The sequence below is a fragment of the Edaphobacter lichenicola genome, assembly GCF_014201315.1.
GTDB classification, from domain to species: Bacteria; Acidobacteriota; Terriglobia; order Terriglobales; family Acidobacteriaceae; genus Edaphobacter; species Edaphobacter lichenicola_B.
This window is the reverse complement of sequence record NZ_JACHDY010000005.1, coordinates 344,333-402,003: the sequence shown is the minus strand read 5'-3', so window position 1 is coordinate 402,003 and position 57,671 is coordinate 344,333. Positions and strand designations below refer to the sequence as shown.

Genomic DNA, 57,671 nt, shown 5'->3' with positions numbered 1-57,671 from the left:
ACAGTTGATCCTCATCCACCGCCACCTTCTTGATGTCCTCGAAAAACTCCTTAGGATCGCGAAGCTCCTCCGCATAGCGCATCGTGTAAGCCATCATGCCCGGCAGCTTATCGTCTGTCCCAGCCGAAACCGCAACCAGGTGCTCGCGCCCGCTAAACGCAATCTTCCCCAGCGCAATCTTCTTCGTCGTCTGCAGAGCCTTGCGAACAACCGCGAACGCCTCTGCCTGAACATCATTCTCCGGCACCACAAAATAGGGCTTCTCGAAGAACTCAGGATCGAGCTCACCCTCATCGACAAACTGCGTCACCTCAATCGTGTGCTTCGAAGGAATTCGGATCTGTTCGATCTCCTCTGGTTCGATCATGACGTACTCGCCCTTGCGATACTCGTAGCCCTTCACGATATCGGAGCTCTCCACCTTGCCCTCATCACCCGAGACCTTCTGGTGTTTGATCCGCTCCCCGGTCTTCCGGCTAAGCTGATGAAAACGAATCTCGCTCTTCGACTCGGTCGCCGTAAACAGCTTGACTCCAAACGAAACGAGTGAGATCTGTATCTGACCTGACCAGTAGGGACGCGGCATTAGGGGTTCTCCAGAGTAAGTTGGAAGCAAACAAAGGCCCGGAAGATGCTTTTATCACTATAAACCCCGCAAATACAAGCCTTAAAACCAAAACAGCTCGACTTTGCCACCTCTTAGCGCCCTCTCCGACCAACGGGAGGACCGAAGAAGTGAGCCTCTCCCAAAAAAGGTAGACAAGTCACGAAGTGACCGCTCGCCGCGCAGGCGGCCCGTCCGGCAGGACCAGTCTTTCCCAGGCTCCCTATACTGAAGCCCACCAGATGTTCACGCCTGCCAACGTATTCGCTGCCCTCCTCACCCTCATCCCCTTCCTGGCGTCTGCCTTCTTCGGCGATGCCCTCCGTCGACGCATCCAACCTCTTCCCACCTCCATCAAACTCGCTCTACCCGCAGCGCTGACCCTTCCCTATCTCGTCGTAAACCTCTCTGCCGCCACCTTTCACTGGGTTTGGTTCTTCCTCTACGCCCTCCTCCCAATCGCCGTCACGCTCCTCCTGCAACAAGCACGCCAGGTCGACCCGCATCAAACCGGCAACTGGCGAGACTACTTAGTACTCCTCACCCTCGGCCTTGCCGTCGACCTGCGCTGGTTCGAGCCCGCATGGCCACCACACCTGGCCGTCTTCAACAAGATGCTACTGCTCAACGCCGGCATCTACGGCTTCCTCTTTATCCGCGAGTTGAGCGGCGTCGGCTTCGATCTTCGACTTCGCCTGAGCGACCTTCGCATCGGCCTGCGCGAATGGGCCTTCTACACCCCCATAGCCATCGCTTTAGGTCTCAGCCTCAGCTTTCTCCACTTCCACCCACGCTGGCCCAGCCTTTCCCAACTGGCCGGAGCCTACCTCTTCACCTTCCTCTTCATCGCAGTCCCGGAGGAGCTCTTCTTTCGCGGCTGGCTGCAAAACCTGCTCGAACGCCGACTTTCCCGCACCCAGGCCCTGCTCCTCACCAGCGTCCTCTTCGGTCTCTCCCACTTCAACAAGCGCGCCCTGCACTTCAACTGGCGCTACGTCCTGCTCGCCGCCATCGCCGGCATCTTCTACGGCAGAGCCTGGCGTCACGACCGCCGCGTCGGAGCCTCAGCCATCACCCACACCACCGTCGACACCCTATGGTCCATCTGGTTCAGATGACGCCGCACGTGCGGCCGATACCGCAGATAACCCAGCCCCACCCGCATATTGTGCTGCACCGACGCCGGCAGAGTAACCGCAACGCAGATCCCGAGAATCGCATGCGCCATCCCCAGCGTAAACAGATTCCGATACCGCAGAAAGATCGCGCAAGCCGCCACACCCCACACCAGCGTCATCACCGTCAGCACAGGATTCGGCAGATGCGCCAGCGCAAACAGCCCAGCCGCTCCCATCACCGCAACCCGCCGGTCATTCGTCAGCTTTAGCAGCCGACGCATCACAAAATCATTCAACAGAAACTGCTGAAAGAAAGACCAGATCGTATAGCCCCAGAACCCCTGCATCAGACGCAGCGCGCTATGCGGCCCATGCAGCGTCTGCTCCCGCAACGCAAAGATCACCGCTCCCGCCGCAAGACAAAGAGCAATCCCCACAACCCACATCGAACGGAAGAATCCAGCGACCCGAACTCCCATCGCGTCCCATCCGCTAAAGGAGATCCACGTCGCGTACCCAATCCACCCCAGCGTAACGAAATAAAGCACAGTCCTGAGAGGTGCCGGAGTCCAGATCACAATCAGGATCAGCCCATATCCCACCGCCAGATCAAGCAGCGTCCGCCGTCTCCACCCCGCAGCCCCCGGCCGCTCCGGCCCGGAGAAATCCAACGCACTGGCTGCACTCGCACTCATAACACCCGATCCGAAAAATTCATCGAATCTTTATACTAGAGCAACGCCGCACTTGGTGAAGAGCCGTCTTGGCCTTTTTGTTTGTCATTCCCGAAGGGAATCTGCGTTTGCAGTCTCTACACCATCAGGCAAATTGTCATAGCGCCGAGCGGCCCCCGCGTCAGCTTTTTACTCCTCCCCCTCGTCATGAACCGGCTGTTTCGCAGCCGCCAGAATCTTCTGCGCCAGCAACGCCGGAACCACCTCATAGTGATCCATCTCCATCCGAAAACTCCCCCGCCCCTGCGTAATCGAGGTCAGCGTCGTCCCATAGCTCAGCATCTCCGCCATCGGAACCTCAGCCCTCACCGTAGTCCCCGCGCCGCCGCTCTCCATCCCCTGTACCCGCCCGCGACGCCCATTCAGATCACCAAGCAACGCCCCGGCAAAGTCATCCGGCGCCTCGATCTCCACCCGCATCACCGGCTCCAGCAGCACCGGCTTCGCCTGCTCCATGCACTTGCGAAACGCCAGCCGAGCCGCCATCTTGAACGACATCTCGCTCGAGTCCACATCGTGGTAGCTGCCATCGAACACCGTCACCTTCAAATCCACCACCGGATACCCCGCCAGAAATCCACGCGCCGCCGACTCCCGAACGCCCTTCTCCACCGCCGGGACATACTGCCGCGGAATCGCCCCGCCAAAGATCTCGTTCCCAAACACCACGCCGCTTCCCCGCGGCATCGCCTCCATGCGAACCTTGCAGTCCCCATACTGACCATGCCCGCCCGTCTGCTTCTTGTACCGTCCCTGCGCCTCCGCCCGCCCCATCACCGTCTCGCGATAGGGTATCTTCGGAGCCTTCAACGTCACATCCGTGTGGTATCGCCGCTTCAGCTTCGAAACCACCGCCTCGATATGCTGCTGTCCCGCCCCTGCCACCAGAAACTCATTCGTCTGCGGATCGCGGAAGAATCTCACCATCGGATCATCTTCCATCACCTTATGCAGCGCTGGCCCCAGCTTGTCCTCATCCGCGCGAGACTTCGGTTCAATCGCATAGGTCATCGCTGGCTCCGGCATCGGTACCGGCTCCAGATAAACCTCATGAGCCTTGTCGCCCAGCGTGTCTCCCGTCAACGTCACGCGCAGCTTGGCCACCGCTCCAATGTCTCCCGCATGCAGCTCCGAAACCTCAACCGCCTTCCGCCCCTGCATGATCGACAGATGCGCCAGCCGCTCCGGCTCATGTCGCGTAAAGTTCTGTACCGTCTTGTCCGTCGTCATCATCCCGCTGACAACCTTGAAGAACGAGATCCTTCCCGCAAACGGATCGGTCATCGTCTTGTATACATAGAGCGCAAGCGGCTCCTTATCATCCACCTTGCGCATCACAATCTCGTCCTGATCATTCCCCGAACCGCTCCCGTTCACGCCGTTCGAAACCGAGTGCAGGATCCCACGCGTAGCCACCGGCTCCCTCTCCGTCGGCGACGGCGCATACACCTTCAAAAAATCCAGAAGATGGTCCGTTCCAACATTCCGCAATCCACTCACATACAGCACCGGAAAGATCCTGTCCTCCCGAATCGCCTCATGCAGCGCGACGATCAGATGTTCCTCAGGAATCGTTCCCTCGCGAAAGAACTCCTCCATCAACTCGTCCTTCCCCTCGGCGACAAGCTCCACGAGTGCCTCATGCGCAGCCTTCGCATCCGCCTTCACCGCCTCCGGAATCACCCCCACCTCACCCCGCCCATCTCCGTCCGGCTTATACAGATAAGCCTTCATCGTCACCAGATCCACCACCCCATGAAACCCATGTTGATCCACAATCGGCAGCTGCACCGGCACCACCTGGCGCCCCCACTTCTCCTGCAACTGCTCGATCATCCGCTGCCGGCCCATCCTGCTATCGGCCTTCGGATGGTCCACCTGGTTGATCGCTATCACGCGCGGCAGCGTCACCTCGGCAGCATACTTCCACACACGATCAGAGACCGCCTCCGCTCCGCACTGTGCGTTCACCACCACCAGCGCCACCTCCACCGGCAGCATCGCCGCGCGCGTCTCGTGAACGAACATATGAAATCCAGGCGTATCGATCAGATTGATCTTGATCCCGCTCCATTCCGCAAACGCCACCGCGTTCGACATCGTCGTCCGCCGCGCCACCTCCTCTTCGTCATACGCCGTCACCGCCGACCCGTCCTCGATTCGGCCGCGAGTCGCCGTCATCTTCGCGGCATGCAGCATCGCGCAGATCAAGGTCGTCTTTCCACTATGCGCGTGGCCCACCACGGCCACATTACGAATGTCGTTTCCTAGATACACCTTCATGTCAGACTCTCCTTCAAATCAGAGCTGATAAATCTCCATTGGTTACAAATGAAACCTCACTGAATGGGTTATCGGTCCGAACAGTCTCCGGCAAATATCGACCACTGAAAGTGGACCTCGAGTTCAGCCCCTGCAGGAACCGGTATCTCGAGGAGCACGGATGCTATCACAAACAGGCTTTCCGCTTCCCCCCTAATTTGAGCGGGAAGCGGCCAGACCAGACCGCCTCTGAAACAAACCAGACCGCCTCTAAGTTAGCCTCGCACCGCCTGCTCCCAAGCCTCGACCATGTCGGACAAGACCAGCATCTCCCAGCGTCTTCCAACACACACCGCTATCTCTTGCCTGCCGCAGGAGGGCAGGTCGACTCCCGCACCACCAGCTCCGGATCCACCACAATCTCCTGCGCATGGTTCCCTCCAGCCGCCGCCCCAATCTGCAGCAACACCGTCTGGGCCGCCAGCATTCCCATCGTCCGCAACGGCTGCCGCACCGTCGTCAGCGCAGGATTCTGAAACGCCGCCGACTGCACATCGTCAAACCCCACCACCGAAACATCCTGCGGCACCCTCAGCCCAGCCTCCCGCAGCGCCTTGATCGCACCAATCGCCGACACATCATTGAACGCAAACAACGCCGTAAAGCTCTCGCCACACGCCAGCAGCTTCTGCGTCGCCAGATAACCCGGCTCATGCGTCGGCTGCTCTCCCTCCAGCTGCGCCACCAGTTGCGGAAGAATCTTCAGCCCTCTCTTCTCCATCGCATGACGGATTCCCCGCCACCGCGACTCCGTATCCGAGCTGAACCTCTGCCCCTTGATAAACGCCAGCCGTCTATGCCCCAGTCCGCTCAGATGATCGATCGCAAGCTCCGCAGCCAGCCGATGGTTCAGCACAATGTTCGTCACACCCTTCGGCTCATGATGCCCCGAGACCGTCACCGTCGGAATCGCCCACCGGTCCCGCAGCAGCGTGTCCACCGCGATCACTCCCTCCACCGCCCGGTCTCGAAACAGCCGCTCGCTCCTCTGAATCATCTCCTCGCGATGGTGATGGCTGATCAAAAAATAAAAATAGTCCGCCTGCATCAACTCCTGTTCGATCCCGCTCAACACCAGGGTCGCGTACCCCTCACTCACCTCCGGCACAATCACTCCCACCGTCTGGCTCCGCCGGTTGCGCAGCGACCGGGCAAACAGATTCGGCCGGTAGTTCAGCTCCTCGGCCGCCTTCAAGATCCGGTCCTGCGTCGCCTTCGGGATCGATCGCGCAGCAGGCGCCCCACTCAGAACCCGCGAGATGGCCGCCATCGACAATCCAAGGTGATCCGACAAAACCTTCAGGCCTGCCGGTTTATGCTCCTGCGCCTTCGACTCTGGCGCCGCAGATTTTTTCGTGCGTCCACGCATTCATGCAGTCTGTCACAAGTACGCTCTTTGTGACTCTCTTATTAGCCTCGACATACGTACACCGCCAGCACGCCCCCTGCCCCCGCAACCCCTCGACTGGGAACATCACGCCGGCATCGCCCTAGGCAGTCGCGGCATCAAACCCCTGAGGCCGTTTCCACGAACGACCGTCGGAACCGGATCGCGTTTCTACAACCTCCGCGTTACTTTTCCACGATTCACAAAGTCAGACACGTCTGCACTCCCGGCAGGAACGTACGATAGACAGAATGAGTTTCAGCACCTCGACTCCGCCTAAGATCACGCGACGCAGCGCGACCAAACTCCTCGGCGGAGCCATCCTGTCCGGTTTTGCCTCGGCCCCTCTCGAGGCCCAGCAGGCCGCCCCCGCAACACCCGCCTACACTCGGCTGCTCACCGACGAAGACATCGCCTTCCTCGAAGAGATGGAGCGCGCCGGCTGCCTCTACTTCACCGAGCAGGCCGACCCAGTCACAGGACAGGTCCTCGACCGCGCCACTAACAAGACTGCCACCGGCGAGTTCGACCAGCACTTCGCCGCCAGCATCGCCGCCACCGGCTTCGGTCTCACCGCACTCTGCATCTCCGACAAGCGCGGCTATCAAGACACCGCTCGCATCAAAAAGCAGGTCATCACCACGCTCGACTTCCATCTCAACAAGATGCCGCACGAGCACGGCTTCTTCTACCACTTCAGTGACGTCAAAACCGGCCGTCCCCTCATCAACGTCGAAGTCTCCTCCATCGACTCCGCCATCTTTCTCTGCGGCGTCCTCACCGCCCGCGCCTACTTCAACGATCCCGAGATCACCGCCCTCGCCACCCAGCTCTACAACCGCGTCGACTGGCCCTGGATGCTCAACGGCGGCAAGACCTTCTCCATGGGCTGGCTTCCCGAGACCGGCTTCATCTCCACTCGCTGGGACCACTACTCCGAGCTGATGATGCTCTACCTCCTCGCCATCGGCTCACCCACCCACCCCATCTCCGCCGACTCATGGAGCGCCTTCACCCGCCCCCCCATGACCTTCGGCCCCTACTCCTACATCAGCGGACGCGACCCCCTCTTCATCCACCAGTTCTCCCACGCCTGGTTCGACTTCGCCGGCAAGCGCGACGCCTTCGCCAACTACTTCTCCAACTCCATCACCGCCACCCGCGCCCACAAGGCCTTCTGCCTCGGCCTCAAACGTGGCTATACCGACGACTACTGGGGCGTCTCCGCCTCCGACTGGGAGCATGGCTACGCCGCCTGGGGCGGCCCTCCCCTCATGGGTCCCGTCGACGGATCCGTCGTCCCCTGCGCCGCCGCCGGCTCACTCCCCTTCCTCCCCCACGACTGCGTCCGCGTCCTCCGCGCCCTCCGCGACAACTTCGGCAAAGACGCCTGGGGGCGCTACGGATTCTGCGACGCCTTCCACCCCGACCTCCACTGGTACGATCCCGACGTCCTCGGCATCGACCTCGGCATCGGCGTTCTCATGGCAGAAAACTTACGCAGCGCCTTCGTCTGGGACACCTTCATGCAGAACCCCGAACCGGTCGCCGCCATGAAGGCATGCGGCTTTCACAGCGCTCGCCAGACCACCAACCCCTCCGAGCCAAAACCCACCGCCATCCCCAGCTCTGACCAGCCCGTAGCTCCAAGCACCAATCGCCCCCCACACATAGTCTCCCCGAAGCTGGTAGACCAGCCCTAGCCCAGTAAGCGGTGTACTCAAAATCCCTCCCGACCAAAGGGAGGACCCATGCACCTAACCCACCAAGACCGGTATACGCCCCACGAAGTGGGCGCCCCGCGCGCAGCGGGCCCGTCCGGCAGGACGCATTAACCCAGCAACTCCAGCAACCCCGCCTCATCCAGCACCGTCACCCCCAGCGAGTTCGCCTTCTCCAGCTTCGAGCCCGCCTCCTCCCCCGCCACCACATAGCTCGTCTTCTTACTCACGCTCCCCGACACCCGCCCCCCCGCCGACTCAATCTTCTCCTTCGCCGACTCCCGCGTCAGATTCGGCAGCGTCCCCGTTAGCACAAACGTCAACCCCTCCAGCGTAGAAGTCGTCATCCGCTTCTCCGCCGTCATCTCCAGCCCCAGCCCCGCAAGATCCTTCACCAGATCCTTGTTCTTCTCCACAGCAAAGAACTCCACAATCGCCTGCGCCACCTTCGGCCCCACCTCATTCACCGCCTCTAACGCCTCACTAGCCTTCTCCGCATCCTGACTCGCCGCCAACATCAACTCATCCATCGAGCCGAAGTGCTGCGCCAGCAGTTGCGCTGTCCGCTCGCCCACAAACCGGATCCCCAGCCCTAGCAGCACACGCGCCAGCCCTCCTTCCTTCGAGCGCTTGATCTGTTCCAGCAGCGCATCCGCGGTCTTCTCGCCCACTCGCTCCAGCCCAAGCAAATCCTCGCGCTTCAGCCGATACAAGTCGCCAATCGTATGAATCAGCGGCCGCCGCACCACGACCGGAGCACCCTCCTCCGTCACCACCTCCCCGCCCAGCTCCGCACTCTGGCCAAGCAGCTGTGCCACCATCGCATCGCCCAGCCCCTCAATGTTCATTACCCCACGCGCCGACCAGTGCAGCAACTCCTCACGAACCCGCGCCGGACAAGAGTTATTGACACATCGCCAATCCACCTCGCCCTCAATCCGCTGCAGTTCGCTCGCACAAACCGGGCAGTTCTTCGGAAACACAATCTCCTCCGTCCCTCGCGGATGCGCCTTATCCTCCACCACCTCCACGATCTTCGGAATCACATCTCCGCCCCGCTCCACCTGCACAAAATCCCCAATGCGAACTCCCAGCCGCGCAATCTCATCCGCGTTATGCAGCGTGGCCCGCGACACCGTAGTCCCCCCAATCAACACGGGAGCAAGCGCAGCCACCGGAGTCACCTTCCCCGTCCGCCCCACCTGGAACAACACACCCTCCAGCTTCGTAATCCCCGCCCGCGCCGCAAACTTATAGGCAATCGCCCATCGCGGAGCCTTCCCCGTAAACCCCAGCCGCCGCTGCTGCGCCGTCGCATCCACCTTGATCACAACGCCATCGATCTCATAGCCCAGCGTGTCGCGAAGCGGCTCTGCATCCGCAATAAACTTCACCACCTCGTCGATGCTCTTCAGCGCCTTCGCATACTTGTTCACGCGAAAGCCCGAAGTCTTCAAAGACTCCAGCGCAGTCGACTGCTGCGGCAGCAAAAACTCCCCATCCTTCAGCAAAAAGTAAGCATAAAAATCCAGCCGCCTCTGCGCAACAATGTTCGGCTCCAGCGTCCGTATCGTCCCCGCCGCAGCATTCCGCGGATTCGCCGCCGGAGCCTGTCCCGCCGCCTCGCGCTCCTCGTTCAGCTTCGCAAACGCCGCCTGCGGCAACACCACCTCGCCGCGTACCTCAAAGCTCTGCGGCAAACCCGCCGCCTTCAACTTCGAGGCCGAGATACTCAGCGGCACCGACCGAATCGTCCGCACATTGCTCGTAACGTCCTCGCCGATCGACCCATCCCCACGCGTCAGTCCCCGCACCAGATGCGCGGCCTCACCTTTGTCAGATCCAGCCCCATACTGCAGCGCCAGCGACAGACCATCCAGCTTCAACTCACACACATACCGCACCGCCTCCGTACTTGGCAGCGCATCCCTCACCCTCTGATCCCACGCCCGCAGCTCCTCCTCGTTGTACGCGTTATCCAGCGACAACATCGGCCGCGAGTGCGGCATCTTCACGAACCCATCCTTCGGCTTTCCTCCCACACGCTGCGAAGGCGAGTCCGCCGTTACCAGCTCAGGATGCTTCTCTTCGAGCCGCTTCAGCCGGTTCATCAGCGCGTCATACTGCGCATCCGTCAGCTCCGGCGCATCTTCGACGTAGTACAGATACTCATGATGACGAAGCTGATCCCGCAGCTCCTCTATCTCTTGATCCGATGTCAACGCAGGCGCCATAGGCGAAATTATAAAAGCTGGTGTCCTGCCGGACGGGCCTCCTACGCGGAGCGCGGTCACTTCGTGACGCGTGTACCGGTCTCGGCAGGATTTGGCAGCATGGTCCTCCCGTTGGTCGGAATCATCTTTCCTCCGACCAACGGGAGGACCACCGCACTTCACTCACCAAGAAAAGGTATACAAGTCACGAAGTGACCGCCCCGCGTGTAGCGGGCCCGTCCGGCAGGACACAATCTTCTATGATCACTCCATGCCCTACCGCCTCCGCCGCTACCCGCCCGCCCCACTCGCCAATCAGGACGCGCAAAAGAACCTCGAGCGCCCCAGCGCCCAGGACATCTACGAGCAGGTCGCCAACAACGCCCGTCAGGAGCTCGGCCGCTCCAGCGTCTCCCTCGCCATCTCCGGCCTCGCCGGAGGAATCTTCATGGGCCTCTCCGCCCTCGGCAACGCCATCGCCATCGCACTCCTCACCACCCCCGGCACCGTCCCCTCCCACACCATCTTCTTCGTCGGCAAGATGTTCTACCCCCTCGGCTTCATCGTCGTCATCCTCGGCCGCTCCCAGCTCTTCACCGAAAACACACTCTACCCCGTAGCCCTCGTCCTCGCCGAAAAAAAGCACTTCTGGAAGACCCTGCGTCTCTGGGCAACCGTCCTTCCCGCAAACGTCCTCGGCGCTCTTGCCTTCGCCGCCCTCGCCGCCCTCACCAACGCCGTCAATCCAAGCGTCGTGCAAGCCATCGCCGGCCTCGGCCTCGAAGCCATCCACAACCCCGCCTCCACCATCTTCTGGAGCGGCGTCATGGGCGGCTGGATCATCGCCACCGTCGCCTGGCTCGTCTCCGGCTCCCACTCCATCACCGGCTCGGTCATGATCATCTGGATGCTGACCTTCGTCGTCGGCCTCGGAAACTTCGCCCACTGCATCGCCACCAGCGGCGAAATCCTCGCCGCCGTCCTCATCGGCAAAGCCGCCTGGACCAGCTACTTCGGCTGGCTCATCCCCGCCGTCGCTGGCAACATCTGCGGCGGCGTAGGCATGGTCACCCTCCTCGAATACGGCCAGGTCATCTATGGCGGCGACGCCGAAGCCGAAGCCATCGCCCCCCATCAGAAGGAAGAGATCAAGACCGAAGAGTCTGCAAAAGCCTAAGCCTTCACCTCCGAAAATCCGCGCCCTTTCGCCCACGCACTCATCCAAAGCTCACGCAGCAAGACTGCAGGAGCGTACTCAAAATGCCCGACACAGTAAAGATGGTCCGCTTTCACAAAATCGGCGGCCCCGAAGTCCTCCAGTTCGACGACCTCCCCCTCCCCGAACCAGGCAAGGGCGAGGTCCGCCTTCGCGTCCGAGCCATCGGCCTCAACCGCGCCGAGAGCATGTTCTTCCACGACCGTTACCTCGAAACGCCCGTTCTCCCCTCCACCAACGGCTACGAAGCCTCCGGTATCGTCGAAGCTGTCGGTCCCGGCGTGGACACCAGTTGGATCGGTAAAAAGGCCAGCACCACCCCAGCCTTCTCTCTCAACCACTACGGCGTCTACGGAGAGGTCGCCATCGTCCCCATCCACGCGGTCGCCGAGTACCCTTCCAAGCTCTCCTACGAAGAAGGCACCAGCATCTGGATGCAATACATCACCGCCTACGGCGCACTCATCTACTACGGCCACCTCACCAAGGGCGACTACGTCATCATCACCGCCGCCAGCAGCAGCGTCGGACTAGCCGCCATCGAGATCGCCAAAGCCGAAGGCGCCACCAGCATCGCCACCACGCGCACCTCAACCAAAAAAGCCGAACTCCTCACCTTAGGCGCCGATCACGTCATCGTCACCGACGAAGAGGACCTCGTCGCCCGCGTCAACCAGATCACCGCCAACCAAGGCGCACGCATCGTCTTCGATCCCATCGGTGGCAAAGGTCTCGAAGCGCTCGCCAACGCCACCGCAGTCCAGGGCACCATCTTCGAGTACGGCGCGCTGGCCATGGAGCCAACCCCCTACCCCCTCTTCACCGCACTGAACAAGCGCCTGATCATCCAGGGCTATACCCTGCGAGACATCCTCGCCGACCCAATTAAGTCACAAAATGCGAGAAAGTACGTCTTCGACAACCTCGTCGCCGGCAACTTCAAACCCCGCATCGACAAGACCTTCCCCTTCGCACAGATCGTCGAAGCCCACCGCTACATGGAATCAAACGCGCAGATAGGAAAAATCGTAGTCACACTCTAGAGCCGATAGCGGTAGAGGAAATCTCTAACGCCGCTGGATTGTGTGATCCGTCATCTCGACCGTAGTCGCGCAGTCGTATCGCGCGACGCAGTGGAGAGATCCCTGTATTTCGTCTTTACACTCGCAGCTGCTACATCTCCGCTGCTACGGCGTCTTATCTTCACCGATATTCAGCATCCTATCCACGTTGTTTTTATCGATCAACGAAACTCCCGTATCGATAAAGGCAGGAACCGGCGCAAACGAATCCAGCGAGTAGTCCTGCGCTAGCGGCTTCAAGGGATAGTGATGGATGTCGTCCAACGCCTTCAACCCCACCAGTGCCATCGTAAAGGGCTTCTGCGAGATGGTCGAATCGATCGTTCCATCCTTCACCCCCTGCAACACCGTCTGGTCCGTGTCCATCGCCACCAGCAAACGATCCTTCACGTTCGCCCGCCGAAACGCCTCGGCCACATCCCTGCCCGAAGCCGCCTCCAGGCACACGATCGCATCCACCCGGTTCGCTCCCGTTCGCGACAGATAGTCCCGCGTCTGATCCATCGCCAGACCCGAGTCGCCCTTCATGTCGAACACATCGGCGATCTTGATCCCCGGATAGTGCGACAACGCATCCTTGTAACCCTTCAACCGCTCATCGATGTTCGGCTGCCCAGGAATCGAAAAGAACGCCACATTCCCCTTGCCATTCAGCTTCGCCGCAACCCGCTGTCCGCCCAGTCGTCCCGCCTGCAGATTATTCGTCCCGATGAAGTACAGCCGTCCACTCGTCGGAGCGTCCGAGTCCATCGTGATCACCGGAATCCCCGCCGCCAGCGCAGCCGTGATCTCCGGACCCATCAACTCCGCGCTCGCCACCGAAACCAGGATCCCCGCAGGCTTGCGCGCCACCACCGTACGAAACTCCGTCACCTCACCCGGCGGATCGAACGTAGTAGTCCCACGCATCTCCGCCGACACCCCATACTGAACCGCCGCCTTTTGAAACCCGGCATTCGCCGCCTTCCAGTAGGGCAGGTTGATGTTGGTAGCAATCAGGTAATAGTGCTCGTCTTTGCTGTGCCGCGTACATCCCGCAAGCACTGGAAGAAACATGGCCAAGAGCAAAAAAAGAAGTCGCCTCATAAAAGGGTTCATCGTCATCCTCTGGCAAAACTTCTGTCCGAAGCCGAAAACGTTGAAATCAGGCATCGGCTCAGGTCATACCTAGCGGGCCCAGATACCAATCCCAGATACCAATCCCAGAAACCAATCCAGATACCTATCCAAACCACAGAACTGAGAAGCTGTCCCGAAATCTCAACGCTGCTAAAGCACCCCTGTCTCTGCATCCGTCGACAGAATCGCCCTGTCGCAAACACCAGAGATCTACTGATTCACCGATCTCTGCTTCTTCATAACAGCGTCCAGATTCGTCTTATCCACCAGCGCAACTCCCGTATTGACGAAGGTCGGGAACGGAGAATAAGGATCCAGCGCGTAGTCCTGGTCAAGCGGTTTCACGGGATAGTGATGAATATCGTCCAGCGCCTTCAATCCCAGAAACGCCATCGTGTACGGCTTCTGAGAGATCGTCGAATCGATCGTCCCATCGCCCACCAGCTTCAGCGTGTCGGAGTCCACATCCATCGCAATCAGCAGGCGGTCGGTAGCATTCCGCCGTTTGAAAGCCTCCGCCACATTCGCCCCCGACCGCGAGTCCAGACAGATAAACGCGTCGATCCTCGCCGGCCCCTTGCGCTCAAGGTACTCACCCGCCTTATCCATCGCCGTCCCCGCATCCGTCTTGATATCGAACACCTCCACGATCTTGATCCCGTGATAATCCTCTAAGATGTCCTGATAGCCCTTCAACCGCTCATCCAGATTCGGCTGCCCCGGATTGGTGAAGAACACGACATTTCCTTTCCCATTCAGTTGCGCCGCCGCGCGCCTCCCGCCAAGCTTACCCGCCTCGAAGTTGTTGGTCCCGATAAAGTACAACCGCTTGCTCTCCGGCGAATCCGAGTCGATCGTAATCACCGGGATGCCCGCCGCAATCGCCGCATCGATCTCCGGCTGCATCAGCTGGGAGTTCACAACCTGGACCAGAATCCCCGCAGGCTTCCTCGCCACCATCGCCTTGAACTCATCCACCTCTGCCTGCGCGTTCAACCCCGCCGGCCCGCGCGTATCGACCGAAACCCCATACTCGGCCCCCGCTGCAGCAAATCCACTCGCGGCCACCTTCCAATAAGGCAAAGCCGTATTTGTGGCGACAAGGTAGTACTGCTCACTCTTGCTGTGACGGGTGCATCCCGCAATCAGTGGAAGCACCACCGCTAAAAGCGCAAAAAGATACCCCTTCCTCAAAGTATTCATGTCATCCTCCGGCAGTATCTCTGTCCGAAGCCGAAAAAATGTCGAAATCGGGCAGCAGCGCAGGCTCTATTTCCCTGCGGGAGCCAGATACTACTCCAAATCACTCAACGGAGTAAACCCGTGCAGACTCCGCTTGATAAACTCCATACAGCATGGTCCTTCCCTTCGTCCGCGAGCTCCTCGCAGACCTGGAGCACTCTGAAGCCTTTGAGCGTGTACGCCGCCATCTTAGCGGTGGCACGGGGCGCAGACGTGTCTCCGGACTCACCTTCACCGCCCGCGCCCTCTATCTCCCCTTCTTCGTCCGCGCCGCCCAGGCCCCCTGCGTCATCATCGTCGCCGACAACAAAGCCGCCGAAGCCCTCCAGGCCGCCGTCCTCAGCGCCTGCGAGCTCACCGGCGCACTCCCAGCCGAATCCGTCCTACGTCTCCCCGCCCACGACGTCCTCCCCTTCGAAAACCTCTCGCCCCACCCCGAGATCCAGGAGACCCGCGCCGCGACTCTGTGGAAGATCGCCACAGGCCAAGCCAAACTAGTCATCGCGCCAGTCGAAGCCGCCTGCATGCGTCTCTTCCCCCGCGACTACTACCGCGCCCTCACCCTCCATCTCAAGGTCCGCGAAGAGTACATGCCCGACATGCTCGTCGAGCACCTCCTCTCCGTCGGCTACACCAAAGTCGACGTCGTCGAGATGCCCGGCCAGGTCACCCTCCGCGGCGGCATCCTCGACATCTACTCCCCCGAGATGGACCGCCCCGTGCGCGTCGACTTCTTCGGCGACGAGATCGAATCCATCCGGCGCTTCGACCCCGACACCCAGCGCTCCGCCTCCACCCTCGACCACGCACTCCTCCTCCCCCTCACCGAAACACCAGTCACCGACAAGCTCCTCACCGCCATCAACGCCCGTCTCACCCGCGCAGGCAAAGCCGGCGCCGTAATCGAAGGCGGCGAAGAGCCCGCCGAGCTCCTCACCCACGTCAGCACCCGAACGGGCGAAGCCACCATCTTCCCCGGCTGGGAGTTCTTCGCCCCCGTAGCCGGCGCCAACCTCACCCTCCTCGACCTCCTCAGCGCATCCAGCCCCACCGCCCCGCGCGTCTTCCTCGAAGAGCCCGCCATGATCAAAAATCAGGGCGAGCGCTGGTGGAACAAGATCGAGCAGCGCCACGAGCGCTCCGGCATCGGCAACCTCGTCCGTCCCGAAGACATCTACCTCTCCCCCTGGGACCTCGACGACCGCCTCCACAAGTTCTCCGGCATCGAGCTCGACCAGCTAGGCGCCGTCGACATCCTCGACGCCGACCGCAGCGACCTCTCCGAAGTCGACTTCGCCACCCGCCCCACCATGCGCTTTCACGGCTCCATCCCAGCCATGATCGACGCCATCAACGCCCTCATCAAACAGGAAGCCCGCATCCTCCTCACCGCCCCCAACCAGGGCGAAGTCGAGCGCCTCGCCGGCCTCCTGCAGGAGTATCGACTCCCCTACCGCCTCGGCTCTCGCAACGAATCGCCCGGCAGCTCCACCGTCTACACCGAGTCCAGCTATCTCGGCGGCAACACCATCGATCTCCGCATCCCCGTCATCGTCAAAACCCCCATCGCCGCCGGCGTCCAGATTCTAGATCTAGACAAAGCCACCGCCCGCCAGATCGTCATCTTCGGCGCGCAAGACCTCACCGACGACGCCGACGTAACCACCCGCCCCATCCGTCGCGGCAAATCCAAAGCCGCCGCCTTCATCTCCGACTTCCGCGATCTCGCCGTAGGCGACTACGTAGTCCACGTCGAGCACGGCATCTCCCGCTACTGCGGCCTGCGAGTGATAGAGGAAAACGACGCCCCTCCACTCGAGCTCATGATCCTCGAGTTCGCCGACGAAGCAAAACTCTACGTTCCCCTCACCCGCCTCGACCTCATCCAGAAGTACCGCTCCAGCGAGACCGGCCCACCGCCGGAGTTAAACAAACTAGGCACCCAAGCCTGGCAGAAGACCAAAGCCCGCGTAAAAAAAGCGATGGCCGACATGACCGCCGAGCTGCTCAAGCTCTACGCGCAGCGCCAGGCCGCCGTCGGCACGCCCTTCTCACCCGACACCAACATGCAGCACGAGTTCGAAGACGCCTTCGACTTCAACGAGACCGACGACCAACTCACCGCCATCGCCGACATCAAGGCCGACATGGAGTCCACCCGCCCCATGGACCGCCTCCTCTGCGGCGATGTCGGCTACGGCAAAACCGAAGTAGCCATGCGCGCCGCCTTCAAAGCCGTACAAGACTCCAAGCAAGTAGCAGTCCTCACCCCAACAACCGTGCTCAGCTTCCAGCACTACGAGTCCTTCAAAAAACGCTTCGCCAACTTCCCCGTCAACATCGAGATGATCTCCCGCTTCCGCACCGCCAAAGAAAAAAAGATCATCCTCGAAAAAGCCGAAGCAGGAAAGATCGACATCCTCATCGGCACCCACGCCGTCCTCTCCAAAGATTTAAAGTTCCAGGACCTCGGCCTCCTCGTCGTCGACGAAGAGCAGCGCTTCGGCGTCCGCCACAAAGAGCGCCTCAAGCAGATGCGCGCCGCCATCGACGTCCTCTCCATGTCCGCCACGCCCATCCCGCGAACCCTGCATATGTCACTCATTGGGTTACGTGATATGTCGGTCATCGAAACCCCGCCCAAAGACCGCATGGCCATCCAGACCATCGTCGCCAAGTTCGACGAAAAACTCATCCGCACCGCCGTCGAGATGGAGCTCGAACGCGGCGGCCAGGTCTACTTCGTTCACAACCGCGTAGAAACCATCTACGACCTCGCCTCTAAGATTCGTGAACTAGTCCCGCAAGCAAGAATCGTCATCGGCCACGGCCAACTCCCCGAAGCCGAGCTCGAGCGCGTCATGCTCGCCTTCATGAACCACGAGTACGACGTCCTCGTCGCCACCAGCATCATCGAAAACGGCCTCGACATCCCCCTCGCCAACACCATCATCATCAACCGCGCCGACCGCCACGGCCTCTCCGAACTCTACCAACTACGCGGCCGCGTAGGCAGATCAAACCGCCGCGCCTATTCGTACTTATTAATCCCACCCGAAACCGAACTAACCGAAATCGCCCGCCGCCGCCTAGCCGCGTTAAAAGAGTTCTCCGACCTCGGAGCAGGCTTCAAGATCGCCGCCCTCGACCTCGAGCTCCGCGGCGCAGGCAACATGCTTGGCGGCGAGCAGTCCGGCCATATCGAAGCCATCGGCTTCGAGATGTACACCACCATGCTCGAAGAGGCCGTCCGCAAGATGAAGGGCGAAGAAGAAAAACCCGCCCACGCCAACACCGTCATCAACCTCGGCATCTCCGTCCGCATCGACTCCGACTACATCCCCGAAGAGAACCAGCGCCTCCGCATGTACAAGCGCATCGCCGGCGCCCAAACCCAGGCCGACCTGGCCGACGTCCGCGCCGAACTCCAAGACCGCTACGGCACCCCACCCGAAACCGTCCTGAACCTCCTGGCCGCAGGCGAGATCCGCCTCCACTGCGAACAACTCGGCATCTCCCAGCTCGACCGCAAGCGCACCCAGGTCGAACTCCCCAACCCCAACGGCAACAAAAAGGCTCCCATCAAGACCTTCGTCGAGATGCTCCACGTCAAGTTCGCCGCCGTCAACGCCGACCCCTCGCACTTCACCAACGGCAACAACAAAACCGTAGACCCCGCCACGCTCATGAAGCTAGTAAGCCGCAACACCAAACGCGGAGCCCAGTTCACCCCCCAGGGCACCCTCCGCTGGCCCCTCCCCTCCGCAAAATCCGAAGAAGTCCTCTCCGAAACCCGCGCCCTCCTCGACGCCCTCGACACCACCCTCCCCAACTAACCTCCGCTCTCGTCCTCTGAGCGCAGCGAAGGAACCTGCTTCCTCTCGTGCCGTCGCCTGTTCCTGCTGTCATCCTTTGCCGTTGCCTGTTTTTGCTGTCATCCTGAGCGCAGCGAAGGATCCCGAAGAACTCAACACACCACGACTATCCGAACCTTTCTGCCACGAAGCCACGAAAGTCACAAAGCCCAACCGCACATCCTCATTGACTCCCTCCCACCAAGAGCCGATGATGGCCGCAACATGAAGACCCTTCCCTTCTGCCTCCTCCTCACCCTCACCTTCACCCCACCAGCCAGTCCCCAGGCAACCAAAGCAGCCGAAGCCACCCAACACGCCACCGGCCCCTTCGAAGTCAAGATAGCCCCGCAGCCCGCCGACGAAACCGCCGGCAGCCCCGCCATCGCCCGCATGCTCCTCGACAAGCACTTCCACGGCGACCTCGAAGCCACCAGCAAAGGCACCATGCTCGCCGCAGGCTCCGCAGCCAAAGGATCCTCAGGAGGCTACGTAGCCCTTGAGATCGTCACCGGCACCCTCAAAGGCCGCACCGGCACCTTCATCCTCCAACACACCGGCACCATGACACGCAGCACCCCCACACTCAGCGTCACCGTGGTCCCCGACTCAGCCACCGGCCAGCTCACCGGCCTCGCAGGCAAAATGTCCATCAACATCGTTGACGGCAAACACTCCTACGACTTCGAATACACCCTTCCACAGCCTCAATAGCCGTCTTTTGTCACCACCATGTAACTATTGTCACCGCCATGTAATCTTTCCGTCTTCCTTGTCGGTGGACTCGCTCCTTCCCTGTAACATTTTCCCTAATTCGGTGTCCTACTAAGTGGCTAGCGAAGTCGTCCAGCTCATCGAGACGGAAAGGGGTTCCATGTACCAACCCATCCAGATCGGCAAACTCAGCATCACCTTTCTCCAGAGCCATCATCAAACCCAGGGTGCCGCGGACCTCTTCGAAGTCATCATCCCGCCTCACGCCCAACTCAACATTCCCCACCTGCACCGCAACTCCGACGAGACCGTCTTCGGCATGAACGGCATCACCACCTGGATCGTCGATCAGCGCCAGATCACCCTTCACCCCGGCCAGCAGCTCCACATTCCCCGCGGCACCGTTCACTCCTGCCTCAACGACCAGCAGTCCACCGCACGCATCATCTGCCTGCTCACCCCAGGCCTCCTCGGTCCCGACTACTTCCTCGAGCTCGCCGCAGCACTCCGCGCCGAAGACCCTCCCAACCTCGCCTACATCGGCAGCGTCATGGCGCGCTACGACATCATCCCGGCCGCCCTCCCATCTCCAGCCCCATCCCCGTCTCTCCCAAACAAAGGAGCAGTCCTCTTCGCTCTACCGTAAACTGGTCGCACCATATGGCCAGCCGCATCTTCGCCCCCAAAACCCTCCTCGTCGCCGCTCTCGCCCTCCTCCCCAACCTGCGGCCCGCCCAAGCCCAGCACCTCTCCGCAGACGGCGGCGTTCAAACCTTCAACTACCTCGCCGACCAGTACTTCTCCGACGTCTACTTCCACTTCGGCCCCACCGCAGGCACCTCCGCCGGACTCCACCAGTACGACGACAAGCTCGAGGACTACTCCGCCCAAAGCATCCAGAAAGAAATCACCGCCCTCCACACCTACGAGAAGAAAGTCGAAGCCATCGACCCCTCCGCACTCGACGCCTCCGTAGCCGGCGACCGCGCCATCCTCCTCAACAGCATCCGCAGCACCCTCCTCACCCTCGAAGTCATCCGCCCCTGGGAGAAGAATCCCGACAACTACTCCTCCGGCATCACCAACTCCGCCTTCGTCATCATGGAGCGCCCCTACGCCTCCGCCGACACCCGCCTCAAAGCCTTAGTCGAGCGCGAAAAGCAGATGCCGCAAGTCCTCCTCGAAGCCCGCAAGAACCTCAAAAATCCCCCGCACATCTACACCGAAATAGCTCTCGAACAGATCGACGACATCATCGGCTTCTTCCAGACCGACGTCCCCTCCGCCTTCCTGTCTGGACCCGAAGCGGCCTCCGGCGCCGACACCAAAGCCGCCTTCGCCAAATCCAACGCCGCCGTCATCGAAGCCCTCAAGTCCTACGCCGCCTGGCTCAAGTCCGACCTCCTCCCCCGCTCCAACGGCGACTTCAAGTTCGGCGCCGACACCTTCGCCAAAAAACTCAGCTACGACGAGATGGTCGACATCCCCCTCGACCGCCTCCTCGAGATCGCCTACGCCGACCTGCACAAAAATCAAGCCGAGTTCGCCCGCGTAGCCAAAGAAGTCGACCCCACCAAAACCCCGCAACAAGTCCTCGCCGAACTAGCCACCATCCACCCCGCGCCCGACAAGCTCCTAAGCACCTTCAACGACACCTTCGCCAGCCTCATCGACTTCATCAACACCCACCACATCATCACCATCCCCTCCAAGGTCGAGCCCACCTTAGAAGAAACCCCGCCCTTCATGCGCGCCACCACGCAGGCATCGATGGACCCTCCCGGCCCCTTCGAAACCCACTCCACCAAGGCCTACTTCAACGTAACCCTGCCTGAAAAAACCTGGACCCCAGAGCACATCGCCGAGCACATGGCTGCCTTCAACGTAGGCACTGTCATCAGCACCAGCGTCCACGAGGCCTACCCCGGCCACTACGTCCAGTTCCTCTGGACCCCGCAGTTTCCTTCCACCGTCCGCAAGATCCTCGGCGCCAACACCAACATCGAAGGCTGGGCCCACTACACCGAACAGATGATGCTCGACCAGGGCTATGCGAGCGCCCCAAATCCTCGCGCTGCAGGCGCGAATCCGGGCTACGGTCAACCCGGCACCGGCGCCCAGAACGAGCGCGAAGCCAAACTCATCCGCCTCGGCCAGATCCAGGACGCCCTCCTCCGCGACGCCCGCTTCGTCAACTCAATCAAGCTCCACACCGGCCAGTCCACATTCGATCAAGCCGTCAACTTCTTCGTCACCGACGGCTACCAGTCCCACTCCGTCGGTCTCGTCGAAACCAAGCGCGGCACCGTCGACGCCACCTACCTCTACTACACCCTCGGCAAGCTCGAGATCATGAAGCTCCGCGCCGACATGATGCAAAAACAAGGCGCAGCCTTCAACCTCCAGACCTTCCACGACAACTTCATGCGCCAGGGCTTCGCCCCCATCAAAATCGTCCGCAAAGCCATGCTCCAAGACGACTCCCCCGTCCTGTAGTACGACGCTGTACCGCTGTGTGGTACAGTGTCGTACAATGATCACGAGTTGGCGCGAAACCTGGCTCAGGAACTTCTTTGAAAACGATGCCCATTCGAAGAAAATTCCTGCCAACCTGGAAGACAGGCTATTCCGGAAATTGCAGTTACTCGACGATGCAACCAGCGACGCGGACCTTCGCGTCCCACCCAGCAACCACTTCGAGAAATTGAAAGACAAATTGGAAGATTGGCACTCAATCAGGGTCAACGATCAATGGCGGCTGGTATTCCAATGGAACGGCGGCAAAGCTGCTCAAGTCTATTTAGACAACCATTCTTATCGATGAACCTCGTGCTATCAGTTTTGTATATATCGACCGATTGAGAGTGCAGACGAAAAGGAGCGAGCCGGGAAACCGGTAACGGAGAGCCTCTATGTTGGACACAAAAAGAAAGCCAGTCACAGTGGGTGAGATGTTGATGGAAGAGTTCATGGAGCCGCTAAACATAACTCAGATCGAGTTAGCAGAAAAAACGGGGCTGCCACGGAAGCATATCAACGAGCTGTGCCGTAACCGGCGTGCGATCACCGCAGATACTGCATTAATCCTGGGACGTGTGTTCGGCAACTCCGCCGACTTCTGGCTGAACACACAGCGCCGGACAGACCTGTGGGAAGCCATGAACACCCCCAAACGTTTATCGCGTATTCAGCGGGCCAAGCCAATAAGAAAATCGTACAAACTCAACCACGCACTTACGGCATAGTCTCCTTTGGCCCAAACGCCCATAAAGTGCCTGCTGATTTCAAGCATCCAACTTTCTTCCCGACCCGATCGGACTATCCCACCCGTCCTCCAGCCCTGTTAGCATTTTCAAAGTCAAACCTGCATCCAAGAAACTGATGACACCAATCATGAACCAGAAAATCCGTAAAGCAGTCTTCCCAGCCGCAGGAATGGGCACCCGCTTCCTCCCCGCCACCAAGGCCATGCCCAAAGAGATGCTCTGCCTCGTCGACAAGCCCCTCATCCAGTACGGCGTCGAAGAGGCCGTAGCCGCCGGCTGCACCGAGATCATCATCGTCACCGGCCGCGGCAAATCCACCATGGAAGATCACTTCGACTCGAGCCCCGAACTCGAAGCCTCCCTCGCCGCGAAACACAAAACCGCACTCCTCGAAGTAGCGCGCTCGGTCTCGAAGCTCGCCAAGATCACCTACACCCGCCAGCCCCAACCCCTCGGCCTCGGCCACGCCGTCCTCATGGCCAAAGAGCTCGTCGGCAACGAACCCTTCGCCGTACTCCTCCCCGACGACATCGTCGACGCCACCATCCCCTGCATGAAGCAGATGGTCGAAGCCTTCAACGAAACCCAATCCAGCATCCTCGGCTCCGAGATCGTCGAAGGCGCAGCCATCCAGAACTACGGCTGCCTCGACTGCACCCCCGACCCCAAAAACCCGCGCCTGCTCACCGTCAAAAACCTTGTCGAAAAACCCAAACCCAAAGACGCGCCCTCGCAGAACGCCATCATCGGTCGCTACATCCTCACCCCGCGCATCTTCGACATGCTCGAGCACATCACCCCCGGCGCAGGCGGCGAACTCCAGCTCACCGACGGCATCAAGGCTCTCCTCCAGCACGAAAAAGTCTACGGCTTCAGCTACGAAGGCAAGCGCCACGACGCAGGCGACAAGCAAGGCTTCCTCCGCGCCACCGTAGAGCTCGCCCTCAAGCACAAGGACCTCGGCCCCGCCTTCCGCACCTGGCTAAAGTCCTACCCGCTGTAGCTTCCTCCTCTGCTCGCATTGCTGTCTAACCCGGCTGTCCTTGGCATTCCACAACCAAGCGGAGGAATCCGTTATTGCGACTGTTAATGCGGCAATGTCGATTCGTTTTTACTCGCCGCCCCAACGTGCACTTCCATTCCTGCATCTCACCCGGAAGACCGCTATCGCAGAATCGACTGGAGAAGAAATGCCCGCCCAAAAAACAATCGCACCAACCACCGCCGTCACCCGCGAAAAACTAATCGACCTCCTCAACGAAGATCTCTCCCGCGAATATCAAGCCATCATCTCCTACGTCAACTACTCGCAGGTCCTCAAGGGCGCGCAGTACATGAACATCGCCGACGAGCTCGCCGTCCACGCCACCGAAGAGCTCGCCCACGCCATCGCCCTCTCCAACCATATCGACTATCTCGGTGGCATGCCCTCTGTCACCCCAAAGCCTGTCAAGACCTCAGAAAAAAATGAGGACATGCTCCGCTTCGATCTCGAAAACGAGAAGGTGACTATCGCCAACTATCGCCGCCGCATCCGCCAGTGCGATGAGCTCAACGAGTTCGCCATCGGCGAGTCCATCCGCGAGATCCTCATGCAGGAGCAGGACCACCTCATCGCCCTGGCCACAGCCCTCGGTGTAGACCCACCCAACCCAGGCATCGCCGACTAGACCGTTCCACACAAAGGGAGGACCACCGAGGCTCATCCCACCCAGAAAAGGTATACGCGTCACGAAGTGACCGCTGCCCGCGCAGGGCGCCCGTCCGGCAGGACAGCTACTTCCCGATCTTCAAATCAATAAAAAACTGATTCTTGTTATCGAACGAGCTGATCGTCTTCACGGCGCTCTTCTTCCCGTTACTCTCCGCCCAGATCTCATAGTCCGTATTCTGTGCCAGCTGCCCAAAACGGTAGGCGCCCTCGTCATCGGAAAAAAAGCTCTTCACCGTCAGGCTATGGTCATCCTTCAGGTACACCACCGCACCCTTCACAATCGCCCCGCCGCTATCGGTCACCTTGCCCTGCACAACCCGCTGCACAGGCCCCCGCTGCTCCGCAACCGCAGAGACCGACGGCGCAGCACCCGCGACAGCCACCATCGCACAAGAGGCGAGAATCACCTTACCAGCAAACGAACGGAGCAAGAGATCAGTACGCTTCATAACTTTCAGTATACGGCTATCCCCATCCGGATCAGCTGTTACTCCTCTTCCTCATCGTCGGTATGCGTCACATCTTCATCGTCATAACCCGCCTCGTCGATAGCCGCCAACTCCAGTGGGTCCACCGAAACCACCTCGAGGTCGACGCCGCACTCATCGCACTGCACCGTCTCTCCCTCTTCCACTTCATCGACGTCAACCACAATCGGGTTATCGCATTCCGGACAAACAACAGCCATGATCGTGCCTCCAGGGTCTTTGGGCCCACTCGCCCGTCTATAGGATTACAGGAACATCCCCGCGGACGTCCTGGCTATTTATCCTTGCTATTTATTTAGCGGCCCTCCCGCTCCCACGTCAAGCATACGATTTACCCAGCACAACAGTTTTTTTGCACAAGGAGAAGATTTCGTGATCGCTCGATCCGCCTCATCAGCACGCCCGGCCCTCTCCCGCCTCCTCGCCACCTCCGCCCTCACCTGCACTCTGCTCGCCTCCATTCTCCTTCCCGCGCAACAACCCCTCCCCACCGGCAAGCCCATCACTCCCGCGCCAGCCGACCCCGCCATCGCCGCCGCCCTCGCCCAGGTCTCCCCCGACCACATCAAAGCCACCATCACCAAGCTCGTCTCCTTCAACAACCGCAGCACCCTCTCCAGCCTGGACACCGACCTCGCACCCAACACCGGCGTCACCGCCGCCGCCGACTGGATCGAGTCCGAGTTCAAAGCCATCTCCGCCGCCTGCAGCAACTGCCTCGAAGTCAGACGCGACACCTTCACCGAACCCGCCGGCACCGCGCCCAACGCCCGCATCACCAAGCCCACCAAAATCAGCAACGTCTACGCGATCCTCCGCGGCACCGACCTCGCCCAGGCCGCCCGCATGGTCCTCGTCACCGGCCACTACGACTCCCGCAACTCCAAAAACGAAAACACCCACGACCCAGCCCCCGGGGCCAACGACGACGCCAGCGGAGTAGCCGTCTCCCTCGAGTCCGCCCGAGTCCTCTCCAAACTCAAGTTCCCCAGCACCATCGTCTTCGTAGCCGTAGCCGGCGAAGAGCAGGGCCTCAACGGCAGCGCCCACCTCGCCAAACTCGCCCGCGAAGAGAACTGGCAGCTCGAAGCCGTCCTCAACAACGACATCGTCGGCGGCGACACCACCCCCAACAGCACCACGCCCCCCAACATCCAGGACAAGACCGCCGTCCGCGTCTTCTCCGAAGGCGTCCCCGCCAACGCCACCCCCGAGCAGCTCCGCGCCATCGAAACCCTCGGCGCCGAAGGCGACTCCCCCTCCCGCGAGCTGGCCCGGGCCATCGTCGACGTCGCCTCCACCTACTTCCACCCCACATCCCAGCACGCGCCCAATCCCCCAGGCAGCCGCGTGCACAACAACCTCATGCGCATGATCCCCGCCTTCCACCCCATCCTCATCTTCCGTCGCGACCGCTTCCTCCGCGGCGGCGACCACACCAGCTTCAACCAGGAGGGCTTCGCCGCCGTCCGCTTCACCGAGTGGACAGAAAACTTCAACCACCAGCACCAGAACGTCCGCACCGAAGACGGCACCCAATACGGCGACCTCCTCCAGTACGTCGACTTCAACTACGTCGCCAACGTAGCCCGTCTCAACGCCGCCACCCTCGCCACCCTGGCCTCCGCCCCCGGCCAGCCGCAGAACGTCCGCATCCTCACCACGGCCCTCGACAACAACACCGAGCTCACGTGGCAGCCTCCCGCCAGCGCCCCCGCCAACACCAGCTACGAGGTCGTCTTTCGCGAGACCGACCAGCCCGTCTGGACCGACTCCGAGTCCGCCGGCTCTGCTCTAAGCCTCAAGCTGGCCATCTCCAAGGACAACGTAGTCTTCGCCGTCCGCTCGGTAGACCCAGCCGGCCACCGCAGCACCGCCGTCCTACCCACCCCACAGCGAAAATAAGTCGTCCTGCCGCTCGAGCCTCCTGCGCGGAGCGCGGTCACTTCGTGACGCGTATACCTTGTCGTGGCAAACGACCGGCACAGGTCCTCCCGTTGGTCGGCACGATCATCGCTCGCGACCAACTGGAGCGCCAACCGAAGGGGTATACCCATCACGAAGTGACCGCCCCACGCGTAGTGGGCCCGTCCGGCAGGACAAAGCGCGAGAAAACAGCTTCTATCGCTCCATCCGTCATTCCTGGACTAGTATTGCTCCAGGCAAACGGAGGTCACACCCAATGCTGAACAAAACCTTCAACGCAACCCTGCAAAAAAGCCCCGCCAAGGGTGGTTGGACCTACGTAGTATGGCCCGATTCCGTCAAATTCTTCGGCACACGCCGCCTCGTCAAGGTCACCGGAAAGATCGACGGCCACCCCTTCCGCAGCTCCTTCATGGCCCTCGGCGACGGCACCCACAAACTCCCCGTAAAAGCAGACATCCGCAAGGCAATCGGCAAACAGACAGGCGACCAGGTCAAGGTGCACCTCGAAGATCGCATCTAGAAACTCCGTCGTCGAAAACATAATTCTGCGGGAGCGGAAACCTTAAGGAGCAAATGCCGTCATTTACCGGATTGAGATTTACCTATCTGTACCACGACAGTGACATCATCGAATTGCGCATCGTCGCCGACAACGGGAAGTTTGGCGGTACCACCAACGTCTATGTTGGGGTCGGTCAATTGCACAAAGCTGTTGCTGCTTTAAGTGATTTCCCAAAATCTCGAGACGACGCAAGAGAATTTGTCTTCGGAGCATTTGGACCCACATGGGCTGGCGGCGCGGTTCGTTTGCAACTTTATCGCAAAGACTTGGCCGGCCATGTTGTCCTTCAAGCGACCATTGAGGCGGATTTCAATCGAAAAGGTGCGAATCAATCCGCCGTGGTAATTGCGGACTTCGAGCTGGCAGCTTTGGATCGCTTCCTGATCGAACTTCAATTAGTCGAAGAAAACCTTTCCGGTAATGCCGAATTGAAGTTTTCTTAAGGCTTAGTCATATTCAGTGCCTAAACTTACCACCCACCAAAAGCCTATGATCAAATAACAAAAGCATGCCCCGTTCCGGCCCCATCTCGCTAGCTCTCCCCGCCTTCGAAGGCACCACCCGCAAGCTCATCCTTCTGAACGTCGGAAGCTTCTTCGGCCTGCTCCTCCTCCGCTGGCTCGCCCCGCAACTTCAGGCCGTCCTCCTCGCCCACCTCATCCTCGAGCCCCTCGCCGTCCTCCACGGCGAAATCTGGCAGCTCCTCACCTACTCCTTCGTCGAACAGGGTATCCTCGGCATCCTCTTCGGCATGCTCACCCTCTGGTTCACCGGCTCCCTCCTCGAACCCTCCTTTGGCGGCCGCTGGCTGGCCGAGCTATACCTCACCTCCGTCATCGGCGGCGCCATCCTCGCCTCCGCCATCTCGTTCACTCACGTCCTCGGCCTGCGTCCCGACATCGTCGCCGCCGGAGCCTGGTCCGGCATCTTCGGCCTCATGGTCGCCATCGCCATGATCTTCGGCGACCAGGAGTTCCTCCTCTGGTTTGTCCTCCGCATCAAGGCCAAGTACATGGTCGCGATCTACATCCTCATCGCCATCGCCATCCTGCTCAAGCAGGCCGACAGCTTCAACGCGCTCATCCAGCTCTCGGGCGCTCTCTGCGGCGCGCTCTTTGTCAAGTTCGCCCCCCGCCGCGGCCTGGCCTTCGCCGCCTCCGAGCAGTACTTCGGCGTCCGCAACCGCTACTACCGATGGAAGCGCCGTCGCGCCGCCCGCAAGTTCGAGGTCTACATGCGCAAGCAGAACCGCGAGGTCCACTTCGACAAGGACGGCCGCTACGTAGACCCAGACGAGCTCCGCAAGAACCCCAACGACAAGCGCTGGATGAACTAAAGAAAAATCCACGAAGCTTATCGTTTGCCTCTGTTCGTCATCCCGCAAAATCGCGCACCGTGCGTGTCATCCGCAATTTTGTTGTCATCCCGCAGCGCAGCGGAGGGATCTGCTGTCCGCTCGAACAACCCCAGTCTCTCAGCGCGAAGCCACCGTCAAGCTGCCGAACATCTGCTGATAGTTAGCGCTCCAAACCCCCTCCGCATCCTCGCTCTGCAGATAAATCCGCTTCTCCCCCGAAAACTCCGGCGCAAACTCCACCACAAGACTCACCGTCAGACTCTTCCCCGCAACCTGCGACGAAGCACCCGCCGCCATCACCGTGCACTGCGAGTTCTTCACCACCGACGAGCTCCCCACCTTCGCCGGATGCGTCCCCCACACCCCACCCATATTCGGAACCAGGTTGATATCCTGCGCCTGCACGTCATACCGCATCAGGCACTGCTTCGCCGACCACTGCCGTTGATCCCCCGGACGCAGCCCACCCGACATCACCGACACCGTTACCTCGCGAATATGCGCCCCACCCTTAGGGTCTTGAAAGACTGCCGTAAGCCTCTGTGCCGATCCCCCATTTGGCGAGATAGCCACCGACACCGGAGTCGAGGAATCCATCCTCATCGGCGCCACCCGCCTGCACCCTGTTAACACCACGGCGCCCAGCGCAACCACGACTACCAGGAAACCCTTAGGCCGCATCGTCAGCCTCCTGCCCGAACGACCACCGTCTCATAAGCGGCAGCTCCGTTTCAAGATCCTTATACTGGAGCGCACTTCGCTCCGACTACACCTGGCGAACGAACTCCAAACATCTTTACTTCGCCAAAACTACATACCCACCGTCATTCCGGCCGAACCATGAGCGGAATCGAAGGGGGAGTGGAGGAAACCGTTTTTACCTTCACCCATGCGAAATATCCCCGAAAAATCACATGTCAACCCCCAAAGTCCTCTAACCATCACAAAACAAACAAAATCGAGCTGGCGCATGAGTTTCCCTCAACCTGATAACCTTGTAGGTAGATTCAAAATCAGCCCCGAGCCAACCGGCCGGGGCTTCTGTTTTTAACCTAAACCCTTTAGAAAGAATAATCTGCAGGCAACCCTTTTGTTTGTAAGTATTTAGCGGACTAAACCTCCGCCATCTCTCTCAAATAAAAGGGCTTACACAAAGGTAATAAGGGGGGGTACCCCCAGGAGGATGTCCATGAAATACACACTCTGCCGCCACATCAAGACCAACGGCACGCGCTGCCAGGCCCCGTCCCTCACCGACGGAATCTGGTGCTACTTCCATTCACGTCTCCACCAGAGCCACAAGCGCTTCCGCCACAACGACGCCACCCGCGGTTACCTCATCCCCGGCCAGCACATCGAGCTCAACACCCTTGAGGACCGCGAATCCGTTCAGGTCGCCCTCTCCGTCGTCATCAACGCCCTCGCCACCGGCAATCTGGACACCCGCCGCGCCACCGCCCTCCTCTACGGCCTGCAGCTGGCCTCCAACAACGCCGCCAGCCTCAACACCAAACCCTACGCCCCCAAAGTCGTCCGCGACGTAGAGTCCGGCCCCGACGGCCTCGACCTCGCCCAACCCGGAGCCACAGTAGAGATTCCCGAAGACTACGACCCCAAAGCCGACCTGGCCCTCGACGAAGACGAAGACGAAGACGAAGACGATGATGACTTTGTCGACAAGCTTTCAGGCTTCTATCTACGCGCCTCGAGCGCAACCGAACCAGCACCCAGCCAGCACGAACCCTCAAGCAGCCAGCGCGAGAGTATGGGTGTGGAGCTCAGCGAGCCAGCGGGCGAGGTCGAGCTTGCGGGTAGTCAGGTCGCGGGTAGCGATCAGGCTCAGGATGGCGTCCTGCAGGTCGGTGTGGAGCTCCGTGAAGGAGTAGCCGGTACGGGTGCGGGTGATTGTCTCAAGCTCGTCCAGGCCCAGGCGGTAGTCGAAGGCGATCGGCGGAGCCGGAGCATCGAGCTCGGCCTCGCCGGCGCTCAAAGCGAGGCTGGCGTCCAAACGGCAAGCCGCGTAACGCGACCCCGGATGCGACAGAAGCAGCGTGATCGCCTGCAGCGTAGCAAACTGGCTCGGGTTCAGGTTCTGCGGGATATAAAGGGTGCCGCTGTCGATGAGCCGTTTCAGCCAGATAACCGGCGAAGGGTCAGTTGTTCCGCGCAAAGCAGGTGCAGTCAGCTGTTCGGCGTTGATGGCCACGATACGACTCTCCTGTTGGTTCGGGCACTGCATATCAAGACGTCCCTCGCTATTGATTGGACGCCCGGAGAGCGAGGAAAAGACGAAAAATGAGCGCGTGGTTCTCCCCCAAAGGTGGGATACCGGAACGGTAAATGCTATGGGGGATGTGGATAAAAGGGCAGTAACTCCGGTTCGGGTAAGAATAGAGTTCGATGAAGGTTTTTCGGAGGGTTTGATGGCGTTGGAGTCGGGAGATATCGTGCGGATTCGCGTAGTGAAGTTGCAGCCCGAGGCTCAGCTGCCGAAGTACGCGCACACTGGAGAGTTTGGGGATCTGGCAGCGGATCTTTATGCAGTCGCAGGAGCGACCCTCGACGCCGGGATCACGATGCCGGTAGCGACAGGCGTGGCGATGGAGTTTCCCGCAACCCATGGAGCACTGGTCGAAGACCGCTCCGGACTTGCAGTGAAGGGAGTCACCACACTGGCTGGCGTCATCGATCCGGGATATCGCGGGGAGATCAAGGTCGTGATGACGAACCTGAGCACGAAAGCAGTCGAGATCAAGGCCGGGGACAGAGTCGCTCAGCTGCGGATCGTACGCAGGATCGAAGCAGCCTTCGAAGAGGTAAGCGAGCTGGTCGAAGCTCCACGCGGAGCAAACGGTTTCGGCAGCAGCGGAAGCTAGTGCATTGTCTCTAAAGCTAGTGCATTGTCTCTAAGAGGCTGCTGAAAAAGTCGGTTTTGCTTAAGGGCACGGCTTCAGCCGTGCCGCGAAAGCTTGGATTGCATTGCGCCTTTAGCCGCTGAGGTCTGCCTTTCGTTTCTGAGGGCACCTTTTCATCACCCTCCTGAAGTTCGCTGCATTCACAAGCGATCTTCTCCAGACACGCACTGGCTTCTACCCTGCGGGCGTATGCTTTCGGCTACTGGTGATCTTTCGAGGAGAGGCATTATGAGTGGAGTTCCGCAGTGGCCTGAGCTGGCGTGGAGTGATTGGGCAGCCACCGCCGATACCCTGCATATGTGGACTCAGATCGTCGGCAAGACCCGTCTGGCGCTCACTCCGCTCCAGAACCACTGGTGGAATGTGCCCCTCTATGTCACTGCCCGGGGGCTGGGCACCTCGGCGATGGACTACGAAGACGACGTGCTCGACATCGAGTTCGACTTTCTGGTGCATGAGCTCCATCTCCGGATGGGATCCGGTGCAACCCAGACGATGAAGCTGAAGCCCCGCAGCGTCGCCGACTTCTATGCAGAGTATCTAGGCTGCCTGAAGGAGCTCGGAGTTTCGGTGACGATCAATCCCACGCCCTGCGAGATGGCGAAGCCCATCCGGTTCGATCAGGACACCGAGCACGCCTCCTACGATCCGGAGTATGTGCACCGCTTCTGGCAGGTCCTGACGCACGCCGAGAAGGTCTTTCGTGCCTGGGAGACGGGGTTTCTCGGCAAGGTGAGTCCGATCCACTTCTTCTGGGGAAGTTTCGACCTGGCCGTGACGCGGTTCTCCGGCAGGCGTGCGCCGCCGAGGCCAGGTGCAGACATGATTCAGCGCGAGGCCTACTCGCATGAGGTCATCTCGGCGGGGTTCTGGCCAGGAACCGGCGGCTATGGTGCAGCGGCGTTCTACTGCTATGCGGCTCCGGTGCCCGACGGCCTCGCCGACGCGAAGATCCGGCCTGACGGTGCAGGATGGGATAAAGCATTAGGAGAGTTTGTCTTCAAGTACGACGCCGTACGGTCGCTCGGGTCCCCGGAGAAGGCGGTGATGGAGTTTCTGGAGAGCTCCTACGGCGCAGCAGCCGATGTGGCGAGGTGGGATCGCGCGGCCCTCGAGCGGCGCTAAAGTGCGGAGGACGGCTGAGCATGCGACAATCTTAACTAGCGAGCCATGCCAAATCTGCAAGCCCAGCAAGACAAAGCCCCCTCCCCAGCTACCATTACTCCGGCGCTGCTCAAGCAGCACAGTATCACCCCGGAGGAGTACACGCGCCTCGAAGCAGCCCTTGGACGCACCCCCTCCCTCACCGAGTTGGGGATCTTTTCCGTGATGTGGTCCGAGCACTGCTCCTACAAGTCCTCGCGCGTACATCTCAAGCGGTTGCCCACCAGGGGCGAGCGCAAGACCGGGCCAGGGAGCGTGGTGCAGGGCCCCGGAGAAAATGCCGGAATCATCGATGTAGGCGATGGGTGGGCCTGCGCGTTCAAGATCGAATCGCACAATCATCCCAGCTACATCGAGCCGTATCAAGGTGCAGCTACGGGTGTCGGTGGAATCCTTCGCGACATCTTCACGATGAATGCGCGGCCACTGGCGGTGATGGATTCGCTGCGCTTCGGTCCACTCGATGAGGCTGAGCCGGATGAAGCCCTGCGCCGCAGAAATCACCAGATCGCCACCGGCGTGGTCCATGGCGTCGCGGGCTATGGAAACTGCTTCGGCGTACCGAACGTCGGCGGTGAGACGCGGTTCGAAGCCTGCTACTCCGGCAATCCGCTGCTGAATGCGTTTGCCCTCGGATTGGTACGCAGCGACGAGATCTTCTATGCGAAGGCCACCGGCGTCGGCAATCCGGTGATCTACGTTGGCGCAAAGACTGGCCGCGATGGAATCCACGGAGCCACGATGGCGAGCGAAGAGTTCACCGAAGGCTCGGAGCAGAAGCGGCCCAACGTGCAGATGGGCGATCCGTTCCTCGAGAAGCTGCTGCTCGAGGCCTGCCTTGAGGCAATGGCAACCGGCGCGGTCCTAGGGATTCAGGATATGGGCGCGGCTGGTCTGACCTGCTCGACCTGCGAGATGGGTGCACGCGGAGATCTTGGATTGACGGTGGAGCTGGATCTGGTGCCGCAACGCGAGACAGGAATGTCGAGCTACGAGATTATGTTGTCCGAGTCGCAGGAGCGAATGCTGCTGGTGGCCGACAAGCCGCGAGCGCAGGAGGTTCTCGATGTCTTCGCCAAGTGGGGTCTTGATGCTTCGATCGTCGGAGTAGTGACCGAGAAGCCGAACATGGTGATCACGCAACATGGCGAACTGATGGCTGATATTCCGAATCGCTCGCTGACTGATGATGCTCCGCTCTATCACCGGCCAGTAGGCGTCTGGAAGGCCCCGGTGCCGCTCGATCCTCCGGCCCATGTGCTCGAAGAGTTGAAGAAGCCTAGTGATTACGCAGCGGATCTGAAGAAGCTGCTGGCAAGCGCGAATATCTGCGATAAGCGTTGGGTCTTCGAGCAGTACGACTCAATGGTGCAGACCAACACGGTGCAGGGCCCCGGCGGTGAAGCCGGCGTGATCCGCATCAAGGGCACCGGCAAAAGTGCTGGAGCGGCGCACCATCAGGGATTGCTCGGTAAGTTAGCCGACCTGGTGGCCTCTTCGACCCCCAAAGGTGAAGCGACACTTGCCACCGACAATCAAGATGCAGCGAACCCGGTGGTTGCGCCCAATGCTTCCCACGAGTTTTCAGAGACGGTAAAGGGCGATCGTGGACTGGCGATGGCGCTGGCCGGCAACGGGCGCTGGACCTATCTCGATCCGAAGCTGGGTGCGACGCACGCGGTGGCCGAGGCTGCGCGGAAGGTCGCTTGCACCGGCGCAATGCCGGTGTCGGCTACCAACTGTTTGAACTTCGGGAACCCGGAGAAGCCGGAGATTATGGCGCAGCTCTCGCAGGCGATCGATGGGATTGCCGAGGCTTGCATCGCGCTGGGAACTCCGGTTACAGGTGGCAATGTCTCGCTCTACAACGAGACCAGGGGCGAGGGGATCTATCCGACTCCCGTGCTTGGCATCGTCGGAATTATTGACGACGTAACGAAGGCTGTACCCTCTGCTTTTCGCAAGGCAGGAGATGTGATTCTGTTCCTCTCGGCGTTTCAGGGCGAAGGACGGAATATCGAGCGGGAGTTTGGATCGACCGAATATGCGAAGACGGTGATGCACGAGCTTTGGGGCGCTCCACCTTTGCTGGACCTGACGGAAGAGGCTGCGTTGCACAGGGCGCTTGCGGCCCTTTCTGCGAAGGGTTTGCTGGCTTCGGCGACAGACATCTCGGATGGCGGCGCGGCGGTTGCGTTCGCGAAGGCTTGTTTTCCGCGCGAGCTAGGAGTTCGAGTGTCGATGAATGTCTCAGAGAGCGAGCCGTTCGCGCTGAAGGAGCGCTTCTTCAGCGAGATTGGATCTTCGGTGATCGTCTCTGCAGATCCGGAGCGGGTAGAAGCGATTCGGACCGAGTTGGCAGCGCATCCAAAGATGTGGATGGCTTCGCTGGGCGAGGTGACCGCAGGTAACTACGAGTGCGTGATCAATGGGAAGAAAGTTATTGATGAACCAATCGCTGCGCTGAAGGGATCGTGGACGGGCGCGCTGGAAGAACAGTTGGCCGCAGAGGTGGTGACGGCATGAGCGATCTTCTGGTTGAGGATGAGTTGGTGGTAGAACGGGAAGTCGCAACAGTGCTTCAGAAAGACAATCAAAAGAGACTAGCGACGCAAGAAGCAGAGATAGACGAAGAAGACGGTACGCCGTTCGACAAGCTGCGTGAAGAGTGTGGGGTGATGGCGATCTATAACCATCCCGATGCAGCCCGGATGACATACTGGGGGCTCTACTCCCTGCAACACCGCGGGCAGGAGTCGGCGGGCATTGCCACCGCGGATGGGCAGCAGGTTAACGACATCAAAGGCATGGGGCTGGTGTCGGAGATCTTTACCGATGACGTGCTGGCGAAGCTGCCAGGCCACATTGCGATTGGGCATACACGTTATTCGACGACGGGTGACTCGGCGCTGCTGAACGCGCAGCCTATCTCGGTGGAGAGCACGAAAGGTTTGATTGCGATTGCGCACAATGGCAACCTGATCAACCTGGGAACGGCGAAGGAGCGGCTGGAGCGCGATGGCGCGATCTTCCAGACCACGTCAGACTCCGAGATCATCATTCAGTTGATTGCGCACTCCACGAAGAACACTCTGATCGATTGTATGGCTGAGGCGCTGACGCAGGTGCAGGGCGCGTTTTCGATTGTGATGATGACGCGGAACCGCATCTTTGCGGCGCGCGATCCGCATGGTTTTCGGCCGCTGGCCATGGGGCGGATTGAAGGCAAGGACGGTGCACCGGATACGTTTGTCTTCGCGAGTGAGACGTGCGCGTTCGACCTGCTGCATGCGAAGTACGAACGTGATGTGAAGCCGGGCGAGCTGGTGATGGTGTCCGAAGATGGCGTGACGAGCCGCTACTTCAACACAACGACGGAGCAGGCGAGCTGCGTGTTCGAGCATGTTTACTTTGCGCGTCCTGACTCGAAGATCTACGGGCGGTGGGTGCAGCAGTCGCGCGAAGAGATGGGACGACAGCTGGCTCGGGAGTCGGGTGTGCCGGCGGATTTGATTGTGCCGGTGCCGGACTCGGGCGTGACAGCGGCGATTGGGTACGCAGCAGAGTCAGGGATACCGTTTAACTTTGGACTGATTCGAAATCACTATGTGGGACGCACGTTCATTCAGCCCGAACAGAGGGTGCGGGACTTCGGCGTGAGGATGAAGCTTAATCCGATGCGAAACCTGCTGGAAGGCAAACGCGTTGTGTTGATCGATGACTCGATCATTCGCGGCACGACGTCGAGGAAGATTGTGAGGATGGTACGGGCGGCCGGGGCAACGGAGGTGCATCTGCGAATCTCTTGCCCGCCGACGATCTCGCCTTGTTTTTACGGGGTGGATACGCCTTCCAAGAAGGATTTAATTGCGGCAAATAAGTCGATTGCTGAGATCTGCGCGTTTGTGGAAGCGGATTCGCTGGCGTACCTGAGCCTGGTAGGGCTGACGCACGCATGTACGAAGGGAGAACCGGTGGATGGGCTGTCACCGGGGAGCTTCTGTACGGCTTGTTATACGGGGGACTACCCAACGCAGTGGGTGGATGTGTCGGAGATTCTGCCAGCAGTGACTACGGCGTAAAGCTAGCGAGTCCGCTGGCCGAAGGGGCAGCCGAGAATGACTTCAATTGAAAATTGATAATAGAATTGCAATAGCGTTTATACACTGAACGACCTCGCTTCACGAAAGAGTCTTCTCCAATGAACTCCTCGTTGCGCGTTTCAATTTTTTCTGCAGATAATCTTGGCGTGTGGGCCTCTGCTCTCTGCGTGGTGCATTGTGCTGTAACTCCGGTTTTGATCTCGATGTCGGTGGTGATGGCTCGCTTCCTCCCAGGGGAGGAGAGGACGCATCGTACGCTGGCGTTGGGTGTCGCCGTTCTGGGTGCGATGGCGCTGGTAAAGGGGTTTCGCACGCATGGGCGCAGACGCATTCTCGGACTGATGGCACTTGGGCTGGGTTTCATCTTCGCCGGAGCGTTCTTTGGCGGGAGGCTACCTTCGCATGGGTCCGAGGTGGCGGTGACGATGACCGGGAGCGTGCTGATGATCTGCGCGCACCGGATGAATCACACGTTTTGCAGAGCGTGCAGGCGGTGTTCGCACTCGGACAAGGGAGTCTGTTGACGCCTCTCGAACTGCCCTTTATGCCTTGACGGTCTGGAGGTAGGCGAAGTTTTCTTTGAGGCTGTCGAGGATCGGAAGGGCCGTGTCGTCCTGATCGACATAGGCGTAATGGATGCCCTGCTTGTGGGCCTGGGCGAAGATGGCGGTCCAGTTTAGGCTTCCCTTGCCTAACTCGGTGATGTGCTTGGCGGTGGGTCCCATTACGAAGCCGGTGGGGGCGTTGGCGATGCGGTCTTTGAGGTGAAGGAGACGAACACGGTTGGCGTAGCGGGTCAGCATAGTGAGTGGATCCTGGCCGGCCTGGGCCAGCCAGTACATGTCTAGCTCGAGTTTTACGAAGGCGGGATCGGTGTGCTTCATGAGCTCGTCGAAGCCTGTGGAGAGGCCTTGCGGGGCGAACTCGTAGCAGTGGTTATGAAAGGTGAACTGCATGCCTGTACCGTGGATGCTTTGGGCCCAGGTATTAAAGTCGGCGGCGGCTTTGTGGAAGCCTTCGAGGTTCCATTGCTCTTTCGGGATCATGGGGCAGACCATATACTCGAGGCCGAGCTGGTGGGCGTAGTCGATCTTGGTGGGGACGCTGGCGTAGTCGAAGTGGGCTGAGACGAGTCCAAGCCCGGCGTCGGAGACAATGCGGCGGAGCTCGGGCGCGGGGTGAGTGTAGACAATGGGAAAGAGTTCGATCTGGGTGTAGCCGATCTGCTGGATAGCGCGGAGGATGCCTGGGAGATCCTGCGGAGCCTCTTTCCGGACCATGTAGAGCTGGACGCCGTAGGCGAAGGGAGCGTCGGCGGCGAAGGCGGTGGGGAGTCGACCCAGGGTACAGCCAGCGGCGGTGGCGAGGGCAGAGAGACGGAGGAAGTCGCGGCGGGTGGGCATGATCGTTGCTCCTGGGTTCTTCGAGCTAAGGTGTTTGCGGTCCAGCTGTCTAGCGGTTTTCAGCTTCGGTGGGTGCTTGCCAAGGATTGGGAGCAGCGATAGGAGCGGGCTCTGCGCATGAAAGAAAACTTTAGTTTGGTGGTCGGACCTTTGTCAAAACGCCGGGCCCGATATCCTCGTTTTGTAGCGCGGATTGCCTTCGAGCCGATTTTTCCGCGTAGGAGCGAAATCAGACGGGCTCGATATCCATGAAGAGGTAGTCCATGGGCCAGCCGGGCTTGACGCCATGCTGCCGAACGAGGGTGGAGAGCTGCGCGTAGTGGCGAATCCCGTGGAGGAGGAGGTGAAAGAGGATGGTTTTGCGAGCAGAGCGAGCCGGCCCCATGGCGCGGGTAGAAAACTCGATTGCTTCGTCCCAATTCATTTCAGAGTCGAGAAGCTTGCGGAGGAGCGCAAGGGTACGATCATGGGTGGCGTAGATCGCTTCGATGGAATCGTAGGGAACGTTGGCGTAGTCGGTCGCGGGCTGGTCTGCGAGGCGTTCGGCAAAGCGGAGCTCTACGGCTACGATGTGCTGGAGGAGTTGAGCTACGGTCTGGACTCCCATGATGTCGCATGGGATGGTAAGAAGTTCAGGATGGCGGGTTTAGAAGGCTGCGCCATCCGGTAGAGGTTTTTTCAACCCAGTCGATGAGGTCGTTAGCAGTGAGAGCAGGTTCGGTCATGGTTTTCACCCCCTGTTCTATTTTGCAATAGTTGCCTCAAAGGGTTGTTCACGACGGGGCTCACGGTATTTTTCGGCGATTTTGAGAATCTTTAAGACGTGGAAAAGCAGATTCTTCCGCCATGCTGTAGAACGAGAACGGAGGCAGTAGTGACAACGAAGGAAGGGTTCAAGCAGCTGCTAGCGCAGGGCGCGGTGGCCGATGTCGCGGCGGAATTGCATGCCTTCGAAGGAGATCTTTGCGAGTTCGGAGTAAGCCTTGTCGAGGGCAGTCTGGAGGTCGGGCGCGGCGGCGGAGATCGCCAGGACGCGGCCTCCAGCGGTGACGATCTTTCCGTCTTTGATCGCCGTGCCGGAGTGGAAGATGACTATGTCTTCCTCTTTGGCTTTGTCTCTCGCGTCCCGTATCAGGTTGTCGGGCAGGCCCGAGATGGGCTTGCCGGAGGCATACTTGCCGGGATAGCCTCCACTGGCTGCGACGATGCAGACGCTGGCTCCGGGGCGCATGTTGATGGTGAGCTGATTGGCGGTGGCGTCGATGGAGGCGTTGAAGAGATCGAGGATGTCGGTCTCGAGGCGGAGGAGAATGGCTTCTGTTTCGGGGTCGCCGAAGCGGGTGTTGAACTCAAGGACCATGGGACCGCGCGGGGACATCATGATGCCGCAGAAGAGGATGCCTTTGAAGGGTTCGCCTTCGGAGCGCATGCCGTCGACTACCTTTTGCGCGACGTTGTGGAGGAGCCAGCTGCGCATGGCGGGAGTGGCGATGCCGTCAGTGGAGTAGGCGCCCATGCCGCCAGTGTTAGGGCCGGTGTCGCCTTCGCCGATGCGCTTGTGGTCTTGCGCGGAGGCTATTTCGATGGCGTGAGTGCCATCGCAAAGAGCGAAGAAGGAGAGCTCCTCGCCGGTGAGGAACTCCTCGAGGACAACTGCCTCCTCCGTCGTGCCGAGGAGGGAGCCGCTGAACATCTCGGCTGCTGCGGCTTCGGCCTGAAGGTGGGTCTCGCAGATGACGACGCCTTTGCCGGCGGCGAGGCCGGAGGCTTTGACGACGATGGGGACAGCGAAGCTGGGGAGCTCTTCGCGAACCTGCGCGAGGGTGGTGCAGATGCCGTACTCAGCGGTGGGTATGGCGTGGCGTTGCATGAACTCTTTGGCAAAGGCTTTGCTGGTCTCGAGCTGGGCTGCTCCTTGCGTGGGGCCGAAGACGCGGTGGCCGCGCTTGGTGAGCTCGTCGACGATGCCGATGGAGAGAGGGAGCTCGGGACCGATGACGGTGAGCGCGGGCTGCTCGATGGCGACGATGTTGACGAGTTCTTGGAGGTTGCCGGGGTCGCAGGGGATGCAACGGGCGAGCGCGGAGATGCCGCCGTTGCCGGGAGCGCAGAGGACCTCGGTGACTTGAGGGGATTTGAGGAGAGCCCAGACGATAGCGTGCTCGCGACCACCGCCGCCGATTACCAGAACCTTCATTCGTTGACCTTCATTTGCTGATGCGCTCCTGTGCGTGCGAATTTGCTTCGCAACTTCGAGGCTAGCATCGTCGGAGATGAAGTCAAACCGAGTCGGCTGTAAGCTATTGACCGAGGGAAGAGAATGATTGGCGATGCGGGGCAGTATCAGGAGCTCGTGAAGCTCTATGCAGTCTATGGGGATGACGAGTTGCTGGACCTGGCTCGCGGAATGAGTAACCTTACGGATATGGCGCAGGAGGCTCTGCGCGGAGAGATGTCGCGGCGCGGCCTTAAGGCTTCGTCAGCGCCGGAGCGTGCGGAGCAGAGAGTGCTGAGTGAGGACGATCTGGCGGATCTGCGGGCCTTTGCCGCGCTGGCTCCGGCGGAGTGCGTCTTTGAATACGCCGACGGGCGTGGTGCGGTGGCTGCCTCGCTCGCGCTACGAGAGGCAGGGATTGAATCTATCGTTTTGCAGGGAGATGGATCGCGGATGGACGTGCAGGGGCCTCGCGTTGTGGTCGCTCCAGAGAATGCGGAGGATGCGGCGATACTGTTGTCGCAGCCGTTAGCTGAGCGGTTCAAGGCGGAGGTTGACGAGTCTGCGTCGGAAGAGTTTACGTTGCCAGCCTGCCCGATATGCGGGAGCCATGAGACCCTGCTGGAGGCGGTCGAGCCAGCAAACCGATGGCGATGCGATGACTGCGATCATGACTGGCTGGAGGGCGAGGCTTCGTCAGGGGTGGAGTGATTTTTGATTGAGAGAAACAAGAAGACCCGCGCGAGGCGGGTCTTCTCATGTGCCACGGCGAAAGTACTTTTAGTGTGGCTTTCCTTCTCCACGTGGAGCGGACTGTGGAGCGGGTCTTGATTCGGCCTGCTGCCTGGGTTGAGGTGCCGGACGTGGCTGAGCTTGAGGTGCGGGGCGCGATTGCGCTTGGGGCGCGGGACGTGATTGCGGTTGAGGTGCCGGACGCGGCTGAGCTTGAGGCGCGGGGCGCGATTGTGGTTGGGGGCGCGGTTGCGGTTGATACTGAGGACGAGCTACGTTCTGCGGGGTTGGCTCGGGTCTGCTCTGCGGTGCAGGGCGAACCTGGGGCTGTGGCTGGGGTTGGACAGGACGGGTTTGGGGTTGTGGCTGGACTGGTCGCACCTGCGGTTCGACCGGCTTGGTTTCGGGCTGGGAGGGTCGCATCTGCGGTTGGACCGGTCTGGTTTCGGGTTGAGTGGGTCGTACCTGTGGTTGAACCGGACGAGTCTCGGGTTGCGCGGGACGAGTTTGAGACTGGCCTGGACGGTTGGGTTCGCCGGGCCTCGTGTTGGGCTGACCAGGGTTTGGCTGAGCAGGACGAGTTTCAGGCTGTGTGGGGCGGCCTGGCTGGACGGCTGGCTGACCAGGACGTGCAGGTTGTAAGGATGGCTGGCCAGGGCGGTTGACTTCGCCGGGCCGTGTATTTGGCTGGCCGGCGTTTGGCTGACCGGGTCGCGTTCCAGGCTGGACAGGGCGGCCGGGTTGAACTGCTGGCTGCCCAGGGCGAGCCGGCTGGACGGCGGGCTGGACGGGGCGGTTGACTTCGCCGGGACGAGTGCCTGGTTGGCCCGGACGGTTCTCTGGCTGGCTGGGACGGGCTGGTTGCACGGCTGGACGAGCGACCGCGGCGATAGGACGGGGTGAGGCGACCAGAGCAGGGCGGCCCTTGTTCACGTTGTAGAACTGCTGGCGATTCTGTGCGGCCTCGCGCTGGTACTGGAGTTGCGTGGTCATGGGCGGGACGCGGGGGCCGCGGTTGGCTGCCACCTCGGCTGGCTGCGGACGTACATTGATGCCTCCGCGGCCGCCGTTGTAGGAGACGCGGTTGATGGTTGTGTTATTGACGACGACAGTGCGGTTGTAGACGTTGGTGATGCGCGTGACGTTAACGTTGTTGACCGAGCGATTGTAGTAGAAGTTGCGGCCCTGCCAGTAGCCACCGTGGTAGCCGCTGCCGGTGTAGCCGAAGCCGTAGTTGACGCCGCCGTAGAAGCCGATGTGCGGGCCCCAGAAGCCGCGATGAAGGATGTAACGGCCGCCGAAGAAGCCCCAGTAGCCAGGGGTCCAGAGGGCTCCGTAGAAGGGTGGAGCGCACCATGCTCCGGGGACCCAGTAGTAGCCTACGGGTGCGTATCCCCAGTAGCCGGGCGTCCAGAGGTAGTTGGGCGCAGGGGCTTCGGGCTGCTCGTATTGGGGGAGGGGTGGGGGAGGCTCATTGGCCTCTTCGAGCGCCTGCTGGCCGGCGTCTACCTGAGACTCATCGTAGTTGTTGGGGGCGTTGTAGTCGTAGTTCTGATCATAGTTCTGGTCGTAGTTCTGAACGGGGGGCTGGGCGCTCTGGGCGGCGGTGTAGGCTTCGTTTTGAGGCGGAGAGTCTGCTTGCGGAGCGTACTGCTCGGAGCTTTGCTCGGGCGTGGACTGGGAGCGGATGCCGAGGACTCTTCCCTGCACGGGTTGTGGGGCAGGTGCAGCCTGGGGCTGGCTGTTGTCTACCGGAGCCACGTTGGCATCAGCAGGGTCGGGGCCGGAGTTGTCGGGGATGGCGGCGGGCTCGACGCCTTTGTGACAGCCTGAGAGTGTCACTGTTGCCGCAAGTGATGCAGTGCCAAGTGCCATACCTAGAAAGAATTTGGGAAATGATTTGTACATACTGCCAGTCTCCTCGTACCTGCTGCTGGTATAAACACGAACTTCTTGAATGAGATGCACTTTTCTAAACATTACGGTTTTGCGGCTGATTACGCGATGGCCAATGCCGCGCGTAATGCTGTGGAGTCTGCTAGTTGCGACGCCTTGGACGCGCGCCTGATGCGTTTTGCAATCACCCTATGGTGGGAGGGTCAGGCGCTTTACCGCAACCGGCCGGGACGCAGTAAAATTAGTTTGATGGCAGGCTGTCTTCCCAACACGAAGCGCTTTCGCCACGGTCGCCCTGACCGCGGTCGCTGCTAGTTCGACCCCTCCCCTGAAAACTTGATAGGCTTCAGCCGTCGCCGTCTGCGGTTCGAAGATGTGACCACGGCCCCAACCATCGCGCTTCCAAGAGCGCGCCTCGGAGAAGATACCATGCCGACCCAATCGCATCCTGATTCGTTCAAGAGCTTGTCCACACTCGCTGTAGGGAAGACCACGTACGACCTGTTTCGACTGAAGGCGCTGGAGGGGACGGGCATCGATCTTGGCCGACTTCCCTTCTCGCTGCGAATTCTGCTGGAGAACCTGCTGCGGCATGAGGATGGCCGCACTGTGACTGCGGAAGACATTCAGTTTCTGGCTTGCTGGGATCCGAATGCGGAGCCTTCGCGAGAGATTGCGTACATGCCGGCGCGGGTGCTGATGCAGGACTTTACCGGCGTGCCTGCGGTTGTCGATCTGGCTGCGATGCGGGATGCCATGAAGACGCTGGGGGGTGATCCGGAGAAGATCAATCCGCTGCAGCCGGCGGAGTTGGTGATCGACCACTCGGTTCAGGTGGATGAGTTTGGAACACAGCGGGCGTATGACCTGAATGCGGCGCTGGAGTTTCAGCGGAATCGCGAACGGTATGCGTTTTTGAAGTGGGGGCAGACGGCGTTCGATAATTTTTCAGCTGTACCGCCTGGAATGGGGATCTGTCATCAGGTGAACCTGGAGTATCTGGCGCGGGTGGTGTTTACGACGACGCCGGATGCACAGGGGAAGATCTTTGCTTATCCGGATACGCTGGTGGGGACTGATTCGCACACGACGATGGTGAATGGGCTGGGTGTGCTGGGTTGGGGTGTGGGTGGAATTGAGGCAGAGGCCGCGATGCTGGGACAGCCGGTGAGCATGCTGGTGCCGCAGGTGGTTGGGTTCAAGCTGACGGGCAAGTTGAAGGAAGGCACGACCGCTACCGACCTGGTGCTGACCGTGACCGAGATGCTGCGGAAGCTTGGCGTGGTCGGTAAGTTTGTGGAGTTCTATGGTTCTGGTATCGCGGAGCTGCCGCTGGCTGATCGCGCGACGATTGCGAACATGGCCCCGGAGTATGGGGCTACCTGCGGGATCTTCCCGGTGGATGCGGAGACGCTCAGGTATCTCCGGCTTACTGGGCGCAGCGAGGAGCAGATTGCTCTGGTCGAGGCTTACTACCGCGAGCAGGGCCTGTTTCATACGGCGGACGCAAAGGAGGCGGTGTACTCGGCGACGATTGCGCTGGACCTTGCGACGGTCGAGTCCAGTGTTGCGGGGCCGAAGCGGCCGCAGGATCGGGTTGCGCTGTCGCAGGCGGGTGCAAGCTTCAAGGAGCAGTTGCCTGGGCTGCTGGGGCCGAATGGAAACAAGCATGTGATTCGACAGATGGTGCGGTGGGAGGGTGAGGGTGGGACGGCTTCGGAGTCGGGCGATCTGAGCAGCAGCGTCGGAGCTTCGGCTCCAGTGGTGGAGGCTCCGGTGGTGCCGGTGATTACGATCAGCGATGAGACCATCCCGCAGCTGGAGGCTCCGCATGTGTCGATTCGGAGCAGGTTTGGCGTGGATCCGGATCAGTATCTCGATCACGGATCGATTGTGATTGCGGCTATCACCTCCTGCACGAATACTTCGAATCCTTACGTAATGATGGCTGCGGGCTTACTTGCGAAGAAGGCCGTGGAGAAGGGGCTGAGCACCCCGCCATGGGTGAAGACCTCGCTGGCTCCGGGTTCGCGCGTGGTGACGGACTACTACGTGAAGGCTGGGTTGATGCCTTATCTCGATCAGCTGCGGTTTCAGGTGGTGGGATATGGATGCACGACCTGCATTGGAAACTCCGGACCGCTGCCGACCGATGTTTCGAAGTCGATCGAGGATCATGGTCTGGTCGCGGTGTCGGTGCTTTCGGGGAATCGAAACTTCGAGGGGAGAATTTCGCCGGAGGTGAGGGCGAACTACCTGATGAGTCCTCCGCTGGTGGTGGCCTATGCGCTGGCCGGGCATATCGCGCACAACTTCGAGACGGAGGCACTGGGCCGCGATCTGGATGGAAAGCCTGTCTTCCTGCGCGACATCTGGCCTACGCAGGCAGAGGTCTCGGCGGTGGTGAACTCGTCGATCGATTCGGAGATGTTCCGTCGGCAGTACTCCACGGTTTCGGAGGGCGACAACAACTGGAAGAGCCTGAAGTTTCCGGATGGCGAGACGTATGGGTGGGAGCCGGATTCGACCTATATTCGCAAGGCTCCCTACTTCGATGGAATGCCGGCTGCGCCTGCTCCGGTTGGAGATATCCATGGGGCTCGCGTGCTGGCGGTGCTGGGCGATTCGGTGACGACCGACCACATCTCGCCGGCAGGTTCGATCAAGCTGAATGGGCCTGCTGGGAAGTACCTGACCGAGCATGGGGTAAAGCCCTCGGACTTCAACAGCTATGGGTCGCGGCGCGGCAACCACGAGGTGATGGTGCGCGGCACGTTTGCGAATGTTCGGCTGCGGAACAAGCTGGCTCCGGGGACCGAGGGCGGTGTGACGCGGCTGCTGCCGGAGGATGTGCCAATGTCGATCTACGATGCGAGCGTGGAGTATGCGAAGCGCGGAACACCGCTGGCGATTCTTGCGGGCAAGGAGTACGGCTCGGGGTCTTCGCGCGACTGGGCGGCGAAGGGGCCGCGATTGCTGGGGATCAAGTTTGTGATCGCCGAGAGCTATGAGCGGATTCACCGGTCGAACCTGGTCGGGATGGGGATTCTGCCGCTGCAGTTCCTGCCGGGCCAGAACGTCGAGTCGCTGCATTTGACCGGCGAGGAGTTGTTTGCGATCGGGGATGCGCCGGGTCTGTTGAAGGCGATGCTCGATGGCAAGTTCTCCGATGGCAAGGTGGTGACGGTGTTCGCGGAGTCCGATCTGGGGAAGACAATCGAGTTCTCGGCTACGGTGCGCATCGATACGCCACAGGAGATTCTGTACTACCAGAACGGCGGGATCCTGCAGTACGTGCTGCGGCAACTGGCGGGGAAGGTTCCGGCCTCGGCTTAGCTGTCGGTACTACGGCTTCTCCTTTCTCCCTATCTTCAGGTGGAGAGGGGTCCCCCCTCCCCCCCATATTACCGGGGGCTAAAACACCTGTATTCAACAACCTACAGATGGTCATGGTCTGCAAAAATTAGATAACAAAGGGGTTGCGTGCAGAATCCTTGTTATCAACAAGTTAGAGCAATTTCCCTGTTACCGGGGGAGTGGAGGATTTATCGCAGCGCATCGACTCACCTGTACCCACAGGGAAATTGCTCTAACCCCGGAGGAGTCTATCCCTGCGGGGCTTGTTTGTTTTTGATCTCTGTATCAAGTGTAGCGAATGGAGTGAAACTAAAGTGCCAAGTTTGGGAGAATCTATCTAGTTTGTTATGTGTGGGTTAATGAGTTTTTGAGAGGTTTGGGGCTTGACAGGATTCTGTGGAGGAGCTGGCGCGGCAGAACGAACAATCACACCTCCTGCAACGCTCACTGTCGAGTAAAGCAACATAGCCTTGCGTCTTACGCCGAAGTTCTATATAAGAGGTTCGCCCGCGCTCGACCGGATATCTAAAGCGCGTGGCTCGAGCAGCCTGCTCGGTGGGTCCAACCGTCCTCTTTGTGCCAAAAGAAAAAGGTTAATCAGGAGGCATCATGAAATTTCAGGGATTCCTGAGTCGCACGTCTCGCTTTGTCCTGTGCCTGACGGCATCGTATGCTCTACCCCTCTACGCTGCTCCCCAAACCCAAACCCCTTCGGTAACCCGCGCGGCCCTCGACCCGTCGCTGGTCGATGACCGTGGGGCGAACGCTCACTTTGTTGAGCAGGAGGCTGAGAATGCCGTGACCGACGGCACGATCATTGGCCCCTCCCGGGCCGCATACACGCTTCCCGCCGAAGCGTCGGGTCGCGCAGCGGTCCAGCTCCTCCCCGGACAATATGTCGAGTTCACCCTGCCCAAAGCGGCCAATGCCATTACGGTGCGTTACAGCATCCCGGATGCGCCAACCGGCGGAGGTATTACGGCACCGCTCGACGTCTCAATTAACGGCCGTTCCGTTGTCACCATGACGCTGACCTCGCAGTACGCCTGGCTGTATAACCAGTACCCGTTCTCGAATGATCCGAACGCCGGCCTGTTGTTTCCCGATCAATATATTACCGAGTGTGCCTGCGTACCGTCGGCCACGACCCCGCCGCCGGTCATCACCATACCGTTCCGACCGAACCACTTCTACGACGAACAGCGTTTGCTGCTCGGTCACAGATACCAAGCGGGCGACAAGATCCGCCTCACTGCTCCGGCCTCGAGCAATGCCGCCTGGACAGTCATTGACTTGCTTGACTCCGAGCTGGTTGGCCCCCCGCAGCACCGCGACGAGCCTGCCGTGAACGTGCAGCGGTTCGGTGCCGATCCGACCGGGCAGCGCGATTCGGCGGACGCGTTTGACACAGCGATCGCATTCGCGAAGGCCTGGCACCGCGAGGTCTACTTGCCGCCAGGCACCTATCAGGTGAACCGCCATATTCTCGTTGACAACGTCACGATCGAAGGTGCCGGTAGCTGGTACACGATCGTCAAGGGACACCAGGTGACCCTGAGTACTCCTTTGCCAGATGGCTCGGTGCACACCGGCGTCGGTTTCTACGGCAAGTACGTTGCCGACGGTGGCAGCTCGAACGTCCATCTCTCCGGCTTCGCCATCGAGGGTGATGTCCGGGAGCGCATTGATAGCGACCAAGTAAACGGCATAGGCGGCTCGTTGAGCCATTCGACGATCGAAGGGCTCTACATCCATCACACCAAGGTGGGCATGTGGTTCGATGGCCCGATGTCGAACCTAAGAGTCCGCAACAATGTCATCGCGGACCAGATCGCCGATGGAATCAACTTCCACACCGGCGTCACCAACTCGGTGGTGGCGAATAACTTTGTTCGCAACACCGGGGACGACGCCCTGGCTATGTGGTCGGATAAGATTGAGGACGCCAACAACACCTTCGATCACAACACGGTGCAGACACCGGTGTTAGCCAACGGCATCGCGCTCTACGGTGGCACGGACAACACCATTTCGAACAACCTGGTGGCCGATCCGATCCGCGAAGGCAGCGGATTACAGGTTGGTTCTCGCTTTGGAGCTCAGCCGTTCACGGGGAGCTTATGGATCACGAACAACACTACGGTTCGGTCTGGCCCGTTTGAGCTGAACTGGAACATCGGCCTGGGCGCGATCTGGATCTACGCGTTGGAGGGGAGCATTAACGTGGACCTTGAGGTGGTCGGCAACAGCTTTCTTGATAACACCTACAACGCGATCATGCTGGTCAGCGATTTCCCCGTAAAAGACCTGTACACGATCACGAACGTGCACTTCAAGGATGACCGGGTTGACGGCACGGGCACCTCGGTGGTCAGCGCACGGGTGGCCGGTTCGGCATCCTTCGAGAACGTGGAGGCCCGCAACGTAGGCGCCGTTGGCGTCAATAACTGCGGTTCGTTCCACTTCACTCCGGCCGGGTCGGAGTTTACGTTGGTCGATCTCGGCGGCAACGTTGGCGGCGGCACTACCGGACCCTGGCTGGCCCCGTGGGAGCTGCCCAATACTATTACCTGCGACGACCGTCCACCGGTCGTTCCACCACCACCGCCTTCTCCCTGGGTTACGCCCTAGTAGTACGCAGCGGAAAGATGTTCTGTTCAACCCCGATTCCCCACGTCCTTACGAACTTTGAGACGTGGGGATCGGTGTTTTTCTGGCGATCGTTTCAGTATGAGTAGGCCGCATCCGCCACAAGGAGCCCCAAGTTGGGCCGCCACCACCAAAGATCGCTACCACGGCTCAATCACTGCGTATGCCTGGGAGTGGCTGATGTAGATCCACTGAAAGAGCACCGTTGGTAGCAGCCCATCTTCTTGCAGCTTTGGTACATCTCTCCCTGTGTCTATCGGTGTGACAAATGGGATCCGGTGAAACGAATGCGTGCCAACCTGAATATCCGGCGCCATCAGGACGGCAAACCTCCGTTTCACTCCCTTGCCGTCGACTCTCGTCAGAACAGCATTCTTCGACAGATCCACGGGCAGTAGGGCGCTGTTAAACAACAGTGGGGCGTTGCTGCCTGAGTCAAGAATCAGATGGAGATCCCGAGCATTGACGCCGGATACTCTCACGGTAATCACGGATCGTTCCGTAAAGGGTGGGCCTTCGTCCGACTTCGCTGCTTTTATCAGCGCGATATGTTCGCCCTTCACCTTCTGCTGTAGACGCTTTCCGTCGTCGAGGCAAAGAACGCCATGGGCGTAGTCCAGCAGCATATCGAAGTGTCCTAAAAAGTTGGAGCCGAGAATTCCCCGGATATTCTTGTCGGCTACCTGCAACTGTCGCAAGTCCCCTACCACCGCGAGCGCACTGGCAACGGCCTGGGAACCTGCCTCCAACAGATCGAGTCGAATCAGGTTGTCCCGCTCATAGACCCCCGCTCCGATCACACCGGCGGTCCCCTCGGTCGAGAGATGGAGCTCGGTTTGGAGCGCCGGATCAATTGTGGTGACCTGAGCGCCGGTATCGACCACCATGTCGTATGGACCGCTGTGATTGATCTTCACCGGAACGACGACCAGTGAGCGCTCTATGACGCGCACGTGTAGACTTGCCACATTTCCCGGGCATTGTGCTCTTGCGTGTAGCAAAGGAATGAGGGGCAGAGTGAGTGCGAGTACCTTGAACTTGAACATCGGAGATCACCTCAGCCGGATCGGCTGGGTGAAACTCTCCTCGCATTCGTCTGCATGGTCGTGATCGGAACGTGATGCTTCTCGGAGAGGGGGTGATGCGTTTGTGATGGACCATAAGTATCGTGTTTTCAGGTTCGGAGGGGTCGAGGTCCGTGAGCGCGAGTTCACCGTGACGAGAGAAAACGAGGTGTCACGCGTCGAGCCGAAGGCGTTTCGCTTACTCCTCTTTTTTCTTCACAACCCGGGCAGGCTTATCACGAAAGATGAGCTTCTGAACGCGGTTTGGAGCGAAGCGGCGGTCACCGACAACTCACTCACCCGCAGCGTTGCGGTTTTGCGGCGGGTACTGGGGGACGACCCCGCGGCGCCACGATTTATCGTCACGGTGCCGACAGTGGGATATCGATTTCTTCCCCCGGTCGAAACCTCGGACGACGATGTTCTTGGCAACTTAGAGCAACTTCCGGCTGCAGTGCCGGGCAGGTCTGATTCTTCCGGAGCCGTCCATTCTTCTGTCTCCTGGTTCCGTCGGTGGTCGCTCGTAGCAGCCGCTCTTCTTCTGCTCGCCGTCGGACGCGCTCTATGGTCGCGAAGACAAGCATCTCAGACAGAACTTGGCGAGTCGCAACTTACTCGACATTCTTCCGATAACCCACTCTCCGGGGTTGCGATCTCTCCCGACGGCAAATATCTCCTCTTCGGTGACATCACCGGAGTGCACATCACACTGCTGCGGACCGGTGAGGTGCGTGACATCGAGCGGCAGTCCGAGCCTGAGGAGAGACAAATCAATTGGAGTTTTCAATGGTTTCCGGATGGTTCGCAATTCCTCGTTAACGAGTTTGGAGGAGACGGTCATTCTGTGATCTGGCAAGGCTCTGTTCTGGCGGGCAAACTAAAAAAGGTTCGCGATAACGCCATCGCGTGGACGCTCTCTCCTGATGGCTCCTCCATCGTTCTTACAAAAGCCACGCGCATCAACGGCCCGATGTCTGAGCTATGGCTGATGGACACGAAGGGGAATGACCTGCGAAAGCTTGACGACGCCGGCGAAGCGAACGCGTTCGGCTTTGTTCAGTGGTCGCCTGACAGCGATCGCATCGCGTACCTCAGATATGCAGGAAAGTCGGGACAATTCCAGATCTCGATGGAAACTCGAGAGCTCAAAGGCGGGCCTCCGGTAACCCTTTTGTCTGACAACGCACTGCGGAGCCTCTACTGGTTGCAGGATGGGCGGCTACTCTACGTCCTCGGTGAAAGCGACCGAACGGGAGAGACCTGCAACTACTGGGTTGCGCGCCTCAACAAGACCGAGGGCACCTTCTCAGCCGCGCCGAAGCAGTTGACGCATAATACGGGCTTCTGCGTCGACACCACGTCCGCGACATCGGACAGTAAGAAGCTTGTATTTCTGAAGAGATCATTCGAGGTCAGCGTCTATGTCGCCGGTTTCGAACCCGGCACAAAACGGATCAGTCCTCCCAGGCCCCTTACCTCGACCGAAGGACAGGAATGGCCCGTGGCATGGACCCCCGATAGCCGGGAGGTTGTCTTTGCGTCTAATCGCGGCCCGAAGATGGGTTTCTTTCGATACCCCTTTACGGGCGGTGAGGTCACACCGATTGTCACAGGTATCGAATCGGCCGGGCTGGGGAATCTAATCGGACGTGTCACTCCTGACGGCGCGTGGCTCTTGTACGAACCATTTCCGGCTGGCTACGTCCCCGGTACCTCCATGGATCTGAAGAAAGTAGCAATGGCAGGAGGCACGCCGCAGGTGATTCTTCGGGATGCCCTGTTCGATACCCCAAGTTGCGCTCTGGCACCATCACGGCTCTGCGCCATTGCCACGGTGGCTAAAGATCAACTCGTCTTCTGGAGTGTTGACCCCGTCGCGGGCCGGGGACCCGAGCTGGGGCGATTCAGAGTGGACTGGAAGTCCGATTATGGCTGGGCCCTCTCACCAGACGGCACCCGAATCGCGATCCAGCGCCGGGACGCCCCTGAGATCTACGTGCTTTCGATAGAAACACACACCATGGAGACCATCACCGTCAAGGGTTGGACTAACGGGATCTCTCTTGATTGGACCGCCGATGGCTCAGGATTTTTCATATGTACTCTTCAACCTCGGGCCGTCCTGCTCCATGTCGATCTCGAAGGAAATGCAACTCCACTCTGGGAGCCCAAGGGAAGCAATACAACCTGGGCGCTCCCATCTCCAGACGGCCAGCACATCGCGATGCCCTCGGCCGCCGTAAACAGCAACGCCTGGATGATCAAACTGTTTTAGACCGGCGCATCTGCATTTCTCGCGCAACGATTCCGTGTCATACTCCGCTCCGTCCCCAGGCCGGGTTCGTTCTCAATTGGTCCAGGGATCGGCGTTGGACTGGCAGCGGCAAACGGCAGGTTTCTCCAACTATGCGGGACAAACGGCCGTCCCTCGCCGGTCGAAATGACAGATCTTCAGTCGTACTCTATGTCGATACTGCCCAGGGCTGCTAAGGAGTTGACTGCTCGGCCTATAATGAACTATGGCAATCGCTCCTCCGGCCTCTTCGCAGGCTGGCCCGCAGACGAAGCCGCACGACGAACCGAAGAGCCAGCCGGATGTGGAACATACCGATACGGGGATCGAGCTGGAAGCAGCTCTTCCGGTCGCGGAACCACCGGTTGGATCGGACACGACGTCTCGCGTGAAGAAGAAGAAGTCTGCGGCGCCTGATGCCTCGGCGCTGGTGATTGCGGGCGTGGAGGAGTCTTCGGCGAGCCACCTGACGGGCAGTTCGGCGAAGGATATCCATGCGGTGGATGCGAAGTTTCACCGGCTGCTGGAGACGGTGCATGAGAACCGGCCGGCGGATGATCTGGAGATTATTCGCGGCGCCTGGGTGTTCTGCTTGCAGCAGCATGAGGGACAGAAGCGGGCGAGCGGCGAGCCTTACATTATTCATCCGCTGGAAGTGGCGCAGGTGCTGGCGGAGCTGAAGATGGATTCGACTGCGATTGCGGCTGGGTTGCTGCATGATGCGGTCGAGGATACCGATGTTACGTCTGCTGAAATTGCGAAGCGGTTTGGCGACCAGGTGGCGCACATCGTCGAGGGCGTGACGAAGCTGGAGAAGATCAAGTTTGCGAATCGCGAGGATCACCAGGCGGAGAATATTCGCAAGATGCTGCTGGCGATGGTGACCGATGTTCGAGTGGTGATCATCAAGCTGGCGGACCGGCTGCATAATATGCGAACGCTTGAGCATTTGAAGCCGGAGAAGCAGCAGAAGATTGCGCGGGAGACGCTGGATATCTATGCTCCGCTGGCGCATCGGCTGGGCATGGGCAAACTGCGCGGCGAGCTGGAGGATCTGGCGTTTCGGTATACCGATCCTTATGCGTATGAGCAGGTGTCGACTGAGGTGGACGCGCTGCGCGGGAAGGGCGAAGAGTTTCTTCAGAAGATTGTGAAGCAGCTTGAGGCGAAGCTGAAGGAGTTCAAGATTCAGGGGCGGGTGGAGTCGCGGATCAAGCGGCTGTATTCGATTCAGCAGAAGCTGGTGGATCAGAAGATTCCGGTTGATCAGGTCTATGATCTGCTGGCGATTCGGGTGATTTGTAACTCGGTGCAGGACTGCTATGCGCTGCTGGGGTTGTTGCACTCGATCTGGCGGCCGGTGCCGGGCAGGATTAAGGACTTTATCGCTATGCCTCGGCCGAATCTTTATCAGTCGCTGCATACGACGCTGATCGCGGAGGGGGAGCATCAGTTCGAGGTGCAGATTCGTACGGAGGATATGCATCGCGTTGCGGAGGAGGGCATCGCGGCGCACTGGAAGTACAAGGCGTCCGACAACGTAAGCGCGAAGGATGAGCAGAGGCTGGCGTGGGTGCGGCAGTTGATGGAATGGCAGCGGGAGATGACCGATCCCAATGAGTTCATGTCGACGCTGAAGATCGATTTGTATCCGGAGGAGGTCTACACCTTTACTCCGAAGGGCAAGGTGGTGGTGCTGCCGAAGGATGCGAGCCCGATTGATTTTGCTTATGCGATCCACACCGAGGTGGGGAATACGACGGTGGGCGCGAAGGTGAATGGACGGATTGTGCCGCTGCGAACGAAGCTGCGGAATGGGGATATTGTCGAGATTTCGACGCAGGCTGGACATGCTCCGAGCCGCGACTGGCTTAGCTTTACGAAGAGCTCGCGGGCGCGGAACAAGATCAAGCACTGGCTGAATGAACATCAGCGGGAGCGCGCGATCGAGATCGGCAAGAAGCTGCTGGACCGCGAGGCGAGAAAGTACAAGCTGGCACTGGGCAAGTTTCATGAGGCCGACTACGACAGGGTCGCCAGTGAGTATGGGCTGGGGACGCAGGCGGAGCTGCTGGCGGGTGTTGGGTTTGGGAAGTTTTCGGCGCGGCAGGTTCTGAATAAACTGGAGCCGGGTTCGACGATGTCGGCGGAGCCTGCGTTGCCGGAGGGTGGAGTCGGCAATGTGGTTGGGCAGATGTCGGAGGCGGTGAAGCGAGTCTTCTTCGGGAAGGGTTCGGACTCGCTGCAGGTGGAGGGGCAGGACGATCTGCTGGTGTACCGGGCGCGTTGTTGTAACCCAATTCGCGGTGAGGAGATTGTGGGGTATGTGACGCGGGGCAAGGGCGTGGCGGTGCATGCGCGAAGCTGTCCGAATGTGCAGAATTTGTTGTACGAGTCGGATAGAAGGATTCAGGTGGAGTGGTCGCCATCGCCGACCGAGCCGGGAACGAATAAGGCGCAGACGTATCCGGTGAAGTTGACGGTGTTGTGTGATGACCGGGCGGGGATGCTGAAGGAGTTTACGGCGATCATCTCCGACGATGGGACCAATATTCGCAGCGTGGATACCAAGCCTTTGCCGGATGGCCAGGTGATGGTGGACTTTGTGGTGGAGACGGTGGATGTGAGGCACCTGAACAAGCTAGTGCAGAATCTGCGCAAGGTGCCGGGGGTTCGGGATGTGCAGAGGGTGCAGAAGATCTAGGTTCGCGGCGCAGGGTTGCAGAGGCGGTGAGCAGGATGTATGGTTGATAGCAAGATGATTCTTCAGTCCAGCCGAATTTCGTTTATTCTCCGCTATTGGCGCTCAATAGCGGCCTCGGCGGAGTAGCTTCATCTGAGAGATATCTGTAACTTCAGTTGATTCGACATCCATACGAGCCGCGACCTTCCAAGTCGCGGCTTTTGTTTTGTGCAAGGCGAGATTCGAGGAGAGGCCGATGAGTGCAGGTTCGAGTGCAGGGACGACTATAGGTGCGGCGGTGGCGGGGCGGTTTGGCGTGTATGGCGGGAGGTATGTGCCGGAGACGCTGATGGCGGCGCTTGAGGAGCTGGAGGAGGCGTATGCGCTGGCTCAAAAGGATGCAGCGTTTCAGGCTGAGCTGGATGACCTGCTGCACCACTACTGTGGGCGGCCTACTCCGCTCTACTTTGCGAAGAGACTGACCGGGCAGTTGGGTGGGGCGAAGATTTATTTGAAGCGCGAAGATCTGCTGCATACCGGCGCACACAAGATCAATAACGCGCTGGGCCAGGGGCTGCTGGCGCGGAGGATGGGGAAGCAACGGATTATTGCGGAGACGGGCGCGGGGCAGCATGGGGTGGCGACGGCGACGGTCTGCGCGTTGCTGGGTCTGGAGTGCGTCGTCTATATGGGTGAGGAGGACATGCGGCGGCAGGAGCTGAATGTGTACCGGATGCGGCTGCTGGGGGCGGAGGTGCGTGGAGTTTCGGCGGGGTCGGCTACGCTGAAGGACGCCATCAACGAGGCTATGCGGGACTGGGTGACGAATGTTCGGACGACCTACTACATTCTCGGCAGTGCGCTGGGGGCGCATCCTTATCCGACGATGGTTCGGGACTTTCATCGCGTGATCAGCCGTGAGGCGCGGGCGCAGATGCTGGAGCAGGAGGGGAAGCTGCCTACGGCGATCGTTGCCTGCGTGGGCGGCGGCTCGAATGCAATTGGTGCGTTCTATGAGTTTTTGCCGGATGCGAATGTGCAGTTGATCGGTGTTGAGGCTGGCGGGCGAGGGACGGCGCTGGGAGAGCATGCGGCGCGGTTTCAAAAGGTAGGCGGCGGCTTGCCGGGCGTGCTGCAGGGTACGTACTCGTATGTGTTACAAAATGATGCCGGCCAGGTGAGCAGTACGCACTCGGTCTCTGCCGGGCTGGACTATGCGAGCGTGGGTCCGGAGCACGCGATGCTGCATGATTCCGGGCGGGCGAGCTATGTTTCGTGCTCGGATGATGCGGCGTTGAAGGCAACGGTGACGCTGTCGCGGACGGAGGGGATTCTGCCTGCGCTTGAGAGTGCTCATGCGGTTGCGGAGGCAATTCGACTGGCGCCGACGATGGCGAAGACGGATGTGTTGATGGTGAATCTGTCGGGACGTGGCGATAAGGATATGGGGATTCTCCGGAAAGAGTTGAGCCTGGAAGGAGCGAAAGGATGAGTCAGGTATTGCACCCTTACTTTTGCCTTAGTGGAAAGTTTGACCCCAATGAAATTACTCGCCTTCTCGAAATCCAGCCGAGCCGGGTGAAGCGAATCGGTGATCCTGGTCCACCGGACGCGATTGGTCCGAGACTTGGAGCGGAATGGTGTTGGCAGCCTGAGGATGACGATTCCGACCACGTTGGCGACCAGCTAGCGTACTTGGCTGGCGCACTGTCGTTGAAGCGTGAGAGAGTCGCCGATCTCTCTAAGAAGTTCTTCGGAACTTTTCACGTCTACAACCAGGTATCGGGGATCAACCGGGATTGGTTCCTTTCTGCAGATACGCTACGACGCATTGCGGATCTTCACGTGGACATTGAGTGCGAGAACATCCGCGTCACGCAAGACGAGGAGGTCAGAAACGATGTCCGTTAGCTTCCGGAAGAAACCTGGGCTTGTTGTCTACCTCACCGCGGGTGATCCGGACCTTGCGACGACGAGGGATATTGCTCTGGCTGCGATTGATAACGGCGCGGATGTGATTGAGCTTGGGGTTCCGTTCAGCGATCCGCTGGCGGATGGGCCGGTGATTCAGCGAGCCAGTGAGCGTGCCGTGGCGCGAGGGGTAAGGCTGACCGACGTGTTGGAGCTGACCAAGGAGTTGCGGGCGGCGCGACCGGCAGCGGGACTCGTGCTGTTCTCTTATCTGAATCCCGTGGTGCGGATGGGGATGGGGGCGTTTTGCGCGCGAGCGGCCGGGGTTGGAGCGGATGGAGTGCTGCTTACGGACATGATCGTCGAAGAGGCGGGGGAGTATCTGGAGGCGATGAAGGCCAACGGGCTGGCACCGATCTTTCTGGCTGCGCCTACGAGTCCGGATGCCCGGTTGAAGGCGATTGCGGGTGTGTCGCAGGGGTTCGTGTATGCGATCTCGCGGGTTGGAATCACCGGGACGCAGCAGAAGGTGGCCGGCGATGCTTCGGAGCTGGTGACGCGGCTGCGGCGGTTTACGAAGCTGCCGATCGCCGTGGGATTCGGGATCTCGAACGCTGAGCATGTGAAGGCGGTGGGGGAGTTCG

At 60.0% G+C, this 57,671-nt stretch carries 45 protein-coding genes (2 of these 45 running past the window's edge); 30 read left to right on the top strand and 15 right to left on the bottom strand.

Annotation, left to right across the window (positions count from 1 at the left end):
- Positions 1 to 586, bottom strand: the 5' portion of a protein-coding gene (gene ku, locus HDF09_RS17100) for a non-homologous end joining protein Ku (protein ID WP_183768551.1). The gene continues 311 nt to the left of window position 1, outside the view; only the first 586 of its 897 coding nucleotides appear in the window; its start codon is at positions 584 to 586; the stop codon falls past the left edge of the window.
- Positions 587 to 846: 260 nt separating this feature from the next.
- Between ku and HDF09_RS17095 the strand changes: the two genes are divergently transcribed.
- On the top strand, positions 847 to 1,722 hold the full coding sequence (locus HDF09_RS17095) for a CPBP family intramembrane glutamic endopeptidase (protein ID WP_183768540.1): 876 nt from the start codon (positions 847 to 849) through the stop codon (positions 1,720 to 1,722).
- Here the strand turns inward: HDF09_RS17095 and HDF09_RS17090 are convergent.
- The 3 genes from HDF09_RS17090 to HDF09_RS17080 all read right to left on the bottom strand — a co-directional run bounded on the left by HDF09_RS17090 (position 1,647) and on the right by HDF09_RS17080 (position 6,147).
- Positions 1,647 to 2,417: a CPBP family intramembrane glutamic endopeptidase gene (locus HDF09_RS17090; RefSeq protein ID WP_183768538.1), complete on the bottom strand. Its 771-nt coding sequence runs from the start codon at positions 2,415 to 2,417 to the stop codon at positions 1,647 to 1,649. The genes HDF09_RS17095 and HDF09_RS17090 overlap by 76 nt on opposite strands.
- 168 nt (positions 2,418 to 2,585) lie before the next feature.
- The gene (gene fusA / locus HDF09_RS17085; protein ID WP_183768536.1) at positions 2,586 to 4,739 is read right to left on the bottom strand and encodes an elongation factor G; all 2,154 of its coding nucleotides are present in this window, start codon (positions 4,737 to 4,739) and stop codon (positions 2,586 to 2,588) included.
- A 334-nt stretch (positions 4,740 to 5,073) separates the two neighbouring features.
- On the bottom strand, positions 5,074 to 6,147 hold the full coding sequence (locus HDF09_RS17080) for a LacI family DNA-binding transcriptional regulator (RefSeq protein WP_183768534.1): 1,074 nt from the start codon (positions 6,145 to 6,147) through the stop codon (positions 5,074 to 5,076).
- Positions 6,148 to 6,416: 269 nt separating this feature from the next.
- Here HDF09_RS17080 and HDF09_RS17075 point away from each other — a divergent pair, with 269 nt between their 5' ends.
- Positions 6,417 to 7,868, top strand: a complete 1,452-nt coding sequence (locus HDF09_RS17075; RefSeq protein WP_183768532.1) for a glucoamylase family protein — start codon at positions 6,417 to 6,419, stop codon at positions 7,866 to 7,868.
- A gap of 128 nt (positions 7,869 to 7,996) precedes the next feature.
- On the opposite strand, the gene ligA is transcribed toward HDF09_RS17075, so the two are convergent.
- Positions 7,997 to 10,120 (bottom strand): NAD-dependent DNA ligase LigA, encoded by a 2,124-nt coding sequence (gene ligA, locus HDF09_RS17070; protein WP_183768530.1) that lies wholly within the window; start codon positions 10,118 to 10,120, stop codon positions 7,997 to 7,999.
- 250 nt (positions 10,121 to 10,370) lie between these two features.
- On the opposite strand from ligA, the gene HDF09_RS17065 reads away from it, so the two are divergent.
- Complete coding sequence (locus tag HDF09_RS17065; protein ID WP_183768528.1) at positions 10,371 to 11,276, top strand: formate/nitrite transporter family protein; 906 nt, start codon at positions 10,371 to 10,373, stop codon at positions 11,274 to 11,276.
- A gap of 83 nt (positions 11,277 to 11,359) precedes the next feature.
- Positions 11,360 to 12,358 carry a zinc-dependent alcohol dehydrogenase family protein gene (locus HDF09_RS17060; protein ID WP_183768526.1) on the top strand — a complete coding sequence of 333 codons (999 nt, stop codon included), beginning with the start codon at positions 11,360 to 11,362 and terminating at the stop codon, positions 12,356 to 12,358.
- 144 nt (positions 12,359 to 12,502) lie between these two features.
- Here HDF09_RS17060 and HDF09_RS17055 read toward each other — a convergent pair whose 3' ends face one another.
- Complete coding sequence (locus HDF09_RS17055; protein ID WP_183768524.1) at positions 12,503 to 13,483, bottom strand: substrate-binding domain-containing protein; 981 nt, start codon at positions 13,481 to 13,483, stop codon at positions 12,503 to 12,505.
- 243 nt (positions 13,484 to 13,726) lie between these two features.
- Positions 13,727 to 14,719 (bottom strand): substrate-binding domain-containing protein, encoded by a 993-nt coding sequence (locus HDF09_RS17050; protein ID WP_183768522.1) that lies wholly within the window; start codon positions 14,717 to 14,719, stop codon positions 13,727 to 13,729.
- Between the two features lie 152 nt (positions 14,720 to 14,871).
- Here HDF09_RS17050 and mfd point away from each other — a divergent pair, with 152 nt between their 5' ends.
- The 8 genes from mfd to HDF09_RS17010 all read left to right on the top strand — a co-directional run bounded on the left by mfd (position 14,872) and on the right by HDF09_RS17010 (position 24,262).
- Complete coding sequence (mfd, locus tag HDF09_RS17045; protein ID WP_183768520.1) at positions 14,872 to 18,594, top strand: transcription-repair coupling factor; 3,723 nt, start codon at positions 14,872 to 14,874, stop codon at positions 18,592 to 18,594.
- A gap of 243 nt (positions 18,595 to 18,837) precedes the next feature.
- A complete protein-coding gene (locus HDF09_RS17040) occupies positions 18,838 to 19,326 on the top strand; it encodes a DUF3224 domain-containing protein (protein ID WP_183768518.1) in 489 nt (162 codons plus the stop codon).
- A gap of 160 nt (positions 19,327 to 19,486) precedes the next feature.
- The gene (locus HDF09_RS17035) at positions 19,487 to 19,972 is read left to right on the top strand and encodes a cupin domain-containing protein (protein WP_183768516.1); all 486 of its coding nucleotides are present in this window, start codon (positions 19,487 to 19,489) and stop codon (positions 19,970 to 19,972) included.
- Positions 19,973 to 19,986: 14 nt separating this feature from the next.
- Positions 19,987 to 21,822 carry a DUF885 domain-containing protein gene (locus tag HDF09_RS17030; RefSeq protein WP_183768514.1) on the top strand — a complete coding sequence of 612 codons (1,836 nt, stop codon included), beginning with the start codon at positions 19,987 to 19,989 and terminating at the stop codon, positions 21,820 to 21,822.
- A 37-nt stretch (positions 21,823 to 21,859) separates the two neighbouring features.
- Positions 21,860 to 22,150, top strand: a complete 291-nt coding sequence (locus HDF09_RS17025; protein ID WP_183768512.1) for a type II toxin-antitoxin system RelE/ParE family toxin — start codon at positions 21,860 to 21,862, stop codon at positions 22,148 to 22,150.
- Between the two features lie 88 nt (positions 22,151 to 22,238).
- On the top strand, positions 22,239 to 22,571 hold the full coding sequence (locus tag HDF09_RS17020; RefSeq protein WP_183768510.1) for a HigA family addiction module antitoxin: 333 nt from the start codon (positions 22,239 to 22,241) through the stop codon (positions 22,569 to 22,571).
- A gap of 148 nt (positions 22,572 to 22,719) precedes the next feature.
- Complete coding sequence (gene galU, locus HDF09_RS17015) at positions 22,720 to 23,595, top strand: UTP--glucose-1-phosphate uridylyltransferase GalU (RefSeq protein WP_260181498.1); 876 nt, start codon at positions 22,720 to 22,722, stop codon at positions 23,593 to 23,595.
- 187 nt (positions 23,596 to 23,782) lie between these two features.
- The gene (locus tag HDF09_RS17010; RefSeq protein ID WP_183768505.1) at positions 23,783 to 24,262 is read left to right on the top strand and encodes a ferritin-like domain-containing protein; all 480 of its coding nucleotides are present in this window, start codon (positions 23,783 to 23,785) and stop codon (positions 24,260 to 24,262) included.
- A 106-nt stretch (positions 24,263 to 24,368) separates the two neighbouring features.
- Here the strand turns inward: HDF09_RS17010 and HDF09_RS17005 are convergent, their stop codons facing one another.
- Both HDF09_RS17005 and HDF09_RS17000 read right to left on the bottom strand, forming a co-directional pair.
- Positions 24,369 to 24,755, bottom strand: a complete 387-nt coding sequence (locus HDF09_RS17005; protein ID WP_183768503.1) for a carboxypeptidase-like regulatory domain-containing protein — start codon at positions 24,753 to 24,755, stop codon at positions 24,369 to 24,371.
- 38 nt (positions 24,756 to 24,793) lie between these two features.
- Positions 24,794 to 24,994 (bottom strand): hypothetical protein, encoded by a 201-nt coding sequence (locus tag HDF09_RS17000; RefSeq protein ID WP_183768501.1) that lies wholly within the window; start codon positions 24,992 to 24,994, stop codon positions 24,794 to 24,796.
- 172 nt (positions 24,995 to 25,166) lie between these two features.
- Between HDF09_RS17000 and HDF09_RS16995 the strand changes: the two genes are divergently transcribed.
- From HDF09_RS16995 to HDF09_RS16980, 4 genes are all read left to right on the top strand, one after another.
- Complete coding sequence (locus HDF09_RS16995) at positions 25,167 to 26,699, top strand: M20/M25/M40 family metallo-hydrolase (protein WP_311719802.1); 1,533 nt, start codon at positions 25,167 to 25,169, stop codon at positions 26,697 to 26,699.
- A gap of 277 nt (positions 26,700 to 26,976) precedes the next feature.
- Positions 26,977 to 27,243, top strand: coding sequence for a DUF1905 domain-containing protein (locus tag HDF09_RS16990; protein WP_183768499.1), 267 nt, complete (start codon positions 26,977 to 26,979; stop codon positions 27,241 to 27,243).
- Between the two features lie 53 nt (positions 27,244 to 27,296).
- The gene (locus HDF09_RS16985; RefSeq protein WP_183768497.1) at positions 27,297 to 27,728 is read left to right on the top strand and encodes a hypothetical protein; all 432 of its coding nucleotides are present in this window, start codon (positions 27,297 to 27,299) and stop codon (positions 27,726 to 27,728) included.
- A 65-nt stretch (positions 27,729 to 27,793) separates the two neighbouring features.
- Entirely contained in the window at positions 27,794 to 28,621 is an 828-nt protein-coding gene (locus HDF09_RS16980) for a rhomboid family intramembrane serine protease (RefSeq protein ID WP_183768495.1), read from the top strand.
- 138 nt (positions 28,622 to 28,759) lie between these two features.
- On the opposite strand, the gene HDF09_RS16975 is transcribed toward HDF09_RS16980, so the two are convergent.
- Entirely contained in the window at positions 28,760 to 29,323 is a 564-nt protein-coding gene (locus HDF09_RS16975) for a hypothetical protein (RefSeq protein ID WP_183768488.1), read from the bottom strand.
- Between the two features lie 508 nt (positions 29,324 to 29,831).
- Here HDF09_RS16975 and HDF09_RS16970 point away from each other — a divergent pair.
- From HDF09_RS16970 to HDF09_RS16945, 6 genes are all read left to right on the top strand, one after another.
- Positions 29,832 to 30,941 carry a hypothetical protein gene (locus HDF09_RS16970; RefSeq protein WP_183768486.1) on the top strand — a complete coding sequence of 370 codons (1,110 nt, stop codon included), beginning with the start codon at positions 29,832 to 29,834 and terminating at the stop codon, positions 30,939 to 30,941.
- Positions 30,942 to 31,065: 124 nt separating this feature from the next.
- Positions 31,066 to 31,518 (top strand): dUTP diphosphatase, encoded by a 453-nt coding sequence (gene dut, locus HDF09_RS16965; RefSeq protein ID WP_183768484.1) that lies wholly within the window; start codon positions 31,066 to 31,068, stop codon positions 31,516 to 31,518.
- Between the two features lie 267 nt (positions 31,519 to 31,785).
- On the top strand, positions 31,786 to 32,682 hold the full coding sequence (locus tag HDF09_RS16960) for a DUF5996 family protein (protein WP_183768482.1): 897 nt from the start codon (positions 31,786 to 31,788) through the stop codon (positions 32,680 to 32,682).
- A gap of 45 nt (positions 32,683 to 32,727) precedes the next feature.
- Positions 32,728 to 35,247, top strand: coding sequence for a phosphoribosylformylglycinamidine synthase subunit PurL (gene purL / locus HDF09_RS16955; protein ID WP_183768480.1), 2,520 nt, complete (start codon positions 32,728 to 32,730; stop codon positions 35,245 to 35,247).
- Positions 35,244 to 36,803 carry an amidophosphoribosyltransferase gene (gene purF, locus HDF09_RS16950; RefSeq protein WP_406704922.1) on the top strand — a complete coding sequence of 520 codons (1,560 nt, stop codon included), beginning with the start codon at positions 35,244 to 35,246 and terminating at the stop codon, positions 36,801 to 36,803. Before purL ends, purF begins: the two co-directional genes overlap by 4 nt.
- A gap of 119 nt (positions 36,804 to 36,922) precedes the next feature.
- Positions 36,923 to 37,348: a MerC domain-containing protein gene (locus HDF09_RS16945; protein WP_183768478.1), complete on the top strand. Its 426-nt coding sequence runs from the start codon at positions 36,923 to 36,925 to the stop codon at positions 37,346 to 37,348.
- Between the two features lie 18 nt (positions 37,349 to 37,366).
- Here the strand turns inward: HDF09_RS16945 and HDF09_RS16940 are convergent, their stop codons facing one another.
- The 3 genes from HDF09_RS16940 to purD form a co-directional block, all read right to left on the bottom strand.
- Positions 37,367 to 38,227, bottom strand: coding sequence for a sugar phosphate isomerase/epimerase family protein (locus tag HDF09_RS16940; RefSeq protein ID WP_183768476.1), 861 nt, complete (start codon positions 38,225 to 38,227; stop codon positions 37,367 to 37,369).
- Positions 38,228 to 38,456: 229 nt separating this feature from the next.
- The gene (locus HDF09_RS16935; protein WP_260181492.1) at positions 38,457 to 38,834 is read right to left on the bottom strand and encodes a DinB family protein; all 378 of its coding nucleotides are present in this window, start codon (positions 38,832 to 38,834) and stop codon (positions 38,457 to 38,459) included.
- A 297-nt stretch (positions 38,835 to 39,131) separates the two neighbouring features.
- Positions 39,132 to 40,424: a phosphoribosylamine--glycine ligase gene (gene purD, locus HDF09_RS16930; protein ID WP_183768475.1), complete on the bottom strand. Its 1,293-nt coding sequence runs from the start codon at positions 40,422 to 40,424 to the stop codon at positions 39,132 to 39,134.
- 123 nt (positions 40,425 to 40,547) lie between these two features.
- On the opposite strand from purD, the gene HDF09_RS16925 reads away from it, so the two are divergent.
- Positions 40,548 to 41,153: a hypothetical protein gene (locus tag HDF09_RS16925; protein WP_183768474.1), complete on the top strand. Its 606-nt coding sequence runs from the start codon at positions 40,548 to 40,550 to the stop codon at positions 41,151 to 41,153.
- Between the two features lie 69 nt (positions 41,154 to 41,222).
- Here HDF09_RS16925 and HDF09_RS16920 read toward each other — a convergent pair whose 3' ends face one another.
- On the bottom strand, positions 41,223 to 43,082 hold the full coding sequence (locus HDF09_RS16920) for a YXWGXW repeat-containing protein (RefSeq protein WP_260181490.1): 1,860 nt from the start codon (positions 43,080 to 43,082) through the stop codon (positions 41,223 to 41,225).
- Between the two features lie 417 nt (positions 43,083 to 43,499).
- Here HDF09_RS16920 and acnA point away from each other — a divergent pair, with 417 nt between their 5' ends.
- A complete protein-coding gene (gene acnA, locus HDF09_RS16915) occupies positions 43,500 to 46,406 on the top strand; it encodes an aconitate hydratase (RefSeq protein WP_183768473.1) in 2,907 nt (968 codons plus the stop codon).
- Between the two features lie 630 nt (positions 46,407 to 47,036).
- A complete protein-coding gene (locus HDF09_RS16910; protein ID WP_183768471.1) occupies positions 47,037 to 49,058 on the top strand; it encodes a glycosyl hydrolase family 28-related protein in 2,022 nt (673 codons plus the stop codon).
- Positions 49,059 to 49,216: 158 nt separating this feature from the next.
- On the opposite strand, the gene HDF09_RS16905 is transcribed toward HDF09_RS16910, so the two are convergent.
- Positions 49,217 to 50,044, bottom strand: coding sequence for a retropepsin-like aspartic protease (locus HDF09_RS16905; RefSeq protein ID WP_183768469.1), 828 nt, complete (start codon positions 50,042 to 50,044; stop codon positions 49,217 to 49,219).
- Positions 50,045 to 50,291: 247 nt separating this feature from the next.
- Between HDF09_RS16905 and HDF09_RS16900 the strand changes: the two genes are divergently transcribed.
- The 5 genes from HDF09_RS16900 to trpA form a co-directional block, all read left to right on the top strand.
- A complete protein-coding gene (locus tag HDF09_RS16900) occupies positions 50,292 to 52,415 on the top strand; it encodes a winged helix-turn-helix domain-containing protein (protein ID WP_183768467.1) in 2,124 nt (707 codons plus the stop codon).
- Positions 52,416 to 52,659: 244 nt separating this feature from the next.
- Positions 52,660 to 55,137: a RelA/SpoT family protein gene (locus tag HDF09_RS16895; RefSeq protein WP_183768465.1), complete on the top strand. Its 2,478-nt coding sequence runs from the start codon at positions 52,660 to 52,662 to the stop codon at positions 55,135 to 55,137.
- Positions 55,138 to 55,372: 235 nt separating this feature from the next.
- Entirely contained in the window at positions 55,373 to 56,608 is a 1,236-nt protein-coding gene (trpB, locus tag HDF09_RS16890; protein ID WP_183768463.1) for a tryptophan synthase subunit beta, read from the top strand.
- On the top strand, positions 56,605 to 57,027 hold the full coding sequence (locus HDF09_RS16885; RefSeq protein ID WP_183768461.1) for a DUF4279 domain-containing protein: 423 nt from the start codon (positions 56,605 to 56,607) through the stop codon (positions 57,025 to 57,027). Before trpB ends, HDF09_RS16885 begins: the two co-directional genes overlap by 4 nt.
- Positions 57,017 to 57,671 carry the 5' portion of a tryptophan synthase subunit alpha gene (trpA, locus tag HDF09_RS16880; protein ID WP_183768459.1) on the top strand. It continues 107 nt past the right edge of the window, so 655 of the gene's 762 nt are visible here — the first part of the coding sequence; its start codon is at positions 57,017 to 57,019; its stop codon lies beyond the right edge, outside the window. The genes HDF09_RS16885 and trpA overlap by 11 nt, the downstream gene beginning before the upstream one ends.

Bases quoted from the DNA above. Each gene is read 5' to 3' on its own strand.
- HDF09_RS17095 (WP_183768540.1), top strand. From the start codon at position 847: ATGTTCACGCCTGCCAACGTATTCGCTGCCCTCCTCACCCTCATCCCC.
- HDF09_RS17090 (WP_183768538.1), bottom strand. From the start codon at position 2,417: ATGAGTGCGAGTGCAGCCAGTGCGTTGGATTTCTCCGGGCCGGAGCGG.
- fusA (WP_183768536.1), bottom strand. From the start codon at position 4,739: ATGAAGGTGTATCTAGGAAACGACATTCGTAATGTGGCCGTGGTGGGC.
- HDF09_RS17080 (WP_183768534.1), bottom strand. From the start codon at position 6,147: ATGCGTGGACGCACGAAAAAATCTGCGGCGCCAGAGTCGAAGGCGCAG.
- HDF09_RS17075 (WP_183768532.1), top strand. From the start codon at position 6,417: ATGAGTTTCAGCACCTCGACTCCGCCTAAGATCACGCGACGCAGCGCG.
- ligA (WP_183768530.1), bottom strand. From the start codon at position 10,120: ATGGCGCCTGCGTTGACATCGGATCAAGAGATAGAGGAGCTGCGGGAT.
- HDF09_RS17065 (WP_183768528.1), top strand. From the start codon at position 10,371: ATGCCCTACCGCCTCCGCCGCTACCCGCCCGCCCCACTCGCCAATCAG.
- HDF09_RS17060 (WP_183768526.1), top strand. From the start codon at position 11,360: ATGCCCGACACAGTAAAGATGGTCCGCTTTCACAAAATCGGCGGCCCC.
- HDF09_RS17055 (WP_183768524.1), bottom strand. From the start codon at position 13,483: ATGAGGCGACTTCTTTTTTTGCTCTTGGCCATGTTTCTTCCAGTGCTT.
- HDF09_RS17050 (WP_183768522.1), bottom strand. From the start codon at position 14,719: ATGAATACTTTGAGGAAGGGGTATCTTTTTGCGCTTTTAGCGGTGGTG.
- mfd (WP_183768520.1), top strand. From the start codon at position 14,872: ATGGTCCTTCCCTTCGTCCGCGAGCTCCTCGCAGACCTGGAGCACTCT.
- HDF09_RS17040 (WP_183768518.1), top strand. From the start codon at position 18,838: ATGAAGACCCTTCCCTTCTGCCTCCTCCTCACCCTCACCTTCACCCCA.
- HDF09_RS17035 (WP_183768516.1), top strand. From the start codon at position 19,487: ATGTACCAACCCATCCAGATCGGCAAACTCAGCATCACCTTTCTCCAG.
- HDF09_RS17030 (WP_183768514.1), top strand. From the start codon at position 19,987: ATGGCCAGCCGCATCTTCGCCCCCAAAACCCTCCTCGTCGCCGCTCTC.
- HDF09_RS17025 (WP_183768512.1), top strand. From the start codon at position 21,860: ATGATCACGAGTTGGCGCGAAACCTGGCTCAGGAACTTCTTTGAAAAC.
- HDF09_RS17020 (WP_183768510.1), top strand. From the start codon at position 22,239: ATGTTGGACACAAAAAGAAAGCCAGTCACAGTGGGTGAGATGTTGATG.
- galU (WP_260181498.1), top strand. From the start codon at position 22,720: ATGAACCAGAAAATCCGTAAAGCAGTCTTCCCAGCCGCAGGAATGGGC.
- HDF09_RS17010 (WP_183768505.1), top strand. From the start codon at position 23,783: ATGCCCGCCCAAAAAACAATCGCACCAACCACCGCCGTCACCCGCGAA.
- HDF09_RS17005 (WP_183768503.1), bottom strand. From the start codon at position 24,755: ATGAAGCGTACTGATCTCTTGCTCCGTTCGTTTGCTGGTAAGGTGATT.
- HDF09_RS17000 (WP_183768501.1), bottom strand. From the start codon at position 24,994: ATGGCTGTTGTTTGTCCGGAATGCGATAACCCGATTGTGGTTGACGTC.
- HDF09_RS16990 (WP_183768499.1), top strand. From the start codon at position 26,977: ATGCTGAACAAAACCTTCAACGCAACCCTGCAAAAAAGCCCCGCCAAG.
- HDF09_RS16985 (WP_183768497.1), top strand. From the start codon at position 27,297: ATGCCGTCATTTACCGGATTGAGATTTACCTATCTGTACCACGACAGT.
- HDF09_RS16980 (WP_183768495.1), top strand. From the start codon at position 27,794: ATGCCCCGTTCCGGCCCCATCTCGCTAGCTCTCCCCGCCTTCGAAGGC.
- HDF09_RS16975 (WP_183768488.1), bottom strand. From the start codon at position 29,323: ATGCGGCCTAAGGGTTTCCTGGTAGTCGTGGTTGCGCTGGGCGCCGTG.
- HDF09_RS16970 (WP_183768486.1), top strand. From the start codon at position 29,832: ATGAAATACACACTCTGCCGCCACATCAAGACCAACGGCACGCGCTGC.
- dut (WP_183768484.1), top strand. From the start codon at position 31,066: ATGGCGTTGGAGTCGGGAGATATCGTGCGGATTCGCGTAGTGAAGTTG.
- HDF09_RS16960 (WP_183768482.1), top strand. From the start codon at position 31,786: ATGAGTGGAGTTCCGCAGTGGCCTGAGCTGGCGTGGAGTGATTGGGCA.
- purL (WP_183768480.1), top strand. From the start codon at position 32,728: ATGCCAAATCTGCAAGCCCAGCAAGACAAAGCCCCCTCCCCAGCTACC.
- purF (WP_406704922.1), top strand. From the start codon at position 35,244: ATGAGCGATCTTCTGGTTGAGGATGAGTTGGTGGTAGAACGGGAAGTC.
- HDF09_RS16945 (WP_183768478.1), top strand. From the start codon at position 36,923: ATGAACTCCTCGTTGCGCGTTTCAATTTTTTCTGCAGATAATCTTGGC.
- HDF09_RS16940 (WP_183768476.1), bottom strand. From the start codon at position 38,227: ATGCCCACCCGCCGCGACTTCCTCCGTCTCTCTGCCCTCGCCACCGCC.
- HDF09_RS16935 (WP_260181492.1), bottom strand. From the start codon at position 38,834: ATGGGAGTCCAGACCGTAGCTCAACTCCTCCAGCACATCGTAGCCGTA.
- purD (WP_183768475.1), bottom strand. From the start codon at position 40,424: ATGAAGGTTCTGGTAATCGGCGGCGGTGGTCGCGAGCACGCTATCGTC.
- HDF09_RS16925 (WP_183768474.1), top strand. From the start codon at position 40,548: ATGATTGGCGATGCGGGGCAGTATCAGGAGCTCGTGAAGCTCTATGCA.
- HDF09_RS16920 (WP_260181490.1), bottom strand. From the start codon at position 43,082: ATGTACAAATCATTTCCCAAATTCTTTCTAGGTATGGCACTTGGCACT.
- acnA (WP_183768473.1), top strand. From the start codon at position 43,500: ATGCCGACCCAATCGCATCCTGATTCGTTCAAGAGCTTGTCCACACTC.
- HDF09_RS16910 (WP_183768471.1), top strand. From the start codon at position 47,037: ATGAAATTTCAGGGATTCCTGAGTCGCACGTCTCGCTTTGTCCTGTGC.
- HDF09_RS16895 (WP_183768465.1), top strand. From the start codon at position 52,660: ATGGCAATCGCTCCTCCGGCCTCTTCGCAGGCTGGCCCGCAGACGAAG.
- trpB (WP_183768463.1), top strand. From the start codon at position 55,373: ATGAGTGCAGGTTCGAGTGCAGGGACGACTATAGGTGCGGCGGTGGCG.
- HDF09_RS16885 (WP_183768461.1), top strand. From the start codon at position 56,605: ATGAGTCAGGTATTGCACCCTTACTTTTGCCTTAGTGGAAAGTTTGAC.